Origin of the sequence: Prosthecobacter sp., assembly GCF_044227185.1 — a bacterium.
Taxonomy (GTDB): domain Bacteria; phylum Verrucomicrobiota; class Verrucomicrobiia; order Verrucomicrobiales; family Verrucomicrobiaceae; genus Prosthecobacter.
In genome coordinates, this window is the sequence record NZ_JBGAFO010000006.1 from 286,374 (window position 1) to 344,044 (window position 57,671).

Consider the following 57,671-nt stretch of genomic DNA (forward strand, 5'->3'; position numbering starts at 1 on the left):
CTCGGCCTTATCAGCAAAGGGAATGATTTTCTGCCGCAGACCGGCCACCATGGCGCTGGCCTCCTGCTCCAGCGGATGATTGGGAACCAGATCTTCCGCGTCCAGCAGGTCATCCTCTGGAATAGACTGGGCCTCATTGATCCTGGTCCAAAGCGTTGCAAGAGGCTCCACCAAATTGTCTCTCACCTCGTCTTTGAACTTGTAGGCCTCCCGCATGGCCGGTGTGTCGCCGAGCAGTTCGGCCGTTTTCAAAATCAGGCCAAACAACTGCAGGCTGCCAAGCACCAGTTCGTGATGATTGCGGACGCTGTGGGCAAAGGGACCTGCCTCGTTCTCGAGTTCCAGACGCCAGGAATCAAGCTTGTGGGCGAGGATCCAGAAAGCCCCGCAGAGGATGGTGCTCTGGTGGTTTTTAACTTCGGAGGCTTCCGGTTGCGGCTTCTGCCCGTCCAGGGCACTGAGGCGGTAGCCCTGATGCCCGGGAAATTTGCTCCACATGACATCCCGTACTTCTACCGGGGTGGAATCCAGCAGGGTCTTCACCAGCAGAAGGCGCAGGCGCATGCTTTGCTCATAGCCGTTGCAGAGATCCTCCGCTTCAGGGAACGAGGCGATGACCTCGTGCTTGAACGCGAGAATATCCTCCACGATCTCCAAAAACTCATAGCCCGACCGCGCCAGCTTGGCGGGCAGACTGCCGATCATGCCCACGGCATGAAAGCGGCTCCAGTAGAACCTCGTGCGCTCGCATGCCTTGACCCACAAAACAAAGCCTGGCGCGTGCCCCAGTTCATCGCGCAAAGTCCGCAGGTCATTCTCAAAGCCTTCGATCTCATTGATCCGGTTGCGCCGCCAGTTGGCCACATTGGGGACCGCGTTGAGGAGCTTCCAAACAGAAACGGGCATGAGTGACGCAGGGTTCATTCGCTGGCTGTGACTAGGATAAACTCAGAAGGTACTTCTGGCAAGATCGCGCAAAAAGCATGCGTATAAGATCACTTACCCCGATGCAAGCGCTTATTTGGGGGGGATTGCGGGGCTGGGCCGCCGTGGAACTCTCGAAATTAAATGACATGACCCCCAGGGTTCGGCCGGCAGCTAGGTGACGGACTGGTTCGAATCATAAAAATAAGCCCTTGCGGCGTTCTTCTGGGGATGTGCCGTGGGCGTCGTCCCGGCCCCCCCCAAGCTGCTGGCGTAGCATATGACTACTCGATGCCGAGGGACGAGCGGCGGCAAAGCCTCGGCACGAATCTATTACCTCAGCCCCTCGCACCCGGACAGTGCCCGGGGCGCTGGATTGTCCCAATGCAGCTCGTGCGAAAGCATGTCAATGCCTCTCCGCTCAAGACCGCAGTTCGATCCCGCCGGTGAAAAGACCGCCCGGCTTCGCGCCTTTGTTCCCTGACCGCTAGGTGCGCCTCTTCAGCACCCATTCCCCCACGCTTTCGAGGCGGAGGATATGCTCGTGAAACTGCACGAGGGTCTCGCGGTGGCCGACGCTGATGAAGCCGATGCCGGATTCGCGGACCATCTGGTAGAGGCGGTTTTGATTGTCTTCGTCCAGGGCGCTGGTGGCTTCGTCGAGGAAGGCGAATTTGGGGCGGCGGAGGAAGAGGCGGGCGAAGGCCACGCGCTGCTGCTCGCCGAGGGAGAGGACGTTGGTCCAGTCGATGACGCGCTCGAGGTCGCCCTCCACGCGGTCGAGCACGTCGGTGAGGTTTACTTGTTCGACGACGCGGCGGATGGTGTCGTCGTCGGCGTTGCAGTCGTGGTCGGGGTAGCGCAGTTGATCGCGCAGGCTGCCGGGCACCATGTAGGGGCGCTGGGGAAGGAACATGAGGTGCTGCAGGGCGGGGCGCTCCAGCGCGCCCACGCCGCCGGTCCAGAGCCCGGCGATGGTGCGCAGCACGGAGCTCTTGCCGCTGCCGCTGGGGCCCATGATCATGAGGCTCTGATTGGGGCTGAGCTCAAAGGTGAGCTCCTTGGCGAGGACCTTGGCCTTGTCAGGCGTGAGGACGGTGAGCTTGCAGAGCTTCACGGTGTTGCCGGCTTCATCGATCTGCTGCTGGCTTTCGCGCGCGCTGCGCTCTTCTTCGGCGTCGAACTCGTCCAGGTCATCCCAGAGGATGCCGAGGCGCTGCACGCCGGCGAGGTAGGTGCTGAGGTCCTCGAAGTTGTTTGCCACGATGGACACCGCGCCGAGCACCTGGGCGAAGGATTCGATGGTCTGCGTCACCACGCCGAAGGGCTTGGAGCCGTTCATGAACATGGGGGCCACAATGAGGATGGGCAGGATGAGGGCGAGGTAGTTGTAGCTGTTGCGGAAGAAGCCGAGGTTGCGGTTCCAGAAGATGATGGTGCGCATGTTTCCCACGATGGCGGAGAGGCGGTGGATGAGGTCGCGGTGCTCGCGCTTCTCGCCGCGGTAAAAGGCGATGGATTCGGCGTTGTCGCGGATGCGCACGAGGCCGTAGCGCATGTCCGCCTCCTTCTGGTACTTGTCGTATTGCAGGGAGACGAGGCGGCGGCCGATGACAAAGCACATGAAGGTGCCGAAGGCGGCATAGACCAGGGCCACGCCCACCAGCGTACCGGAGATGCCCCAGAGCACGCCGAAGAAACCGATGAGTGTCATCACAGACTGCACCACCATGAGGGCGTAGGTGAGGGTGTCCGAGGTGAAGTTCCGCACGTCTTCGCTGATGCGCTGGTCGGGGTTGTCGATGCTCTCGGAGCCGCGCAGGCGGTAGTAGGCGCGGTTGTTGAAGTAGCGCTTGATGAGGTGCTGCGTGAGCCATTCACGCCAGAGGAGGGCCAGCGTCTCCTGCGTCCAGCGGTAGTAAACATTGATGAGGACGGCCACCACAAAGGTGAGGGCGTAGCGGCCCATGGCCTCCCAGTAGGCGTGCCAGTTCTTGCTTTCGATGGCCGTCATGAGGTCCCGCCCCGCATAGCTGGTGAGGACGATGACGCCGGTGTAGGCCACCGAAAGCACGATGAGCAGGATGAGCATGCCGCGCGCTTTCACGCGCCGCTCCGACTTGAAAAACGCCCGGGTGATGGCCACAAACTGCCGCACGGTCTTGCGGAACTGTTCTTTGGCGGCGATCCGGCTGGCCGGCGTGATGGGCTCGTTCATGCAGTGTTGTCACCCTTCGTTCGCAGCGCCGGGGTGCGGCGGCCTTGTGGAAGTAGCGCATGGCGCCACCTGCATGCCACGCCGCCGCAAATCTTCCTGCTGCTCTCCTCTTACTCTTCCTCCCTGAAAGAGGGGCAGAGCCTGACCGGAACTCCGGGGGGCAGGGAGGAAGAGGGGGGCGCGCAAATCGCCCCAAACTTCCGCTCCCGCCTGCATCTTCACCTTGCAGCTTTCCGCCCGTGGTGCTTTGTGCGCACCCCCCGGATGCCTGCCAACTCCACCACCGCTGAAATCGTCGCCGCCATGCGCTCTGCGCAGCGCATTGCCGTCGTGGCCCACGTGCGGCCGGATGGAGATGCGGTGGGCTCCGTGCTGGGCCTGGCGCTGAGCCTGCGGGCGCTGGGGAAGGAAGTCATCGCCATGCTGGAGGACGGCGTCCCGGGAAACCTCGCGTTTCTACCTGGGACGGACACGGTCATTCAGCCCGGGACGGAGCCGCTGGAGCTCGACCTCGCCATCGCGCTGGACACCGCCACGCATGAGCGCGTGGGGGAGAAGACCAAGGCGCTGCTGGATGCCGCGCCCGTGCTGGTGAACATCGACCACCACCCGACCAATCCCGGCTACGGCACGCTGAACCTCATCGTTCCCACCGAGCCTGCCACGGGGCAGATCATTTACAATCTGCTCAGCGAGCACGGGCTGCCGATCGACGATGTGGTGCGGCAGAACCTCTTCATCGCCATTTCCACGGACACCGGCTCCTTCCAGTTTTCCTGCACGAATGCGCGCTCCCACCGGATCGCCGCGGAAATGATGGAGGCGGGGCTGGACACGGCGCGTCTGGCGCAGCTCGTTTACCAGTCCTATCCGGTGCGGCGGCTGGAGCTGATGCGGGACATGCTGAACCACATGCAGTTCCGCGCGGAGGGCCGCATCGTGAGCTGGCAGCTCAAGCAGGAGCTGATGGACGCCATCTCCATGGAACCGGGAGACACGGAGGGGCTGATCGACACGCTGCGCATGATCGACTCCGTGGTGAGCTGCGTGATTTTTGAAGACATCCCCGGCGGCAAGGTGCGCATCAGCGCGCGGTCGAAGGACAGCCGCTTGGATATGTCCGCCATCTGCGGACAGTTTGGCGGCGGTGGTCATCGCATGGCCTCAGGCGCACGAATGAAGGGGCCCATTGGCGAAGCAGCGGAGAAATTTTTGCAAGTACTCGAACATGAAGTCAGACGAATTGATTAGCGGCGTGCTCCTGGTGGACAAAGGCCAGGACATGACCTCGCACGATGTGGTGGCCGTCGCCCGGCGCTGCCTGAACATGAAGAAGATCGGCCACTGCGGCACGCTCGATCCCATGGCCACGGGCATGCTCATCCTGGTGCTGGGAAATGGCACGCGCCTCTCTGATCTTCTCATGTCCGAAGACAAGGAATACGTGGGCACGCTGAAGCTGGGCCAGACCACGAACAGCCAGGACGCTGAAGGCGAAGTCACCGAAGAAAAGCCCGTGCCTGCCGACCTCACGCTGGACCAGGTGAAGGCCGCCTTTGACACCATGCGCGGAGATTTCTACCAGATGCCGCCGATGGTCTCCGCCATCAAGGTGGACGGCGTGCCGCTGTACAAGCTGGCGCGCAAGGGCCAGGAAGTGGAGCGGGAGCCGCGGTTTGTGCGCGTGTATGATTACGAGATCACGCGCTTTGAGCCGCCGTATGTGGACTTCCGCGTGGTGTGCAGCAAGGGCTTCTATGTGCGCACCTACGCGCATGATGTGGGGCAGAAGCTTGGCTGCGGCGCGCACCTCAGCGCCCTGCGCCGCACCCGCTCCGGCCACTTCACGCTGCAGCCCGGCAAGCATGTGACCTTTGACCAGCTCAAGCAGGGGAAGAAGGACGAAGTGCTGGCCGCAATGCTGACGCTGTATGACGTGAGCAAGCTGCGCGGGGCGTGAACCGGGCAGCGGGCTTGCTCCGGAGATAGGACATGGGCCTATGTGTGAGTCCGCGTTCCGATCTGGCCGCCACTTGCGCATTCCCGGCACTCCCTTGTCTGCATGAAAACTTCACCGGGGTGCCGCTGTTTAACGAAGTACAGCCGAGTCAACGGCTGCACTGACCATGAAACTTCGCTCTCTCTGCCGTTATGCGGCGTCCCTGCTGGTGGTGCTGACCGGCCTGACCGCCTTCGCACAAACAAATCCTGCCCCCGCTCCCACTTCCACTCCCACGCCAGCCCCTGCGGCTGCTCCTACGCCCACGCCGACGCCTGCCGCAGCGCCCACGCCGGCACCCACTCAGGCCCAGGCCATTCTTAGAGCACGGCTGGCCGGCCAGTCGCAGCGGGCCGCGCTGCTGGGGGTTGAAATTCACAATGCCGACCAGCGCATTGAAAGCCGTTTCGGCGATCTGATCACCACACTGCAAACGGTGAGCGACTCCAAGAACTCGCAGACGAAAGTCACGCGGATGAAGGAGGAGACCATCGCCAGCCTGCAGCAGGCCATCACCTACTATCAGCAGAAGCGCGCGTGGCTGCAGGAGCAGATGGTGCGCCCCACCTTCAATCTGACGCAGACGCAGAAGCAGAGCATCAGCAATGATTTCGAGGAGCGCATCGAGAAGCGGGTGAAGCAGATCGTGGAACTGTACAAGACCTTCCCCAAGCACGAGGATTTCGAGCGTTACAAGGCCGTGGGGCACAACTGGCTCGGCGGCGTGCGCTATGTGGACAGCGAGGACTACCGCGAAAACCTCCGCCTCACCAGCCAGGCCGACACCATGCGCAAAAAGCTCGTCAAAGACATGCAGGCCAGCATCGACCAACTGGACCGGGAAAGCAGCACCCTCGCGGGCCTCAGCGGCAACGCCTCCAATCCCGAGCTGCGCGAAGTGTATGGAGATGAGCAGCGCAAAAACGACGAGCTGCGCGGCGCGCTGAAGCAGGACCTGGACGCCATCATGAGCGGTCCCGCCGTGCCTGGCCGGCCCATCAGCGGCCACGAGGCCCAGGCGCTGGACAAGATCATCAAGCATTCCATCGATGCCTTGCAGGGCGAGTTTACGCTGCTGTTCTCCCGCTACGCCGACTGGCTCACCGCCGCCTCCGCGGTGAACACGCTGCGCGCTCAGGTGGCGGAAAAAAAGTAAGGCGGCTCGTCTCCTGCCGGGTGCGAACCGTGCGAAACGTCTTCGGACTCGGCCAGCCCTGCTTTTTGAAAGCGACACACAGATATTCGCCGGAGGAGAAGCCGACGCGTTCCGCCACTTCTGCAATGGACAGCCGAGTGGTGCTGAGAAGCTGGCGGGCGTGGTGCAGGCGCGTCTTCAAAATTTCACTGTAAGGCGAGCCGCCGAAATGGTCGCGAAACTTGCGCTCAAAGGCAGTGCGGGACATGGGCACGGCTTTGAGCACCTCCTGCACGCCGATGCCCTCGCTCGCATGTTCGCGGATGTAACGCACGGCCGCCGCGAGCTGCGGATCGGGCACCGCGATGGCATCGGTGGACTGGCGTGCGATCACGCCCAGCGGCGGGATCTTCAGCGGTTTTGGGCTCACGCGCTGGCCGCGCATCATGCGGTCCAGCAGGCGCGCGGCTTCGTAGCCCGCCTGCCGCGCATTGGGCATCACGCTGCTCAGCGGCGGCTGGCAGAAGGCGCAGAGGAGCTCGTCATTGTGCTGGCCGATGACGGCCACCTCATCCGGCACCTGCAGGCCCAGCTCCCGGCAGACCTCCAGCACATGCTGGCCGCGGATGTCGTAGCTCGCCATGATGCCCACGGGCTTGGGCAGCGCGGTGAGCCAGCGTGCCAGCTTGCGCCGCTCGCGGTTCCAGTTCAGCGCGTCCGCGGGCTGGGAGTCAAACACAGCGCACTGATGCCCCGCACGCTGAACCGCGGCCACGAAATGCCGGGAGTAGTCGCGCGCCCAGGCAAAGCGGCAGTCTCCGCAAAAGCCGAAATGGTGGAAGCCGCGCTGCAGCAGATGTTCCGCCGCAAGACGCGCCAGCCCCGCGCCATCGGCGATCACTGCGGGAAACTCGGGCGCCAGTTCCGCGCCGCTGACATTCACCACAGGAACTCCCTTGGAGCGCACGGCTTTTTCGATCACCGCATTGTCCACACGGGCGATCACGCCATCGCCCTGCCAGCTCGCGAACCAGGGCGCCTCGCCGCTGCGGCCCAGTTCCGTAAGGTGCACGGCCCACTCGCCATGGGCGCGCAGGTAGTCGCGGATGCCCTGCAGCAGTTCACGGCAGTAGGCGTTGGAGGTTTCGATCAGCAGCGCCACTGCGGGGAGTTGCGGCTGGGGGGCGCGTTTGCGTTTCACGGCCATGGAACAACCTGCGCAGGCTGACGCAAAATCACAGAAAAATTGTGCAAAGTCGTCTGGAAGCTGCCGCTGTCGCTGTGTTGTAATGAGACCACCATGCGCCTGCTTCTTTCCTTCCTCCTGCTGCTCAGCCTCACGCCTGCCCACGCGGCCGAGGGCAAACCCAAGCGGCGGCTGGTGCTCTGCGATGACGGCGGCTCCCTCGGCGCGCCGGACATGGAGGCACCCATCGGCATCGAGGGGCTGGTGAAGGAGGCCATCGATCCGCTGCGTGATACCATGGTGGACACGCTGTACTGGCAGATCGGCGTGGACCCCTGGATGGGCACGGACACCCACCGCCTGAGCGACTGGTACCTGCACAAAACCAAAGTCGGCACCCTCTGGGGCTCTGACCGCGACAAATTCAAGACCGCCTCCGAATGGCGCATCTATGAAAACGCGCACCAGATGATGGAGCAGGGGACTGATCCCGTGGCCGTCGTGATCGAGCAGGGACACAAGGCCGGGCTGGATGTGTTTGTGTCCTTTCGCATCAATGACGGCCATGACTCGCGCCTGAGGGACGGCGCCAAAGACACCAACCTCGTGCCCATGCGGCGGGATCACCCGGAGTGGTTGATCGGCGAAGACGCCTTTTCCAAATTCGCGTACAATTTCGCCGTGCCGGAAGTGCGCACCTACGTTCTCGCCCTTCTTCAGGAAGCCATCGCCCAGTATGATCTCGACGGCTTCGACCTGGACTTCTGCCGCGAGCCCAAGCTGTTCAAAAGAGGGGAAGGGGAGAAAAACACTGCTCTCGTCACGGAGATGGTGCGCGCCGTCCGCACTGCGCTGGATGCGCGCGGCAAGGCTCTGGGCCGCAAGCTTCTCCTGTCGATGCGCGTGCGTCCGGACATGGACAAGATGCGCCACGGGGGCATGGACGTGGCTGCCTGGGTAAAGGCCGGGCTGGTGGACATCCTCATCGTCGGCGATCCCTCCGGCTGGAACTACCGCCTGCCCATCGAGCAGTTCAAAGAGCTGGCAAAGGGCACCGGCTGCAAGGTGCTGGCGCAAAACCTCTGTGCCTTTAAAGAGGACCGCGGCCGCTCCACCAGCGTGCTGTTTGGGGAGCGCGACTATTACAGCACCGCGCAGTTCCGCGCCACGGCTGCGCTGCACTGGCAGGCTGGTGCGGACGGCATGTACCTGTGGAATCAGCATTGGATCAAACATTATCGGGACGCCGCCTTTGACCGCCAGTCGTGGAAGGAGATTGGCGACCCCGCCGTGCTCGCGCACAAGGACAAGCACTACATCGTGGGCCCCCAGGGGCGCGGCGGCCCGCTACCGCTGGCGCTCGCGCAAGCCGGAGACAAGGCGGAGATCAACGTGGAAATCGCAGACGATCCCGCCGCCTCATCGGCGCAGGTCACGCTGCGGCTCATGATCGAGCAGCTCACCATGCTGGATAAGATCGACATCCGTCTGAATGGGGCCGCTCTGGACGTCAGCGCGGCGAAAAAGCGCCTGAACTACAACGACTGCTGGCTGGACTTTGAGGTCTCCAAGCTCATGCGCAAAGGCGGGAATGCCCTCACGATCCAGTGCGCCACGCGCAATCCGCACGTCCTCGCTTCACTGTCCCTGCGCCGGGTGGACGTGCTGGTGAGCGGGCTGGGAAAGTAGCAAAAAAGGCGCGGCAGGCGGGGCATGACCGGGGGCTGTCGTCTCTTTAAGGAAGCCGCCCCGACCCCGACCTACGGCTTGACGCCATGCCCGCGTAGCCGCATGTTCCGGGGTCTGCCGGATTGTCGTATGGAGGGTCTGGCGGCAGCCCAATCATTCCCATGCTTTTCTCGTATGAACTGACCTCGTCGCGCACGCTCAGCCGGTCTCTGGCGGCGGGTATTTCGCTGCTGTCCCTGCTGGCGCCGCAACTGCAGGCCCAGGTGGTGCTGAAGGCACAGCCGGTGGAGGCCGTGGAAGACGAGGCTAAAAAGGCGAAGCCTGCCGCGCCGGAAAAGCAGGACCTGAACGCCTCGTGGGCCACGCAGAAGGAGGCGCGCGCCATGACCCTGAGCGTGCCGGCGCCGCGCGGGCAGATCGTGGACCGCCACGGCATCCCCTTTGCGCAAAACCGCGCCGCGAATTATCTCGCGCTGGTGATGCCCTACATGGAGAGCGCGAGCGATGCGCAGGTGACGGCCTTTGCGCGCTCCACCATCGACAAGGCGAACCAGGTGCTGGGCAAGACCTGGTCTCTCTCAGACGAGAAGGTGCTGCTGCACTACAAGCACCGCCGCTGGCTGCCGCTGGTCTTTTCCGTGGAGGAGGGGCTGAACGTGGAGATCACCCCGGACATGGAGGAAAAGCTCAAGCCCCTCCTCGGCAGCACGCTGGTGCTGCAGCCCGCCTACCTGCGCCACTACCCGCAGGGGGCCACCGCCTGCCACATCATCGGCTACACGGGCAAGACACGGCCGCTGCCCACCGGCCCCATCGTGGACGGCGACCCCGTCTTTGAGGAAATGGAAGGCCGCGAGGGCATTGAAAGCGCCTTTGACAGCGATCTCAAAGGCCAGGCCGGCATTGTGAACGTGCTCTTCAGCCCGGATGGCAAACGCCTCTCCGAGGATGTGCGGCGGGCGCCGAGCCCGGGGCGCAACGTGGTGCTCTCCATCGACTACAACTTCCAGAAGTACGCCGAGAACGCCCTGAAAAAGCACACCACCGGCGGTGCGATGGTGATCATGGACGTGACCAATGGCGACATCCTGGCCATGGCCTCCAATCCGGGCTTCGACCTCAATGAATTCGTGCCCGGCATCCGGCAGAAGCGTTACGATGAACTCACGAAGGACCCGCACCTGCCGCTCTACCCGCGCTCCTTCCGCGGCGAATATCCCCCGGCCTCCACCTTCAAGATCGTCACCGCCCTGGGCGCGCTGGACAGCGGCAAGGTGGATGCCAAGACGCAGTTTGACTGCCCGAACGCGATGGAGATCGGCAACCGTGTGTTCAAGAACTGGAACAAGGAAGGCGAGGGCAGCATGAACGTAGTGAGCGCGATCAAGCGTTCCTGCAACACCTGGTTCTACCGGGCCGCGCTGGAGTCTGGCGCCGACTTCATCACCAACATGGCGCTGCGGCTGGGCTTTGGAGAGCGCACGGGCATTCCGCTGAAGGCGGAAGGGGAGGGCTTTGTGCCCACGAACAGCTACCTGCTGCAGCACCGCGGGCATAAGATGCTGCCGGGAGACCTGGCGAACATCGCCATCGGCCAGGGCATGGTGCTGGCCACGCCGCTGCAGGTGTGCCAGTGCATGGCCGGGCTGGGAGATGGCAAGCGCATCCCGCAGCCGCGGCTGGTGCTGCAGATCCAGGATCTGGGAGACCGGGTGGTGCAGGCCTACGAGCCGAAGGACCGCAGGCGCATCGATCTCAATCCCGACCAGCGGCAGACGGTCATCAGCGGCATGGTGGCCGTGGTGAATGGCGGCGGGGGCACCGGGCACGCGGCCGCCATCAAGCAGGCGGAGATCGCGGGCAAAACGGGCACCGCGCAGTGGCGCATCAACAAGGATCAAAACCTGGCCTGGTTCACCGGCTTCCTGCCCGCGGGCAAGCCCATGTTTGCCTTTGCCGTGGTGTATGAGGGCGAGCCCGGAGAAGACATCAGCGGTGGCAAAAAGGCCGCGCCGATCGTGCATGAGGTCTTCACCAACATCTTCGAAAAAGCCCCGGCGGACGATCCCATGCTGCTGGCCATGAAGGAAGTGCCCAAGGCCACGCTGGTGCAGGAGGAGACCACCGAGAAGGCGGTGGCGGTGCAGACGGCGCGCCCGGCCCAGGCCGCGCCCCCGCCGCCGGAGAAGAAGGGCATCGGCGGTTTTTTCAAACGCCTCTTTGGCCGCTAATCATCCGCACGCGATGAACATCCAGCTCGCCATTGTCTGTGACTTTGCCGCCGACTACCAGGGCAAGCTCTGCATTCAGGGCGCCTTTGACACGCTCTGCGCCCAGACCTTTCCGGTGATGCATCCGCAGTGCTTCATCGCCGTCCGCATCATTTTCCAGACGGAGGACGCCGGCAAGCATGAGTTCCTCATCCGCTGCGTGGATCCGGAGGGCAAGGAGTTCCTGCCGCCCGTGAGGGCGCAGATGGAGGTGACCTTTCCTTCGGCCTTCATCCCGTTTGTCTCGAGGAACATCGTGTTTCCTCTTCACGGGCTGAAGTTCAAGCGGCAGGGCATCTACCGCTGGCTGGTGCAGCAGGAGGATGAGACATTGGCAAGCATTCCGCTACGAGTGACGCTGTTTGACGAACGCCGCTCCGCCACCGGCCCCGCAGGCTAGCCACCCATGACCACCTCCAAGCCCAAGACCCAATCCGAGACCACCACCCCGGCGGGCACTCCGGTGCGGCAGCTCTCTGTCTTCCTGCACAACCGCGTGGGAGCGCTGATGTCCCTGGTCAAGCTGCTCACGGAGCACCGCATTGAAGTTCTGGGCCTCTCATTGCAGGACACCACGGAGCTGGCGCTGGTGCGCCTCATCCCCAGCGATCCGGAAACCACGGAGATGCTGTTCATTGAGAAAGGCATTCCGCATGTGGTTTTTCCCGTGACGGTGGTGGAGCTGCGGGAGACGGACCACACCCTGGTGCATGCGCTCTCGGCCCTGCTGTCCGCCGAGGTCAACATCGACTTCACCTATGCGCTCTTCGTGCGTCCGGCGCGAAATCCGGTGGTGGTGCTGCACCTGGACTCCCCGGAGGTGGGCTCCGAGGTGCTCTCCAGCGCCGGCTTCAAGGTGCTGACGCAGGAGGATTTGAGCCGCTAGCCACCTGGTGCAGGGGCATGATCTGCGGGACCAGTTTGGCGATGAATTCGCGCGTGTCCTCCACCGCGCCGAGCTCGAGCAAGGGGTTCTCAGAGCCCACGCGCTGCTCCGGCAGGGGGACGTAGAGGGAGGCCATGGCCCAGCGGTGCTGGACGTTGCGGAACACCGAGTCGTAGTAGGAGAGGAAGACGTGCTCGTAGTGGTCCGCGCAGGTGGTGCCGTCTGAGCCGATGTACCAGTAGAAATTGATGGCGCGAGTGCGGATGCGCATTCCGGGCTGGGGCTCCACATCGCGGAAGATGCGCATCATCATGACGGTGATCTCACGGCCATCGTCCAGGCGGATGGAGACGGGCATGCGGTCGGTGACGGTCCAGCCCTGGTTTGGCAGGCAGACCTCCGGGCGGTGGAGGCTGCGTTTTTCGAAGCCGCTCAGGATCACGGTGGTCATGATGACGCGGCCTTGAGGGGACATGTAGGTGTGGCGGGTGAGTTTGACGCCCTCGTCCAGGAGGCTTTTCTCCTCGGTGGTCATGTCGCTCCTGGTGGCCTGATAATCGCCGAGGGTGAGCGGGAGGAACGGCTGCCGTGAGTCGTCAGCCACCATTTTCACCCCGGGCGCCGCCACCTGGAAACGGATGTCCGTGCCCATGCAGACGCCCAGGGCGGCCAGCATGAGCAGCAGGGTGGCGGCAAGCTGGCCCAGCGTGCGGCGCGGCTGGGAAATGGCGCAGATGCTGCCCGCGGCAGAGGGCCGGACGTGGCGCTGCAGGTTGGATTTCATCTCACGCCCTTCGAACAGCCAGCACAGGGCAAACATGCCGGCCAGCGCCACGCCAAAAACCGCGAAACCGGCCATGCTGTGGTAGGGCGACATTTCCTGATGGTCTCCGATGTGCCTGCCCACGGCCACATCCGCGCCCATGTGCAGCGTGCCCACCACCAGCAGCAGCAGGCGCACGATGTTTCCAGCCACCGCCAGCGGGACGGAGCAGGCAAACAAAAGCAGCCGCCAGCGCGGACGCCGCAGCGCCACATAGCCCAGCAGGGCGGAGATCATCATCAGGGCGAAGAGCGAATTGATCCCGCTGCACGCCTTATTGATGTCGAGGCTGAAGGATTCACCAATCTGCCGGCCGTGCGCGGGATCCGGGGCTGACTGGAGTGCCGAGCCCTCGTTCACCGCGGGCACGCCCACGGCGTTCAGGACGGCGGCCGCCATCGCCGCAGTTTTCGGGCGGAGAGGGGAGGAGACGGAGTCCTCCAGCGGCTGCATGGGCCAGGCGAAGAACAGAAACAGCCAGGCAAAAAACAGCGTGCGCATCCAGGCCATGCCCGCCACGAGCAGAATGACGCCCGCCAGCACGAACTGCACGGCCAGGAAGCCGGGATAGCCGGTGTTTGCCTTGTAGCCGATCCAGAAGAAGAACAGGCCCAGCGCCAGGGGCAGCGCGCCCAGCCAGGTGCCGCTCCAGGGCAGCTTGCGCAGCTCTCCCAGCCGCAGCCAGACCAGCCCGGCGACCAGCGGTGGCACCAGCAGGCAGAACTGCCAGTCTCCCTTCAGGCTCACCCAGCGCGCCCAGCCGACCAGGATGCTCTCGCGTTTGCCAAAGTCCCACTGCTGGTAGGGCCAGACCAGGAAAAGCAGGGCCAGCACCACCGGCACCCCCCACAGGGCCGCCTGCCGCAGCATGGCAGGCTGCAGCAGCGGCGGCGGCGGGCCTGAAGGCGCGAGGGTGGACAAATGCGGGCTCTGGGTGGATTCTGTTGCCATGACTTGTATTGACGGACAAAGGCTGGCCTTGTTTGTTGATTCTGGCAACCTTCATCGCGTAACGTCACCGCCGCACTTTCTCTCATGTCCGACTTGTTCTCCCCTGATTCGCCCAAAACCATCGACGAAGACGCCGAGGAGGGGGCGCTGCAGTTTGCGCGCTGCAGCCAGAATTCTGCAGAGACGGAGGACCGTAAAAAGGCGGATAAAAAAACAAAATCCGCGGCCGCAGACGCGTTGAATGAGGATCTGGCGATGCACCGGGACCATGCCTCCACGCTGCCAAATCTGCGGCGGTCACACCTGACCTATCGGCATCTGGCCGTTTCGTTCGTCATTTCGCTCGGCATCGGCGCGCTGGTGCTGGGGGGCGGCTGGTGGTTCTACACCAACAAGATCGAGCCCCGGCTTTCCGGCTCCGGCGCTCCTGTGGCGGCCTCCGCCTCAGCCTCTGCTGCGGCCCCCGCGGCCGCCACGGACGAGGCCCTGAAGGCGGAGCTCGCGCAGTCGGCGGAGCAGATTGCCGCGCTGCAAAAGCAGGTGGATGTGATGCGCCGTGAGCAACTGCTCACGCAGCAGAACACCCGCGAGTCGCTGGAGAACATCTCCGCCACGCTGAAAAATCCGCAGCTTGTGCCTCCGGCCGTCACCGCCACCGCAAGCCAGCCCGGCGTGGCGCGCATGGCCGAAATGAAGGCGGAGGTCTCCCCGACGCAGCAGGAGTTTATCCAGCTCAAGGAGCGCAACCGCCTGACGCAATACGCGGACGAGGCCATCGCCACCGGCATGCGGGCCCCGCTTGAGCTGCTGGTGCAGAACATGCGTGATCCGCAGATGGAGCACCTGCATTATGCGGCGCAGGCCGAGTACCTGCGCGCCGTGCGCGCCATCCAGATCCTTCAGCGCGAAGACCCCGGCTACCATCTGCCCGTGGCCGAGCTCTTCAAAGACACCAACATCCGCGACGAGGCGGACGTGCCGCCGGAGCAGCTCCTCAAGCTGCTGGCTGACTCCAAGCAGCCGGCGGAGGTGCGGGTGCGCGTCTGCTTCCTGCTGCTGGGCAGCCCGCTGCCGGAAACGAACGCCGCGCTCATCAAGGCCATCAAGGAGGACCCCTCGCTCGATGTGGCCAAGCACGCCCAGCTCGCCCTGGAGCAACGCATCAAAAAACGTTTCCGCATCTTTGACATCCCCGCTATCGAGGAATGGTTCAAATCGCCGGAGAAGTGATCCTGCGAACGTTTGGCCGTTGACCTTTTCTCTTTCCCGCACGCATTGCGTGCACCCGCAGCCCACATGAAAGCTCTCTTCCTCACCAATGAATATCCTCCGCACATCTACGGCGGGGCCGGCGTACATGTCGAATACCTCACCCGGGAGCTGGCGAAACTGATGGAGGTGGATGTGCGCTGCTTTGGCGACCAGGACAGCGACGACGGGAATCTCAAGGTCAAGGGCTACGGCCTGGACACCACCGGCTGGGACAGCCCTCTGAATCTGAAGTCCGTCTTTGGCGCGCTGCAGCGCTGCCTCAATTTCAACACCAGCGGCATCGACGCCAGCCTGGTGCACCTGCACACGTGGTATGCGCACTTCGGCGGCATCCTGGCCAAGCTGAACTACGGCGTGCCGATGGTGCTCACCGTGCACTCGCTGGAACCCCTGCGCCCGTGGAAACGTGAGCAGCTCGGCCATGGCTATGACTTCACCGTGTGGCTGGAAAGCACCGCGCTGAAAATGGCGGACGCCATCATCGCTGTCTCTGAAGGCACGAAGGCGGATCTGCTGCAGCACTTTGATCTCGATCCGCACAAGATCCACGTGATCTACAACGGCATCGACCTCAGCGAGTACCGCCGCATCGAAGCCCCGGAGGTGCTGCGCAAGCATGGCATCGATCCTGAGAAGCCTTACGTGCTCTTCGTGGGCCGCATCGCCCGGCAGAAGGGCATCGTTCATCTGGTGCGCGCCATCCAGCATCTCGATCCGGGGTTCCAGGTCGTGCTGTGCGCGGGAGCACCTGACACTGTGGAGATCAAGGAGGAGATGGAGGCCGCCGTGGCGGAGGCCAGCAAGGTGCGGCCCGGCGTCATCTGGGTGCAGGCCATGGTGCCGCTGCAGGAAAAGATCGCCCTGTATTCGCATGCGGATGTCTTCTGCTGCCCGTCCATTTACGAGCCCTTCGGCATCATCAATCTCGAGGCGATGGCCTGCGAAACCGCCGTTGTGGCCAGTGCCGTGGGCGGCATCAAGGAAGTCGTGGTCGATGGCGAAACGGGCATCCTCGTGCCGCTGGAGCAGCAGACGGAGAGCCCCTTTGAAGCGCTGCATCCGGAGAAGTTCGCGCGTGATCTCGCCGCCGGCGTCAACAAGCTCATGGGTGATCCGGCCTTGCGCCACCGCATGGCGCAGGCGGGACGTCAGCGCGCCGAAGATCACTTTAGCTGGAAGAGCATCGCACGGAAGACCCTGGCGCTGTACAAGACGCTGGCGGGTTGATGCGTGGCAAGCCCTGCTGAGGCTTAAAACCTGATGAGCAAAACTTGCTCGGCTTCAAATCATCAGGCATCATCCCTATGCTCAAATCACTCCGCATTGAAAACTTCACGGTTTTTCCGCAGGCAGAATTCAAATTCGGCAAGAACCTGAACATCATCATTGGTGAGAATGGTTCGGGCAAATCACATGTCCTGAAGGCTGCCTACTGTGCCATCGCAGTCAGCGCCAGAGGGGCGAAGGATTCTGCTTCCGATGCGCCGACGAAAGGGTATTTGGCCACGGCATTGGCGGACAAGCTGCGTAACGTTTTCAAGCCGGATGAACTGGGCAGGCTGGCGCGCCGCCGACAGGGGCACACAACATGCAGTCTGAAGTACGAATTCGCGCCGTCAAAGCTGGACTTGGAATTGTCTTTCAAAACACCCAGCAAGAAGGAAGTCGTCATTGGCAGGGTGCCGGAAGCATGGGGTGAAAAGCTTCCTGTGTTCCTTCCCACGCGTGAGCTGCTGACCATATCGCCGGGATTTGTCTCCCTCTACGAGACCACACATCTGCCTTTTGAAGAGACCTGGCGTGACACCTGCATTCTCCTGGGGGCTCCTCTTGCAAGAGGTCCAAGGGAGCACAGGATTAAAGAGCTCCTTGTCCCGCTGGAGGAAGCAATGGGTGGGAGTGTGGAGCTCGATAAATCAGGCCGCTTCTACCTGAAGGTCGCCACAGGCAGCATGGAGATGCATCTTGTCGCCGAGGGGCTGCGCAAGCTTGCCACAGTGGCGAGGCTCATTGCCACGGGTTCGTTGCTCGATAAAGGCTGTCTCTTCTGGGATGAGCCGGAATCCAATCTCAATCCGCGGATCATCAAGACCGTGGCCAGGACGATTCTGCAGATCGCTGCCAGCGGCATTCAGGTCTTCATTGCCACTCATAGCCTTTTCTTGATGCGGGAGCTGCACGTCCTGCAGAAACGTGAGTTTCAGAAGCTGGATACACGTTGCTTCGGCTTGCACATCGCGTCAGATGGAGCGGTCAGTGTGGAGCAAGGCAGAACCATGGACGAAGTCGGAAGCATCACCGCCCTGGATGAAGATGTGCAGCAGTCGCAGCGCTACATTGACACCGAAATGGGAGTGCCTGCCGAATAGAAACGAACAAAGTACAAGCAAACGTACAACGATGCCTCGGCTTCAAGTGGATACCCTGAGCTTTGACTTTGGCGCTGGCGTCAATGCGCAGCTCTATGACCGGTCGCAGCATTATACCACTGTTTGGAATGCATCTCCGGGTGGAAAAAAGGCCGTGGATGTCGTGGCTGTGCAGAGTATGCCTCCTCCAAGCACGACTTGGCTGATCGAAGCCAAGGATTTTCGGGTTATCACCAATCCGCCCAGACCTTGCAACATCGGGAGGCTGGCTCAGCTCGTGACTGACAAAGTCAATGACACTCTGGCGGGGCTCGCTGATGCCACCAGCCACGCCTCTGAGCCAGGCGAAAAGGCGATTGCAGCAAGTGCTCTTGCCTCTGGTGTGAAACGTGTCGTTCTGCACCTGGAACCGCATACGGGTCCTCATACTGCATTGTTTCCAACGGCATTTGCCGCCAATGTGCTGCAACAGTTGCGTCAGCTTGTTAGATCGATCGACGCAAATCCTCTAGTTCTCAATATTGCCTCAACATCTCGTGCAGGTGTTCCATGGAACGTCAGTTGATTTCGAAGACCATGCCCCTTCGAGTTGCTAAATTCCGGCTGGAAGAGCATCGCACGGAAGACACTGGCGGGGTAGGGATCACGGCGCTGAGCGGAGAAAGGCGATGATGCTGGCGATCTGCTCGGGCTTCAGGGCGTCGCCGAGGCCGGCGGGCATGAGGGAGATGTTGCGCAGGGTGCGGATGTCGGCGCGCTTGCGCAGGATGGTGCGCTCGGTGCCGCCGGGGAGTTTTAAGGTGACGCTGGTGGGGGAGTCGGAGGCGGCGATGCCGAGGAGGGTTTCGCCGCGCTGCGTTTTCACGCGCAGGGTGTCGTAGCCCGGGCGTGCGGCCTCGCTGGGGAAAAGCACGTCGCGCAGGATGACCTCCGGCGCGCGCTGAAACTCTGCATCCAGATCCGGCCCCACGCTGACGCCGAGGCCGTGGGATCTGTGGCAGGCGCCGCAGATGGCCTGAAACAGCAGGCGTCCCTCCGCGAGGTCCGGCTTCTCCTTCAGCGCGGCCAGCACGGCGGGCACGCGCTTTTCCCAGGCGGCATTCTGCTCGGCGCTGGGGGCGGCGGGCACGGGGGGCTCGGCCTGCTGCGGCAGCGGCTTGGTTTCCTCCAGGCCAAGCCGCAGGATTTCGCCTGCTTTGCCGGAGGTGACCACGGCGAGGCAGGCGGAGATTTCCTGCGCATCTCCACGGCTGGCGATGATGCCGGCGAGGTTGTGCATCACCGGCTGGCTTTGACCGGTATCTGCGGCCAGCGCGAGCAGCAGCTCCTTTTCCAAATGATGAGCGGAGCTGGCGATGGCCGCATCCATCCACTTGAGCTGTCCGTGATTCCGCGCCAGCGCGAGGAGCGCCTCTTTGTCTGCGCCGACACTGAGGGCGAGCTGCAGCGCGAGGCCGGGCTCCAGGTCTTTCTGAAGACTGAGGGCACGCGTGGCGGCGTCGAGCGGTTTGTCGTCCTCCTGCCGCAGCTTGAGAACCAGCGCCTCGCCGGGGCTGAGTTTTGGGTTCGCGTAGGGCTGCGTTGCTTCGAGGATCCAGATGCGGCCGTGGTCATGGCCGTTGATCACGCCGTACTGCTGCTGCAGGTGGCGTGGGATGGCAGAGTAGTCCTCAATGATTTCGCGGTAGAAGTCGCAGATGGCCATGCCGCCCTGCGGTGTGTGCGCGAGGCTCATGGGGTGAAACCATGAGTCGCGGGAGGAGAGAAATTCGCGCTGCTCCTCCCCCTTGACGCGCTGCAGGCGCAGCCGCGTGCCATCGCGCACAATGTCGGCGCGGTGCACGAGATTCTGCGCGGGCTCGCACACGAAGTACTGGCCGCGCCAGATCAGCGGGCCGCAGGCGGAGGTGAAGTAACCGGAGGCAGCGGCATCGCTGAGGCTGATCTTGCGGTAGAAGGCGAAGTACTCCGCATGCTGCTCGCGCTTGGTGCGCCAGGGATGGGGCCGGGAGATGGGATAGACGCGCGTGTCATCGCTGGCGGGGGCATCCAGCAGCGGTGCGGCGGCGTCTGGATTGCGCATGAGGTAGCGCCATGGAATGGGCGTGACGTAGAGGCCGGGATGCGTGGTGGTGCAGACAAAGCGCTCGCCGCCGGGCGTGAAGGCCATGCCCATGGTCTTGGTGCTGCCGCTCACGGGTTCGATGGCGCTGCCATCCGCACGGATGCGGAAGTCGGTGGCGGGCAGCGTCACCGGCCGTGCCAGATGCGGCCCGGTGATCTGGCCGCCAGCCCAGCCGCGCCCAAAGTAGTACCAGCCATCGGGCCCGAGGGTGGGCGCATTGATGCCGCGTTCCAGATTGCCGGTGCCAAAGCCGGTGAAGAGTTTTTCATTCACGTCAGCGCGGTCATCGCCATCGCTGTCCTTCAAGAAAACGATGTGCGGCGCGCAGGCCACGATGAGGCCGCCATTCGCGGCAGCGATACCATAACATGGTGGCAGGCGGTCCGCCCACACGGTGGCCTGGTCCATCACGCCGTCGCCATCGGTGTCGCGCAGCAGTTTCACGGTGCCGTAGGTCTCCGCCTCGGCCTTCTTTTTGGCGGCTTCGCTGGCCTGGATGCGGCGCACTTCGAGATCGAGCTGCCCCGACTTGTTGAGCTCGTCGATGTCATACTGCCCTTCCACATTGTAGCCGTGCAGCTCGCAGACAAAGCAGCGTCCCTTGTCATCCCAGCAGATGCCGGACGGCTCGCGGATTAGCGGCTCGCTGGCCAGCAGGCGGATTTGGTAACCCGCAGGGACCTGGAAGAGCTTCGCGCTTTCCGCCGGAGAGAGCGGCTGCGGTGCATCCTGGGGCCTGGGGATGTCAGCACGCGCGCTGGCAAACATCATCAAGCACAGCGCCAGGAATGCGTGGCGGAGTTTCATGAACTGCAAGCAGGAAGGATGGAGCAGCATTTAGAAACTACGTGCCTGGAATCTCAATCTTAGGCCGTGTTCAAAATCGGGTGAAAGGAGGTGAGCCAAAGCGCCTTTGGCGCGCGGGCCTCAGAGCCCGCAGCAGGTGGCATGCACCTGTGGGCCGGAGCGTCGGTCCAGGCCGGTGGCAAGCACGAGCATCCTGGGCAGCGGCGGCAACGTGAAAGGGAGAGGCGGAACGGCTGGATGCAGCGGAGTGCTGCGGGCTCGGAGGCCCGCTCTCCGCGGACTGCATTCGCAGCGGTCGTTCAGCTGGCTCCCAAACAATGCCTGGAGCATTTAAATTATTTCATGTCCGGCTCGCGAAGCCGTCGCAGTTCGATGAGGGCACGAAATCATTCAAATGCTCTTACGAACCCCGGCATGCGCATGAAAAAGGCGGACCGTTGCCGGTCCGCCTTTCGCTTGGATTTTAGCCTGTGCTCTTACTTCGCGGCAGCTTCGGGCGTCTTGGCGCCTTCCTTGAAGCAGTAGAGGTGGGTGTGGGTGGTCACGTAGAGGGCGCCGTTGGCGGCGACGACGCTGCTCAGCAGAGGGGAGGGGAACTCGATGGTGGTGATTTCCTTGAGCTCCTTGCCTTCGGCGAGGACGAAGAGTTCGCCTTCTTCGTTGCCGATCCAGACTTTGCCGTCGGCCACGAGCGGGCTGGCCCAGATGTGGCCCTTGGTGTCGAACTTCCAGTATTCCTTGCCGGTCTTGGCGTCGAGGCAGAAGACGCGGCCGGTGTAGTCGGCGGCATAGACGAGACCGTCCTTGATGGCGGGCGTGGAGATGGTGCGCTCGATGCCTTTGAAGGTCCACACGGCCTTGCCGGAGAGATCGCCTTTGCCCTTGGGGTCGATGCAGCTCAGGCAGCCCACGCCTTCACCGTGCTCAGGGTCCTGGCCGATGTTCACGTAGATGAGGCCGTCGGCGATGGAGGGGGTGGCGATGATTTCGCTGGGGCCGTCGTACTCCACATACTTGATGGGCTCACCGGCGGAGTTCTTGCGATACTCGGGCGGGTTGGCGTCATAGCGCCAGTTTTCGTTCAGGATGTCCAGGCCTTCGGCGTCCTTGTGGGTTTCCGGGGCCATGGAGTACACCCAGCCGTCGCCAGCGGCGAAGACGATCTGCTTCTTGCCGTTCACATCGAGGGAGTTCGGGGAGGACCAGGAGCAGTGCAGCACGCGCTCGGAGGCCACGTGATCCATTTCACCCAGCAGCGTGCCGTTTTCGGCGTCCAGCATGATGAAGCTGGGGGAGTTCGGCGCAGGGATGTTGGTGTGGGTCCAGTCCACGCCGTTGCAGGTGGGGACGAAGACCTTGCCGTCGATCACCAGCGGGTAGCCGGCGGTGGCGTTGTGCTGGAACACGCCGAGTTCTTTGTACATATCATAGACCCAGAGGATGTCGGCATCGGTGTCGCCAGGGGTGAGGGGGGCGGTGGGCTTGCCGTCTTTGTCCAGCGGGGCCATGAAGGCGCCTTCGTCCTGCATGCCCTGGTTGCCGTTGGACATGCCTTTGACGTCCAGGCAGACGATCTGGCAGCGGTTGCTGGGCACGTAGGCCTTGTCGCCGACGATGGTGGGGCTGGCGCAGATGCCGAGGTATTCCCAGTCATTGACCTTGCCGCTGCCCATCTTCGGGGAGACGAGCTGCCATTTGAACTGGCCGGTGTACTCGTCAAACACCATCATGATGCCGCGGTCGCCGATGCTCTTTGGATCGCGGGGAGACTCGTTGTTGGTGCCCACATAGACCTGGCCGTTGGCGACCATCGGCGTGCCGTAGGTCTGGGAGCCGAGCTTGGCCACCCAAAGGCAGTTCTTGGTGGTGCTCATGTCGATGTCCTCGGCGCCCTGGGCCTTGTTGGCGTCCTGGGCGTTCGGGCGGAGGCGTCCGGCTTCCTTCGGCGCGGCCTTGGGGCCGTACTTTTTGCCGGGGTTGAAATCGATGGGCAGACCTTTTTCGTCAGACACCATGTTGCGGGTGTTGCCACCGCCCCACTGGGTGTAGTCGGCGGCATGGAGCGAAGCCGAGGCCACCAGGGCTGCGGCGAGGATGGGAGACAGTTTCGTGGTCATGTGGTTTAAAACAAACGTTTCGGGGAGCGGGTCTCGATGATTACTTGTTGGGAGTGACGCTCAGGTTGTCGAGATAGACACGCTTCTGATTGAGCGCGGTAAAGCCAAAGATACCGGGGGAGCCGTTGGTCTGGATGTTCTTGGGCACCTTGACTTCGAGGGTCCAGGCCTCGGGCTCCGGCTTCGACTTCTCCCAGGCCTTGGCGCGGATGACACCGCTGCCGTCCTTGGCCGCGTCCACCCGCGTCTTGAGGGTGTACCAGGTGTTGGCGATGATCTTGAAGGGGACTTCCTGCTTCAGGCGTTCCGGGTTGGAGCTGACCTCCAGCTTGCCGGCATTGCCGCGCAGGCAGATGAGGTAGCGCTGGTTGATGAGACCGATGTCGGACTTCGCACGGGCGCTGCCGTCCGTCATCACGTCTGCCTGCATGGTGTAGTTGGAGAGGTGGGACGGAGCCACGAAGACCGTGGCGCGCTGGAAGAGCAGGCGGTCAAAGGTCTTGGCGAAGACCTTGTTGCCGGGAGCCCCGGCGACTTCGCGCACGTCAAACTTGAAGCGCGCGCCGATCCACGGCAGCGGCGGGTAGGAGAATTTGATGTGCTCGGTGGGCTGCTCGTCGGTGAGTTCGTAGTGCTCGAAGTCCTCGATCAGCGGCAGGTTGCGCAGGGCGCGGCCGCGGATGGTGCCAAAGAGGCCGTCTGAAGAGGTGGCCTTGAAGGCGCCGGCGCTGGACTTGGCATCCGATGCCACCACGAGTTCGCCTGCATCGTTGAACTTGGCGTCCATCGTGGCCTTCACCTTCGCGGTCGGAGGAATGAAGGTCTCCCATTTCACGCCTTTGACCTTCGGGCTGACGAGCATGCCGTTGGCATCGAGGCTGCGGACGCGGAACTTCTGCTTCTCCCCGGTCATGATGACCGTCTCAGCAGGGATGATCTGCAGCGTCACGGCCTTGCCGGGCTTGGGGATTTCAGCCACGGGCGCCGCATCCACCTTCACGCCTTTGTGTGGAATGGTGAAGGCATAAAAGTGTTTGGTGGTCGTGACGTAGAGCATGCCGTTGCAGACGCTGGGGGCGCCCAGGCAGTTGCCGTCGAGCGTGATTTCCTGGACGATTTCGCCATCCTTCTCGCCGGGCTTCACCACGACGAGCTTGCCTTCCATCATGGGGCAGTAGAGCAGGCCGTCCACATACAGCGGGGAGGAGTGCAGGTTGGCGTTGCTGAGCTTCTTCTTCCACATCTCGGCGCCGGTTTCGGCATTGATGGCATAGAGCGTCGCGCCGTCATCGAGCTGGTAGATCACATCACCGACGACCACAGGCGAGCTGCTGGTGGCGCTGATGGGGGCGCGCCACAGCTCCACGCCGGGTTCCAGCGTGGTGGATTCGGTGGCGGGCGGCACGGGGGCGGTGAGCTTCTCCGGCAGCTTGATGCAGGTCATGCGGCCCTTCTCGGTGGTGTCCACGTTTTCATCGCCGTGGACGGAGATGAGCTTGTTGCCCTTGTGGATGACGACGGAGGAGTTGATGCCGTTTTTGCAGGTGTGCATCTTCCAGTAGGGCTTGCCGCTGCGGGCGTTGAGGCAGACGATGTGGCCGCAGCCGGTGGTGAAGTACATCACGCGCTTGCCGTCACGGGTTTCCAGCACGGGGGTGGAGAAGGAGCTGTCCACGGGCGGGCTGACGCCCGGCAGGGACCACCAGGCAAGCTCGCCGGTCTTTTTGTCAAAGCCGTACACGCGGTCCGCCGCAGGGCCGTCGGCGCCCCAGTTGGAGAAGATGAAGTGGGTGATGACGAATTCGCCTTCGATCACGGGGCTGCCCACGCGCGCATTGGGGAAGGTCATGCGGCCAAAGTCCTCCATCAGCGGGATCTCGAAGACCTTCGTGCCGTCGATTTCATAGCACAGGAAACGGCCGGCATTGCTGACCACGTAAACGCGCTTGGTCTCAGGATCGACCGTAGGGGCGCCGATGGAGTAGCGGTTGTAGATGGAGTCGCTGAGGTAGTCGGTGAACTCATGCTCCCAGAGCTTCTTGCCTGTCTTGGCATCCATGCAGGTGAGCAGTTCGACGAGATCCGTCGTCTCGCCCTTGTAGCCCCACAGGATGACTTTGCCATCGAAGACCACGGAGGTGCCACGGCCGCGGATGTCCGCCATCCACGTGGGCTTCTCGTCCAGCTTTCCAGCGCCGGTGTAGTGCTCCAGGCTGACGCCGTTCTGCAGCGGCCCGCGCCAGTTCGTCCAGTCGTTGGCTTGGGTGATTCCGGTCAGGGCCAGGGTGGCGGCCAACAAGCAGCCGAGGGAGGGAAGGGGACGGTGATGCATGGAGTGAGAATGGATGGGAACGAAACATCGTGAGCACGCGCCGCGCTTCAATGCGATTTTCATACCTTTCGCAAGGGAGGCGATGCGTGCAGCAATCGAGGGGGGAGAGGCGAACGGAGCAGCCGGGAGGCATCTTGCACACCTACGCCTGCAAACTCCTGCCGGTGCGCAGAATGATATTTGCCAAAATGCGCAAATGCTGTGCTGCCGCGCTGCTGAAACCACGGTGCCTAGGCCGCTGCTGCCATGCAGATGTCTGAGTTTCGTGACAGGCCCGGCGGGGAAAACCGCCACGCGAGCGCTCACTCAGAGGGCGGGCTGAAGGATGACTAAACGGCCGGTGTCCTGCGCGGATACGACTCATGGATGATGCGGCGGAGCAGATCGCCGCCGGGTTCTTCGGCGAGTTCCTCCCAGATGTCGGAGACGTAGCGGGCGAACAAGGTCTCAAGCTCTGCGATCTCCACGGGCACGCCGCGATGTTTCAAGGTGCCACCGAAGGCTGGCTGCACGCGCTGAAGCATCGACAAGAATTCGGGGATGAGCGTCTTGGGCAGGAAGGCGAAGAGGTAGTCAAAACTGAGTGCGTCGCATTCAGTTTCTGGCTCGTCTTCATCCTCATCGTCGTCTTCCAGATAGGTGGTGGTCCGGACGCCTGCGGACATGAAGCTGACGGTGGTGATCGAGCCGGGCTGGTGGTGCTGGTGGGCATCCTGACGCGGGAGGTCGCACACATCTTCGCTCAGCCTGAAGCCGAGCGCCCGCAGGGTGCGCGCGGCGGTTCTTACAGGCATGGGCTGAGGGAGATGCAGCTCCACCTGTTCGCTCTCATGAAGCTTGGAGAAATCAATGCCCGGCATCATGAGTGGAAAGACCCGCAGGTAGGGGCTTCAGATCAAAGCTCGGGGGCTTCGGAGGGGTTCAGCGGGGCCGCTGCGGGCATGGCGGCGGACTGCCTCCGCCAGCGCAGCATGAGCTTGATGAACTTGATGGTGTCGCGCACGGGGCGGATCTTGGTCTTCTCCGCGCCGTAGATGGTGCTGACGGGGACGCTCTGGATGGTGAATCCGGCGCGGCTGGCCAGCAGGAGCATCTCGGTCTCGAAATCAAAGTGGTCGCTGCTGCCCATGATGTAGGTGACCAGGCTGGAGCGGATGAGGCGGAAGCCGCACTGCGTGTCCGGGATGCGCATGCCGCAGGCGTTGCTGATGATGCGGGACATGAGGCTGTTCACACAGCGGCGCACCAGCGGCATGCCCTTGATGTTTTCAAAGCGGTTGCCCACCACCACGTAGGCCGAGCCTGAGCGCGCGACGGCGGTGAAGCGTGAGACTTCCTCCGGCGCATGCTGGCCGTCTCCGTCCAGCAGCATGATGTAGTCGTAGCCACGTTCGGCCAGGGTCTTCATGCCGGTCTTCATGGCCGCGCCTTTGCCCTGATTGACGGCGTGGACGATCACCTCGGCCCCGGCTGCCCGGGCGAGCGCCGCCGTGTCGTCAGGCGAGCCGTCGTCCACCACCAGCACGAGATCCACCTGGGGGCGGGTGCGGCCGACCACATCCGCGATGGCCATGGCCTCCCGGTACGCAGGAATGAGGGCGGCGATTTTGCACGAACTGGGAATGGTCTGGCTGGCGTCCTGCATGAGGGAAGGGGTGGGCAATCTTCCACGGTTTCGGGGAGCCTGTCCAACCAGAATATCAAGGGGCAAAGAATTCACCTAGCGTGCCGGAATAAGCCGGGTATGGAAAGCGCCCCCTTTCCAGCCCTCCCCGACCACCCACCCACGATGCCTCTTTTCCACACGCTTTCACCCCACGATCGCGTGCTGGTCTTTGCCCCCCACCCGGATGATGAGGCTCTCGGCTGCGGCGGGCTCATCCAGCATGCGGTGGCCCTGGGCGCGCAGGTGCGGGTGGTGTTTCAAACGAGCGGCGACAACAATCCCTGGCCGCAGCGCTACGTGGAGCAGCGCTGGGTCATCGATGAGGACTGCCGCCGGCGCTGGGGCGCGCGGCGCCGGCTTGAGGCGGTGCGCTCGGTGGAGACACTGGGCCTGCAGGCGGAGGCGGCGGTTTTCTTCGGGCTCCCGGACCAGGGGCTGACGCGGCTGTGGCAGGAGAAGGACGAGCAGGCGCTGGCGCTGCATGTGGCCGAGCTGCAAACTTTCCGCCCCACGCTGCTGGTGGTGCCTTCGGAGGATGACAACCACCCGGACCATGTGGGCTCCCATGCCCTGATTCACGAGGCCATGAAATGTGCCGGGATGAACCTGCCGGAGTGGGCCTACCTGATCCACCGCCGCTGGTTCTGCCCGGAGGCCTCGGGGCTCACGCTGCAGCTCACACTGGCGCAGAAGGCGCGCAAGCTGGCGGCCATCGAGTGCCACGAGACGCAACTTTTCCTTAGCAGCAGCCGCTTTTGCAGCTATGCACGCGACCAGGAAGTCTTCATTCCATCCAACCCAAGCTGATGTCCCTACGCTCCCAGTTCCTCACCCTCCTCGCCATCTGCACCGTCATGTTCTGGTGGCGTCTCGGACACCTGCCGCTGATCGACCCCGACGAGCCTTTCTATGCGGAGACCACGCGGGAGATGGTGCAGCGCAATGAGTGGCTGACGCCGACGATCTTCGGCGAGCGGCAGTTTGAAAAGCCGATCTTCTTCTACTGGCAGTCCATGACGGCGATGAAGCTTTTTGGCGACAATGCCTTTGCCTGCCGCGCGCCCTCCGCCGCGGCGGCCACGCTGCTGGTTTTCCTGACCTGGTGGTTTGGGCGGCGCATGTTCTCCCCGCGCGCGGGCTTCTGCGCCGCGGTGGTGCTGGCCTCGGGGGTGGAGTATGCCATCATGTCCCGCCTCATGCTCACGGACATCTGCCTGGCGCTGTGCATCAGCGCCTCGGTGTTCTTCTTCTGGCTGGCCACGCAGGAGGAGGACAAACGGGACAAGTGGATGATCCTGCACTTCGTGGCCTCGGCCTTCGCCATGCTGACGAAGGGGCCGGTGGGCATCCTGGTGCCCACGCTGGGCTCCATCTGCTATCTCTGGCTCACGGGCACGCGCTCGCCCTGGCGTGGGAAGGGGCTGTGGCTGGGCCTGCTGGCCTGGGCGGTCATCGCCGTGCCGTGGTATGCCACCATGTTTGCGAAGTATGGCATGGAGTACTGGCACCGCTTCTTTGTGCATGAAAACTGGGAGCGCCTGACCAGCGCGGAGCACAAGCACAGCAACCACTGGTGGTACTACATCATGATCCTCGTGGCGGGCAATCTGCCGTGGATCCCGCTGCTCATCGCCGGTGTGGTGCGCACGGTCACGGGGCTGAAGACAGACAAGCGTCTGCTCTTCCTGGTGTGCTGGTTTGTGCCCAATCTGATCTTCTTCACCATCTGCAACAGCAAGCTGCCCACCTACACCTTCTTCCTGTTTGTGACGCTGGCGCTCATCATGGGCCATACGCTGGATGAGTGGATCGGCAGGGGCTTCCGCGGCAAAGGGGAGCGCATCGTCGCCTCCGCGCTCGCCATCTTGCAGACGGTGCTGGTGCTGGGGGCGGCAGGGGCCATCACGATCATCCTGCCGAAGGACAGCAACAGCTTTGTCAAGGATCTCACGCCGGTGGTGTACGTGCTGGCGGGGATCATCAGCGTGCCGATGGTGCTGCTGCTGATGCGGCGCACGGCGGCGTGGGCGGGCACGACGGTTTTTGTGACGGCGTTCATCGTGATGTACATGCAGTACGGCGTGGATGAAAAGGTGAGGGAGTACACCTCCACCCAGGGCATCGCCGAGGAAGCGAAGAAGGTGCGCCAGCCCGGGGAGCCGATCATCACCTCCAGCTTCATCGCCCGTGCGGTGACATACTACACCGGCAGCATGCCCGAGGGGGTGATCTTCTTCCCCTCCAACGCCGAGCAGGTGCAGCCCTACTTCACCCCGCATCCGCCGCTGAACATGCTGCGCAATGCCATCGGCGCGAAGGAGTTTGCCAGCCACTACCCCAGCGTGCTGTGCATCTTTCTGAAGCACGACGTGGCCCACTGCGAAGCCGACGCCTCGCCGCTGAAGGGTCGGCTGGAGAAGCTGGCGACGATCGGTGACCGGGTGCTGCTGCGGATCAAGGGGACGCCGTGAGGCTCCGGCAATAATCGTCCTCGTCCTCCTGCTCGTACTCGTCCTCGATCAGGGGGCGTCGATGACACCTGACGGTTTGAGACGGGGCGTGTTGCTCACTTTGGGAGGGCGTGTGTCTGCGGAGCGCCATGATCGAGGACGAGTAGGAGAACGAGAACGAGGACGAGGACGATTTGCTGCTGTCTTGCCCGCTTGACTGCTTGACCTCCTCCTTCGGTTGCAGTGTAATCCGCTGTTCCAACCGCCCGCATGCAGACCAAGTCACGTACAGCGCCTGATATCCGTGATCACGAGACGCTCCGTCTCATCGGCCACGGGGCGTTTGGGGAGGTGTGGCTGGCGCGCAGCGTCACGGGCGTGCTGCGGGCGGTGAAGGTGGTGTGGCGGGAGGACTACGACCGGCCGGATTCGTTTGAGCGCGAGTTTGAAGCCATCAAGCGCTTCGAGCCCATCTCCCGCCGGCATGAGGCGCTGGTGCCCATCCTGCAGGTGGGGCGCAATGACCAGGAAGGTTTTTATTATTACGTGATGGAGCTGGCGGATGACCTGGAGTGCGGACGCGACATCCACCCGGACACTTACAAGCCGCACACGCTGGGCCTGCAGATGAAGCGGGACAAGTGCGTGCCCGCGGACCAGTGCGTGAAGCTGGGCATCACCATCGCGGAAGGGCTGGACTACCTGCACCGGAACCAGCTCATCCACCGCGATGTGAAGCCCTCAAACCTCATCTTCATCGATGGCATCTGCCGTCTGGCGGACATCGGGCTGGTGGCGCTGCTGGGGCAGCGCAGCTTTGTGGGCACGGAGGGCTTTGTGGCTCCGGAGGGGCCGGGCACTGCGGCGTCTGACATCTTTTCCCTGGGCATGGTGCTGTATGAAGCCAGCACGGGGAAGGACCGGCTGGACTTCCCGGACCTGCCCTCCTGCACGGAGACGGGGGCCAATCTGGAAATCTGGCGCCGCCTGCAGGACGTGGTGTGCACGGCCTGCGCGCCGAAGGCAAAGGGGCGCTTCATCAATGCGCGGGAGATGGCTCTGGCGCTGCGCGGGGAGCCGCTGCCTTCCTCCCGGCGGCTGATGTGGACGTGGATCGCCGCCGGCTCCGCGGCGCTGCTGCTGGCGGTGGGCTTTGGCATGTGGCTGGCGCAGAACCACCGCACCCGCACGGTGATGGCGATGAACAACACGGTGCCGCGGCTGAAGATCGTGACGACACCGCCGGGAGCGGTGGTGTTTGCCGGAGAAGACCAGCTCGGCGTGACACCGCTGGAGCTCAACCCCGCGGAAGGCGTGCCGGTCATTTATCAACTGCGGCTGCCGGGTTACAAGCAGGTGGAGATCGACCACATCGCTCAGGATGACAAGCCGGCGGTGTTTGAGCTGAAGCTGGAGCCTTCCAAGCTGCCGCAGAAGGGGGAGCGCTGGGTGAACAGCCTGGGCATGGTCTTCAAGCCGGGGGCGGGAGGCCACATCTCGGCGGAGCCGGTGGAGATGAAGTTTTTCAAACGCTTTCTGGAGGCCACCGGCCGCTCCTTCGAGGGCAAGGTGGTGCGGTTTCAGCGCGGCAAGGACCATGACCCGGCCTACCTCGTGGTGGTGCCGGACGGCGATGCGGAGGCCTTCCGCTACTGGCTCACGGACCGTGACCGCAGCGAGGCCTTTCTCAGCCAGGAGCACCGCTATGAGGTGGAGCCGTTTTACTTTGTGGAGAGCGGCCAGGCCGCCTCCGAGGAGATGCCGGACGGACGGGAGGCCGACAAAGGGGAGCAGGGGGAGGAGAAGAACTGGCGCGCCTTTCACCTGCGCGTGGAGCGGCAGACCTACGGCAGCGTGATCATCAACAGCCAGCCGGAAAAGGTGCGCGTGTTTCAGCATGACGAGTTTCTGGGGGAGACGCCGCTGGAGCTGCCGCGCGTGCGCACCGGCCCGGTGGAGTTTGAACTGCGCGAGGAGGGCTTTGCGGATGTGGTGCTCGAAGGAGAGGTGCGGGAAGGGGAGCAGTCTGAGCTCTTCACCGACATGCAGACGCGCAAGGCGGTGACCTTTGGCCGCCAGTGGAAGGCGAACAGCCTGGGCATGAACCTGGTGCCGCTGGGAGAGGTGATGTTTTCCGCCTGGGAGACGCGCCACCGCGACTACATGGAATACTGCAAGGCCACCCAGGCGCGCCGCCCCGGACGGGTGGACGGCATGAACAAAGGCGGTGGCACCATGCCGGTGGTGGGCGTGGACCGCAACGAGGCCCGTGCCTTCTGCGCCTGGCTGACGGAGCGGGAGCGCAACGCCGGGCTCATCGGCCCGAAGGATGTGTACCGCCTGCCCACGGATGAAGAATGGAGCCGCGCCGTGGGCCTGCCGCTGGAGCGCGGCTCAACGCCCGAAGAGCGCAATGGCCGCATCCGCGGCATCTACCCCTGGGGCTTTGACTGGCCGCCGCCGGAGAATGCGGACAATCTGGCGGACATCAGCGGCGCGCGCAAAGCCAGCCTGGACAGCGCCATTCCAGGCTACGATGACAAATTCCCCTTCCTGGCTCCGGTGACGGCCCTGCCGCCAAACGACCGCGGCATCACCGGACTGGCCGGCAACGTGTCTGAATGGGTGGACACAGACTACAGCCCCGCCCCGCCTGCCAAACCGGACGAGCCCGCGAAACCCGCCCTAGGCACCACCCGCGGCGGCAACTGGCGCTCCTCGTCCCAGGACGAGCTCCTCGCCTCCGCCCGCATGCCCGTGCCGCCGGAGACGAGGCGAAACACCATCGGCTTCCGCGTGGTGCTGGCGCATGGGAAGTGAGGTCTGGTTTTGTGGCGGTTGGCCGATTTCGCCTCTGAGAAGGGCAAAAAGATTGCGGGCAAAAAGATTTTTCCGATCTTTCAGATTCTGACTTTTTTGCCCCTCATCTTTTTGCCCTCATCCCCCTTCCATAACTCCCCAGCGTGTGCACGCTTCCTGCAGCCCCTGCATCGAGGCCACGAGGCAGACTGTGTACTGGCAGCTACTGGGAGCGCCGGTTTTTAACCGGCTCTGGCGATGCGCCCGCGATGCACAAGCTAGTTCAAGCGCTTCATTCCACGCGAGAGCGCCGAGGACGTTCGCCCAGAGCGGATGAAACATCGGCGCTCCCAGCGGAAGGCATCCCCACCGCGCCTGTCGCTTTTCGCACGACAGGGAAATAATTCCCATTTGCGGCGCTTCGGGGTAAGTTTGATTGTAGAACCCGCCCCGGCGGTCGTAACTTAAGGAACCCCCACTCATGCAAACCGCGCTCGAAACGCCCGCCCACGAAAAGAAGGTCGAACAGACCGAGGCTGGAAACTACTTTGTCTCCAACTACCCGCCGTTTTCCTTCTGGAAGCCGGACCAGGTGCCCGCGGTGGAGGCCGTGCTGCAGCAGCCGGCTCCCGCCAACATCCCGCTGGGCGTGTACTTCCACATCCCCTTCTGCCGCAAGCGCTGCCACTTCTGCTACTTCAAGGTCTATACCGACAAGAACGCGCAGGAGGTGAAGGCCTACATCGACGCCGGCATGCGCGAGATGGAGCACCTCACCAGCCAGCCGTATCTGAAGGGGCGCAAGGCGCACTTCGTGTACTTCGGCGGCGGCACCCCCAGCTACCTTTCCGTGCCGCAGCTCAAGAACCTGACGGACCGCATGAAGGCCATGATCCCCTGGGACGAGGCGGCAGAGGTGGCCTTTGAGGCGGAGCCGGGCACGCTCAATGAAGTGAAGCTCACCGGCATCCGCGAGATCGGCGTCACGCGCCTGAGCCTCGGGGTGGAGAATTTCGACGACCACATCCTCGAAACGAACGGCCGCGCGCATCGCAGTGGCGAAATCGAAAAGGCCTACCGCTTTGCCCGCACGCTGGGCTTTGAGCATATCAATATCGATCTCATTGCCGGGATGATGAACGAGACCTGGGAAAACTGGAAAGTGACCGTGGCCAAGGCCATCGCCATGCAGCCGGATGCGGTGACGATCTACCAGATGGAGGTGCCCTACAACACCACCATGTACCAGCAGATGAAGGCCGAAGGAAAAGTCACCGCTCCCGTGGCCGACTGGCAGACGAAGCGCGACTGGGTCAGCTACGCCTTCGATGAATTCCAGAAGGACGGCTACACCGTGACCAGCGCCTACACCGTGGTGAAGGATCCGCAGCGCATCAAGTTTGTGTATCGCGACTCCCTGTGGGAAGGGGCCGATTTGCTGAGCTGCGGCGTGGCCTCCTTCGGCCATCTCGGCGGCGTGCATTATCAAAACCAAGCCGATGTGGGCCCCTACATGCAGGCGGTGGATGCGGGGAAGCTGCCCATCTTCCGCGCCTACCAGACCACGGCGGAGGACCGCTTTGTGCGCGAGTTCATTTTGAAGCTCAAGCTGGGCCGCAGCGAGTTCGACTACTACGTCAAAAAATTCGGTGAAGATCCGCGCCAGCACTTTGCGCCGCAGCTCGACTACCTGGCCAAGGAAGGCTTTGCCACGCTGGATGACAAGGGCATCACCCTCACCCGCGATGGTCTGCTGCAGGTGGACCGCCTGCTGCATGAGTTCTTCCTCCCCCAGCATCGCCAATATGCCCGCTACACTTGAGCCCGAACATCGCAGTGCCATGAAGGGGCCCAGGCAGGACGAGGACATCCTCGCGCCGCTGATCTTTTTCTATGGCATCGGCAGCGTACGCCCGCGCGTGACGTTTGTGGATCCGCAGGACCTGGCCGAGCAGGAGCGCTTTCTCCTGGTGCATGACAAGGACATGACGCCCCACCTGCGCGAATTTCACGGCAGCGAAATCGACCTCGATGTCGCCGCCCGCGCGCGCATCGGCAACTACCTCGTGCGTGCCTCCGTGCTGCATCGCCACAGCGATGGCATGCCCGTGGAGTTTGGGGCCATCGGCATTCATCTCGACATTCTGCCCGAGGAGGCGCAGAAGCTCGTGCTGGAGGGCCTGGTGCCCTTCGGGGCCATTTTGGAGCGCTACCAGGTGCCGCACTCCAGCCACCCGCGCGGCTACTTCCGCATCTCCGTGGACCAGCGCCTCGCCGATCTCCTCGGCGCGACGAGCGGCCAGATCCTCTTCGGCCGCTGCAATGAACTGCGCCACGGCAGCGGCCGCGTGCTCGCGGACGTGGTCGAGGTGCTGCCGCGGATGGCGTAGGAGGCTGGCTTGAACTCCTCCTCCCTTTCCGGGAGTAAGAGGAGGAGGAAGATGTGATGGCGAACTCGAGGGCTGCAAAGCTGCCACGCATGCGCGAGCGCGGAGCGTGAATTTGGAGTGCGGTCGCGGAGCGAGGAACGAGCGCAGCGACCGCTTTCGCAGGCCGGACGGCAGGCGGGAACCTGGAGGCTGGCGAAAGCGCCCATCTGCATGCCGGACGGTATACGAGGACCAGCACGCTGGCGAAAGAGCCCATCCGCATGCCGGACGGGGAACTGAGGCGGCAGCACCCACTTCACCCCGCGAAAGCGGTAGCTCCGATGCAGGCTTGCGCCTTGCATCTGCGCGACCGCACTCCAGGACGCTGGTGCGCTTGCACTGCGCCTGCGCCGGCTTAGCGCGATAGACCGCGGCTGCTTGAGGACAAGCAGCCCTACCAGCGCTGGGCGTACGCGTGCCCAGCGCGAGGTAGGGAGGGCTGTCCCCAGCCCTCCGCGTGAGCAGGAGAAAGGTGCGAGTGGCAGGGGGTGGTAGCGGAGCCCTGGGCTGACGGCATGCGGTGAGTGCTAGGTCCTACCAGGAAGTGCTCAGCGTCATCGACCCCGGCGGCTTGAGGACAAGCCGCCCTACCCGCGCTGGGTGAGCGTGTGCGCGATCACCGTTCCACTTTGGCGAGGATGCTGAGGAGCTCCTCCACCTGGATGGGTTTGGTGAGGTGGGCGGTGAAGCCGGCTTCTTTGGTTTGCTGGAGGTCGGCTTCCATGCCGTAGCCGCTGAGGGCGATGCTGGGGATGGTGCTGTGCTTGCGCAGTTCGCGCATGAGCTCGAGGCCGCTGCCGTCGGGCAGGCCGAGGTCGGTGATCACGGCGTCGAAGGCCTCGGGGTGGAAGGCGGCCAGTGCCTCCGCCATGGTGCTGGTGCTGACGACTTCATGCCCATGGCGCGCGAGCAGGCGGCCCAGGATCGCGCGGGTGGGGGCGTGGTCTTCCACCATGAGCAGGCGCAGGGGCTGCCGGGTGGCGGCGGGCGGCGTGGCGGGGGTGGCGGGCTGCGCGGCGGCTTCGCTGGCGGAGAGGGTGACGGTGAAGATGGAGCCGCAGTCGGGGCCCGCGCTGTCCGCGGTGATGGTGCCGGCGTGGGCTTCCACGATGGCCTTGGAAATGGAGAGGCCCAGGCCCAGGCCGCCATAGCGTGGCTGGCCGCTGGCGTCTCCCTGCTCAAAGGCGTCAAAGATGCGCGGCCTGGCCTGCGGGGTGATGCCGATGCCGGTGTCCTCCACCTGCACGGCGATGTGGGTTTCATCCGGGTTGAAGGTGCGGAGCGTGATGTTGCCCAGGGCGGGGGTGAATTTGACGGCGTTGTTGAGCAGATTGCCAAAGACCTGCTGCAGGCGCACGGGGTCCGCCCACACGTGGTGGTGGTCGGCGCCGAGGTCGGAGATCATGCTCACCTGCTTTTCCTGCACGTCCCAGGCGATGGTTCCCTGGCAGTGGCGCAGGAGCTCATGCACGTCCACATTCGCGGGCTTGATGGTGAGCTTGTCGTTGTGAATGCGGGTGGCGTCCAGCAGGTCGTCGATGAGGCGGGCCTCCAGCTCGATGTTCCGGCGCATCATGTCCAGCAGTTCCCGGGCTTCGGAGGCCAGCCCGTGGTCGTTTTGCAGGGCGGCCACGGCCATGAGCACGGGCGTCAGCGGCGTGCGCAGCTCATGGCTGAGAGCAGCCATGAAGTGATCCTTGGCGCGGCTGGCGGCCTGGGCTTCCTCGGCTTTCCGGCGCAGGACCTCCCGCTGCATGGCCAGCTCAAAAAAGATGCCCGCCTTGCTCTGCAGGATGTGCGGCTCGATGGGCTTGAAGATGAAGTCCACCGCGCCGGCGTCGTAGCCGCGGAAGCGCCGCTGCTGGTCGATGGCCCCGGCGGTGAGAAAGATGATGGGCACGCGCCGCGTGCGCTCGGTGCCGCGCATCAGCTCCGCCAGCTCAAAGCCGTCCATGCCGGCCATGTTCACATCCAGCAGCGCCAGCGCCACGTCATGCACCAGCAGCAGTTCCAGCGCCTCGGGGCCGGAGCGCGCCTTCAGCAGCTCCAGGCCGTCCCGCTGCAGCAGGCCCTCCAGAGCGTCCAGATTGGCCTCCAGGTCATCCACCAGCAGAAATTTGAGGGAGGGCGCGGTCATGAAGGCTGGGCGTGAAGTTCGGCGGGCCGCACCAGGGCGCGCAGCTCCTGGGCGAGCTGCTCCAGCGGCAGGGCGCATGCCTCCGGGCAGGCCTGCAGCGCGGCCTGCGGCATGATGGGGGCTTCCGCCGTGGCGGGGTCCTGCACAAAGGTCCGGCCCCCGGCGCGGTGGATGGCCCGCAGCCCGCGCGCGCCGTCCGCGCTGGCACCGGTGAGAATCACCCCTGCCACGCCGCCGCCATAGGCGTCCGCCGCGGACTCGAACAGCACGTCGATGGACGGGCGCGAAAAATACACCGGGTCATCCTGGGAGAGGGAGAGGCTGAGATCAGGTTCTACCAGCAAATGGTAGTCCGCCGGGGCCAGGCAGGCCACGCCGGGGCGGACGGGCTCCTTGTCCTCCGCCTCCTTCACGGTGATCTGGCACTGGCTGTCCAGCAGTCCGGCCAGCCCTCCGTTGTCCTCCGGCGGCAGGTGGACGACGATGAGCACCGGCAGCGGGCAGCCGCCCGGCAGAGAAGGGAGGAGCTGGAGCAGCGCGCCCACGGAGCCGGCGGAGCCGCCGATCACGAGGGCCTGCGTCTGAGTTTGAGTCTGCGTCTGCGTCTGGGCCTCAGGTTCGGTCTGAAGGTGAATTTGAAGCTGGGAGGCGGGAGAGTTCATGCGCGCTTCTGGTAGAGACGTTGTTCACGGTCAAACTCGGAGAATGCCGCCGCGTGCGCGGAGAAGTGCAGGCTTTCCTTGGACCCCAGGCCGAGAAAGCCGCGGCGCACCAGCGAGTCCTTGAACAAACCCACCGCGCGGTCCTGCAGCTCCCGGTTGAAATAGATGAGCACGTTCCGGCAGCACACCAGGTGCACCTCCGCAAAGACGGCGTCCGAGGCCAGGGTGTGGTCGGAGAAGACGGTGCGTTTGCGCAGGGACTTGTCGAAGACGGCGGCCCCGTACGCGGCGGTGTAGTAGTCGGAGAGGGAGGACTTCCCGCCGGAGCGCTGATGATTGGCCGTGAAGAGGGAGATGCGCTCCAGATCATACATGCCGGCCTCCGCCTTGCGCAGCGCGTGGGTGTTGATGTCCGTGGCGTAAAACATGGTGCGCTCCTCCAGCCCCTCCTCGCGGAAAAGGATGGCCAGGGAGTACAGCTCCTCGCCGGCGCTGCAGCCCGCCACCCACACCTTCAGGGAAGGGTAGGTGCGCAGGTGCGGCAGCACCTCCTCCCGCAGCGCGCGGAAGAAGGAGGGATCCCGAAACATCTCGCTGACCTGGATGGTCATGTAGCCCACCAGCCGCGGCAGCAGGGCCGCATCATGCATCACGCGCTCCTGCAGGGCGGAGAAGGTCTGGCAGCCGAAGTGCTCGCGCGCCTGGATGAGGCGGCGCTTCAGCGAGGCCGGCGAGTAGTTGCGGAAGTCATAGTGGTACTTCCGGAAGATGGCCTCCACCAGGAGTTCCAGCTCGATGCTTTCGGTGTCGGTGTGGAGCGTCTTCATCGGGGCATCCACACGCGAATGAGGGAGAGCAGCTTCTCCACGTTGAGCGGCTTGGCCAGGTAGTCGCTGGCGCCTGCGGCCAGGCACTGCTGCTGGTCTGAGGGCATGGCCTTGGCCGTGAGGGCGATGATGGGCAGCTTCCGCCATTCAGGGCGCTGGCGGATGGCGCGCATGGCCGCCAGCCCGTCCATCTCCGGCATCATCACATCCATCAGCACGAGGTCGATGGGCTTGTCCGTGCCCTGCCTGCTCTCCAGCATCTCCAGGGCCTCGCGGCCGTTTCTCGCCACCACCACCTGGATTCCCATGGGCTCCAGCATGCTGGTCAGGGCAAAGATGTTGCGCACGTCATCCTCCGCCAGCAGCACGCGGCGGCCTTCCAGCGCGGCCTCGCGGCTGCGGGCTTTCTCGATCATGCGCTGCTGCTCGGGCGGCAGATCGCGCACCACCTGGTGCAGGAAGAGCGCCACTTCATCCAGCAGGCGCTCGGGAGACTTCACGCCTTTGACAATGATGGCCCGCGAGTAGCGGCGGAGCTGCTGCTCCTCATCCGCCGCGAGTTCCCGTCCGGTATAGACGATGACCGGCGGGAAGGGGCAGGACTCGTCCAGGCTGATCTTTTCCAGCAGGGCAAAGCCGCTGGTCTCCGGCAGGCTGAGATCCAGCACCATGCAGTCAAAGGTGCCGGAGTGGAGCTGCTCCAGGCAGGTGGTGGCATTCTCCGCGCCCACGACCTCTACATCGCGGGAGGAGAGCAGCTCGCACAGGGACTTGAGCTGCACGGGGTCGTCCTCCACCACCAGCACGCGGCGCAGGCGGTGGGTCAGGTGCTTTTCCAGATCCTGGAAGGCCTCCATCAGCTTTTCCCGCGTCAGGGGTTTCACGTGGAAGCTTACCGCGCCCATGGCCAGCGCCTTCTCCGAGTAGTCGCTGGCGGACACCACATGCACCGGGATGTGGCGCGTGCGTGCATCACTCTTCAGCTCCTCCAGCACCAGCAGGCCGGAGCGGTCCGGCAGGCCGATGTCCAAAACGACGGCGGCGGGCAGGTGCTGGCGCGCCAGCTCCAGCCCCTCCTGCGCGCTCGGAGTGACGAGGCACTGGAAATCCTGCTCACGCGCCATCTCCGCCAGCACCTCGGCAAAGGCATGATCATCCTCCACCACGAGGATGATCCGCTTCACATCGGGCGTCAGTCGGTCACGGTCATCCGCCACCACCGGTGCGGCCGGCCTGGCGGCGGGGGGCGTTGATGCGGCCGCTGCGGCGGGCGCTGCGTTGGCCGCGTCCGCTGCCATGGGTGCGCCAGCCTTCGCGGGAAGCATGAGGGTGAAGGTGCTGCCTTTGCCCGGCTCGCTGCTCAGCCGGATCTCCCCGCCCAGCAGGCGCGCCAGCTCGCGGGAAATGGAGAGCCCCAGGCCGGTGCCGCCGTACTTGCGGCTGGTGGTGTCATCCCCCTGGCAGAAGGGCTCAAAGATCATGCCCTGCTGCTCCGGCGCGATGCCGATGCCCGTGTCCCGCACGCGGAAGGCCACGGTGCCTTCGCTGCTGCCGGCCACCTCCACCGTCACGGTGCCTTTTTCCGTGAACTTCAGCGCGTTGGAAAGCAGATTGCGCAGGATCTGGTCCAGCCGCTGCGGATCGGTCTCGATGCTGGCGGGCGCGCCGGGCAGCGCCTGCAGGTCCAGCTTCAGTCCGCGCTCATCCGCCACCGGGCCAAACTGGCTGCGCAGTCCTTCCAGCAGGCTGCGGATGACGACCGGCTGCGGCTTGATGTCCATGCGCCCGGCCTCGATCTTTGCCAGGTCCAGCACGTCATTGATCAGGCCCAGCAGGTCATTGCCGGAGCCCTGGATGGTGCGCGCGTATTTGATCTGCTGCTCGTTGAGGTTGCCGTCGCGGTTTTCCGCCAGGAGCTGGGCCAGGATGAGCACCGAGTTCAGCGGCGTGCGCAGCTCGTGGGACATGTTGGCCAGGAAGGCGGACTTGTAGTGGCTGGCCTGCTCCACCATGCGCGCCTGCGCCTCCAGCCCCAGCTTGGCCTGGAGGAGATTGTTCTTCTGCAGTTCAAGCTGCCGCGTCTGGGCTTCGAGCTGCAGGTTGTTCTGCTCCAGCTCCGCCTGCTGCTGCTCCAGTTGCGTCTGCGTCAGTTTCAGTACGCGGCTCTGCTCCTCCAGCTCCTCATTGGAGACGCGCAGCTCCTCCGTCTGCGCCTGCATTTCCTCCGCCTGGCGCTGGGTTTCCTCCAGCAGCTCCTCAATGAGCGCGCGGGTTTTCGCCGCCTGCACCGCGGTGCCTACGGGACCGGAGACGCGCTTCAGCAGCTCCAGCGCGGCATCTGAAACGGGGTGGAAAAAGGCCAGCTCAATCACGGCGGTGATGGTGGTGTCGTTCATCGCAGGAACGATGATGAGGTGGCGCGGGCGTGCTGTGCCCAGCGCGGAGCCGACGGCAAAGTAGTTCTCCGGCACTTCATGGAGGATGAGGGGACGGCGGTCTTTGACGGCCTGGCCCAGCAGGCCCTCGCCTGGCTTCAGGATCGCGGGCAGGCCATCGCCCGGAGGCAGGGCATACGTGGCGCAGCGGCGGAAGCTGCCGGACTCCTCGATGAAGATCGCGCCCACGTGCGCCCCCAGATATTCGCAGAGGAAGGAGAGGGCGTTCTCTCCCAGGCGCTCCAGCCGGTGCTCGTCGATGAGCTTCTGCGCGAGCTGCGCCTGGCCGCTCTGCAGCCACTGCTGCTGCTGGCGCGCGCGCTCATTGCGCTGCAGCAGCCAGGACACCAGCAGGGCCATGACCACGCCCAGCACCCCGGCGGCGATGGTGCTCTTCAGCGCCGTTTGGAAAGCCGCGTCCGTTTCGGCAAAAAGCTGCCGCCGCAGGCTGCGCTCCTCCTGCTGCATGGTGGTGATGTTTTTCCGCAGCAGATCCATGGCGGCCTTGCCGCGGTCGCTGATGACGATGGCCAGCGCCGCGTCAAACCCCTGCCTCCGCCGGACCTCGATGGTCTCCGCCAGCTCCTGAAGCTTCAGGTCCATCTGGTTTTTGATCATGGGCATCAGCTCCTGGTGCAGCGGATTGTCAGCCGTCAGGGAGTGCATGCTGGCCAGACGCTCGTCGATGCGTGCCAGCGCGGTTTCATACGGAGCCAGGTAGCGCTCGTCCCCGGTCAGCAAAAAGCCGCGCTGCCCGGTTTCCGCGTCTTTGAGGGTGGAAAGGATGTCCTCCAGGCCGATGATGACCTCATGCGTGTGGGAGACCTTTCCCGTGAGAGAACGCAGGGTGCGGATATTGAGGGAGGTGATCGCCGCCGTGCCGATGAAAAAGGCCAGGGCGGCCAGCAGTCCCGCCGTGGGCAGCAGCCGGGCGGAGACGGAGGAGCGGCTGCCCGATTTCAGAGCATCGAAGTGGGGCGTCATCATGGGGCTGGCCAGAGGGGTAAAGACGGAACCCAATACGAGACCACCCACCCCCCACAACCTGACCAGACCCTGTCAGCACCCTCAGGGAATACCTGAGAGTTTGGCCCGGCCCATGGAGCTGGCGGGGGCCAGGGGGTGCTGCGTTCTATTTAATGAAATGGTATTGCCTGACACCGCTGAATTTGCTTACTTTCAAAATAGCGATGAACCTGCAAATCAACTGCCCCAACTGCCAAAGTCCTCTGTCGATCGAGCAGCGCTTCATGGGAGGGCAGATGCAGTGTCCCTTTTGCCAGCAGATCTTCATGGTCGCCCCGCCGCCGGTCGTGCCTGTGGTGCAGGCGCGCCAGGTGCCCTCGCCCGCCCAGACTGCGCCTGCGCCCGGGCCGAGAAGCCCGCAGAATCCATCCCGCCCGCAGTCTCCTGGCTCTCGTGCTCCAGGCCCGCGCCCTGCGGCCAGCAGTGCGGCGAAGCCACCCCAGGGAGGAGACGGCATGGCCACGGCCCTGATCATCGGTCTGGTGGTGCTCGGGGTCGGCCTTGTGTTTGGCGGCTTCTATTTCCTGAACGGCGTGCTGAAGAAACGCCAGATGGCCGAAAAAGGACTGGGCAGCGAGATCAACAGCCAGCTTGAGGCGAAGCGGACCGCAGCGGCCAAGGCGAAGCAGGAGGAGGAGCAGGAGAGAACCGAGATGATGACCGCGCTGCGCAAGCTGCTCACGGAACATCTTTGCGAAGGCAATGAAAAAGTGGCCGGCGAGATCATGCGTGAAGTGGAGGCGATCAGCGGAGAGGCGGACAAGCTTTTTGCGGATGCCGATGTGAGCAACGACCCCTCCGACATGCGCGCGTTTCTGGCCCAGCGCATGGAGCCGCGCCTGCGCTCCAACGCCGTCATCTTCAACTGGCTGGGAGGGAGGGTTTCGCCCAAAGCTTTTTGCGCGATGCTGTTTGGCCAGGAGGTGGAGGCGAAGCCGGAGCGCGGCAAGGTGGCGGAGTTCCTCGTGGCCGGAAACTACGCCGCCACGGGCACCGGCTTTTATGTTTCCAGAGACGGCTGGCTGCTGACCAATGAGCATGTGGTGCACGACGCCGCCGAAGTGGATGTGCGGGGCGCGGACGGCGTCATCCGCCACGCCCAGGTGGTGAAGACAGACTTTGAGGGAGACGTGGCCGTGCTGAGAACCCGGGAGCCCGCCTCGAAATGGCTGCCGCTGACCACGCAGGAGGGGACCATGGGTGCGGCCGTTTTCACCATCGGCTTTCCCAATGCCGATCTTCAGGGCGTGGAGCCGAAATTTACCGACGGGCGCATCAGCAGCCTCAGCGGCATTCGCGATGACCGCGACCATTACCAGATCACCGTGCCTGCGCAGCCGGGGAACTCCGGCGGCCCTCTTGTGGACGTCAAATCCGGCGCGGTCGTCGGCATCGTGGCTGCGGTGCTGCGCGGGCGGGAGAACGTGACCTACGCCATCAAGACGCGGGTGGCGGCGGACCTTCTCAAAACTCTGCCCGCCTACCAGACCGTCTCTCCGCTGACGCGCCCTGCCAGCACGGAAATGGAGGCCCTGGCCGCGGAGGTGCGGGCCGCCACGGTTTTGGTGCTGGTCAGAAAGTGAAATAAGCCGCCGCGTGCTGCACGGGATGCAGCAATTTTTGGTGCCATTCATGCACTTCGTTAGAGCTCGCGGTCAAACCAGTTGCGATTTGGGGGTAATGGGTTTGAGTTGGCCGGACTCAATCTGCGCTCTCACCCCCTCCTGGTTTTTTGTCATGAAACGCTCCCTGTTCACCCGCCCCGCTTTGGTGGCCGCCTCTCTGCTGGCTCTCAGCCTTCCTCTCACCGCTGCCCCCAAGGGCACCAAGGGGGTGGAGGAGTTTGATCCTCTCGCCTTCCCCGGCAAGGTCGTGGATGACGTGGTCGTGCCGGTGCCGAGCGAGGTCTTCTCCGTGCTGGACAAGCTGGGAGAGCCGAACTGGCGCGCCGAACTGCGCAAGCAGGACATCCCCATCACCAGCGACCGCACCAAGCTCTCGCTGCTCTTTGGCTACACCGTGGCGGAAGGCTTTGTGGCCGTGCAGGCGGAGGACAAGGAGGCCGTGAAGGACATCGGCCATGATGTCATCTCCCTGGCGAAGAGCCTCGGCCTGAGCAAGTCCGTGCTGCCGCATGCCCAGGCCATTCTGGATGCCGCGGACAAGGGGAACTGGAGCGCCATCCGCAAGGAGTTTGACCAGACGCAGAAGACCGTGAAGGACACCATGGAGCAGATGAAGGACACGGACCTCTCCCAGTGCGTCAGCCTCGGCGGCTGGCTGCGCGGCACCGCCTCCGTGACCTCCGTGGTGAAAAAGAGCTTCTCCGCCGACCGCGCGGAGCTGCTGAACCAGCCGATGCTGGTGGAGCACTTCGTGAGCAGCATCAACAAAATGCCGGCCGGCACGCGCAACCACGACGTGGTGAAATCCATCCAGAAGGGCCTGGGCTCCGTGCTGCAGCAGATGGAAGGCGCGGTGGACGGCTTCTCAAAAGACGCCGTGTCTGACATTGGCAAGACCTGCGACGGCCTGCTGGCCGAAATCCTCGCGAAAAAGTAACTCACCGGTGAACCTGCGGCGCATGACCTCATCCATGGAAAGAAACCCAACAATGAACCGACCCGGGTCCCGCTGGCCCGCCCTCGCCGCCGCCTGTGTGCTGCTGCTCGGCGCCACATTTGTGCACGCGACGGTGGACGAGCCGCATGACTACGCCATGCAGGCCGCCACCCCCTTTGTGGAGAAGGGCTTCATCGTGCGTGAGGACTACTGGAACGGCGAGGTGAAGAGCGGGCAGAAGCTCATGATCACCCACCAGCTCTTCAAGGGCAACGAGTACGCCTTCTGGCTGGGCACGAGCCAGGAGGGCGTGACGCTGGACATGAAGGTCTTTGACGACAAGAACCAGCCCGTCCAGATCGACACGAAGGTGGACAAGTACTTCATGAGCGTGCGCGTCAACCCGCCGAAGACAGGCACCTACCGGATCGTCTTTGAGCTGAAATCAAAGACGGAGCCAGGCGTCCTCTGGGCGCTGGCCTATGGCTACCGCTGATGCCCGTCGAAACGCTCACGTACGAGACGCCGCAGTTCCTGCAAAAGCTGATCGGCAATGACCTCAGCTCTCTGCGGCTGATCGGGGAGGCCTTTGGCGTGGGCGTGACCAGCCGTGAAGGCTGGGTGCGCCTGGAAGGAGATGCTGACAAGACCGCCGCGGCGCGTGAAGTGTTTGTGCAGCTCGAAAAAGTACGCCGCGCGGGCGGTGAGATCTCCCCGGCCATGGTGCGCCTGGTGGTGGAAAGCGTGCAGCGCGAAGCCGGAGACGCTCCGGCGGATGCCATCATGCAGCTCCGGCTGCTCGGCTCCGGCAAGCGTCCCGCCGTGCTGGCCAAGACGCGCGGGCAGATCGCCTATGTGCAGGCCATGCGGGAGTGCGAGGTCGTCTTTGGCGTGGGTCCTGCCGGCACCGGCAAGACCTATCTCGCCATGGCCCAGGGCCTGCATTACCTCAAAGAAAAGCTGGTGCAGCGCCTGGTGCTGACCCGTCCCGCCGTGGAGGCGGGGGAGGCGCTGGGCTTCCTGCCTGGGGACCTGAAGGAGAAGATTTTTCCCTACCTGCGCCCGCTTTACGACGCCCTCTATGACATGCTGGAGCCGGAGGAGGCGGAGCGCCTCATCGAGCGTGGCAGCATCGAGATCGCCCCGCTGGCCTACATGCGCGGGCGCACGCTGAAAAATGCATTCATCATTCTGGACGAAGCGCAGAACACCACCACGGAGCAGATGCTCATGTTCCTGACCCGTCTCGGGGAGGGGGCGCGCTGCGTGGTCACGGGAGATCCTTCCCAGATCGACCTGCGCCGCCATGTGAAGTCCGGCCTGAAGGAGGCCGTGAACCTGCTGCAGGATGTGGAGGGGGTGCGTTTCGTGGGATTTGCGCCCAAAGACATTGTCCGCCTGCCGGTCGTGCAGCGTATCATTGAAGCCTATCAATCCGGGAGAAGCCGTGGAAATGAGACACAACGGCACAAACAGGATGAAGGCGAGGGGAAAGATTCTTGTCCGAACCCCGATGTATGATACCCTGCTAGTCACTTCCTCCTACCCTTAACCCATGTTCGAGTCCATTCGTCGTGCCCGCCTGCAACGCGAAGGGCTTTCCTGCGGCAAAACCCGCCGAAAGCACCAGGAAGGGGATTTCATTGATGAGATGCGCACGCACCCGGCGGGGGCCATCTGCGCCTACGTGGTGTTTTTCATCGGCATCGGCATCCTGATGCGCCTGGGCACGCAGGTGGAGGAAGGCCTGCCCGCGGTGACCTGGCTGCACATGCTGTATGCCGGGGCCATCGGCTTTGCCATGGTGGTGCATGAGCGCGTGGTGCTGCGGCAGGAAATCTGTGACAACGGCGTGCTGCTCCTCGTGCTGGGCACCATTTTCACCCACCTCGCCCTCGTCATTCTGATGCTGGACCTGTCCATCAGCCAGAGCTGGGGCAAGACGCTGAAGGCCATCGTGCTGCCGCATGCCTTTGGGCCGGTGGTGCTGTCCGTGATTCTGGGCCGGCGCATCGGCCTCTTCGGGGCCATCTACGCCACTCTTCTCGGCGTGCTGGTGTGCATTTCCATCTCCGCGCCCACCTACATGGCCACTTCCGCGCTGCTGGGCTTCACCGGCGTGCTGCTGACGAAGCGGGTGCGCCGCCGCAACCGCCTTTTCATGGCGGGCCTCTATGTGGGTCTGGTGGCGATGGCCTACTCGCTGCTGCTGCATGAGGCAGCGGGCGTCATCATGGAGGAGAAAGTGGGGCGCATGGTGGGCCTGCCGCTGCTCATTGGCATTGTCACCGGCATGGCGGTGGGCGGGCTGCTGCCCGTGCTGGAAAGCATTTTCGGCGTCACCACGGATGTGTCCTGGCTGGAGCTGGGAGACCTGAACCACCCGCTGATGCGGCGCCTCAGCATCGAGGCGCCCGGCACCTACCACCACAGCCTCGTCGTGGCAAACCTCGCTGAAGCCGCCGCGGAGACCATCAATGCCAGCGCCAGCATGTGCCGCGTGTGCGCGTATTTCCATGACATCGGCAAGCTCAGCAAGCCGGAGTACTTCATCGAAAACATGGACCCTGCGGCCAATCCGCACGAGGACCTGACGCCGCGCATGAGCGCGCTGGTCATCATCGCCCACGTCAAGGACGGCGTGGACCTCGCCATCAAGCACAACCTCAACACACGCATCATTGACGTCATTGAGCAGCATCACGGCAACTCCCTGGCCTACTTTTTCTACCGCCAGGCCCTGGATCAGAAGGCCGAGGTGGAGCGCCTGGTGAAACTCGGCAAGGCCAAGGAGGACGACGTGCCCCAGGTGAGCGAGGAAACCTTCCGCTATCCCGGCCCGCGCCCGCAGTTCAAGGAGGCCGCCATCATCTCCCTGGCAGACGCGGTGGAGAGCGCCTCCCGCACGCTGGAGAAGCCCAATGCCTCGCGCATTGAAACGATGATCGATGACATCGTGCAGGCGCGCATGATGGACGGCCAGCTCGATGAGTGTGACCTCACCATCGCCGAGCTCGCGCGGGTGAAGGCCAGCTTTGGCAAAACCCTCCTGAGCATGATGCATGGACGCATCAAATACCAGAAGGCCGTGGAGTCCAAGCCTGCGCCCCAGCCTGTGCCTGTGGTTGTGCGGGATGAAACCCGGCCGCTGCTGGCGGGTGATGAGGAAACCATCGCCTCTGCCTCCGCCTCGGAAAAGATCGTGGAGGCTTCGGCTTCCTTCTCCGCGCCGGCGCCCGCCACGGAGGTCGTGATCAAGAAGACCCGCAGCCGCAAGTCGCCCCCGGCCTCCGCCGCCTGATCCTGATGCCGCTGCCGAAGCTTCGCATTTACAACCGGCAGAAGGCCCACGCCATCCCGCTGCCCTGGCTGCGGCGCATCGGCAAAGCCGCGCTGCCCGGCTGCCTGGCCGCGCAGAAATCTCCCGAAGCACCGCTGGCCGCGCTGGAGGAGATCGAGATCACCATTGTCGATGACGGGGACATTGCGCGTGTGCATGGGGATTTCCTGGACGATCCCACGCCGACCGATGTCATCACCTTCCACCACGGCGAGATTCTCATCAGCGCCGACACCGCTCTGAGGCAGGGCGCGGAGCACGGCCAGCCGCTGGACCATGAAGTGGCCCTCTACCTCGTCCACGGCCTCATGCACCTGGCCGGGTGGGACGACCATGAGCCCGAAGAAGCGCGTGAGATGGCGCGGCGGCAGGAAGCCATTCTGCGCGGGGCGCTGACGAAGGGCGGCTGAACTTCCTGGACGGAGCGGGCCTGGCACGGCCTGCTCATGGATTTTGTTACAAAAAAAGCTTTTCCACAGTGCAGAGGGCGTGTTAACCCGGCGCATGCTTATCTGGAAAGGCCATGGAATTTTGATCTTGGTGTTTGGCATCCTGGGAGGACTGCTGGGGGGAGCGGGTGCTGCGGCTGCTTATGCGGCTACGCACTGGGAGTGGATGCTGCGAATGGTGGGACCTGCCAACCTGTGGGGGGCCTCCATGGCCATCGCGCTGTATGGCCGGACCATCGGCAAAACCATCTCGAAGACCTACCTGGATCCCGCCACCCGCCTGTATGTGGACATCAAGACTTCCCACAGCTTCTTTTTCATTCCGGCGATCCCCTGGGCCGTGCTGGTGGCGGTGATGGCCAGCGTGAGCACGGTGAGATCCTTCACCGCACCGGCGGTGGATTTCATGAGCGACTCCCAACTGGCGGCCGCAGCACCGGCGAAGGCGGCCTTTAAAGAGGCCAACCGGCTGATCGACATGGACCAAGGAAAGACGGCCTATGGCAACACGCCGGATGCTGAAAAGCTGGCGGCGGGCTTTTCCGCGGTCGTCATGAAGGGACGCGAACTGGGCGTGGAGAAGGGCAGGAAATCGACCATCAGCCTCTCCCACGGCAAGTTTCTGAGCTACTGCCGCCTCAATCCAGACTCGTGCGTCTTCATGGTGCATGTGCCGGACCTGCGCAAATTCACCGACGACGCGAAAAAATTCATGGTGGGCATGGCGTGGACGGTGGCGCGGGAGCAGGTGGCTGAGCTGCGCCCGCAGCCGAAAACGCTGGTGGTGGGAGTGCGCGGAGCCTTTTTGTACGATGAAGTGGTGGAGGGCCCTGTGGCCAAAGCCCGGACCGAACGTGCCGATGACGAGGACTGGCAGGCGGGCATCGAGCGGCGCTTTTCCACCAGCAATGCGACGGACCGCCTGGAGCTCTACTTTGAACCGCATGCGGCGGGAGCGCTGCTGCCCAGCCTGGGCGCGGGTCCGGCGGAAGAGCCGGAAAAGAAGAACGACAGCCCTGTCTCACCCATGGCGGCTGCACCGGCAGGCGGGACGCCTTCTACTCCCTCCGCGGCGGCAGCTCCCGCGATCAGCCAGTCCGCGACGACTCCGAATGAGAAGCTGGCGGTGCTGCTCAAGTGGTTTCCCACCGTCAAAGCGGGCGATGTGGCGGGCAATGCCGACCCGGTGAACCGGCTGGCGCTGCAGTATGCCGGACTGGTGCACGGGAGAGTGGCTGTGAATCCAGCCCTGGGCGGACTGGCCTTGCCGAGCCCCTTTTTCTCCGCCTACGTACACCTGCGTGATGACACGGCGGCCTTCTTCCTGGGGGTGCCTTCCGGATCAAACCTGGACCTGAGCCCGGCGGCCTTCAAATCCATCCAAGACACAGCATGGATGGTGGCGGCGATGGCCTCCGCCCAGATGTCGCCCGTGCCGGCGCGCATTGTCGTGACCACTTTCAAAGATGGCGAGATGGATATGACCCGCATCGGCTCCCCGCAGGATCCGAAGGGCACTCAATGGCGCATTGAGCAGGAACTTGCGGGCGAGCAGGGCAGGGAGGTGCTGCCGCCCTTTTTGGCCGCGTTCTCCAAGCCGCTAATCACTGTGAAACCGAACCTGGCCCTGCGGCCGGTCAAATCGCAGGTGTCCTCCGCTCCTCCCGTGCCGACCACAGCCGCCGCACCGGCTCCAGCCCGCGTGCTGCCCACGGCGGTCCGCGACTGGAAAGACGCCACGGGCCGCGTGATGCAGGCCTCGCTGGAGAGCTTCACCACGCTAGCGAAGGATGCAGGCCGCTTCAAGCGCGCAGACGGCCAGGTCTTCGAGGTGCCCTTCGCACGACTCTCGGCGGAGGATCAGGCCTACATCAAAGGACTGGCAGCGCCGTAGAGCCGGCCAAGGTACTTGGGAGATTTAGCTCACTCTGGGAAAAACGTCCGCGCCTTCCAGAGCGAGCTAAAGCTCGCGAGTACTTTCACTGCTCCAGCACCTTCAGCGCATTGCGCAGCAGGGTGAGGCGGGCCTCCTGGCTCTGAAAAGTAGTTGTGAGCTTTAGCTCACTCTGGGAAAAATGTCCGCGCCTTCCAGAGCGAGCTAAAGCTCGCGAGTACTTTTACTGCTCCAGCACCTTCAGCGCATTGCGCAGCAGGGTGAGGCCGGCCTCCTGGCTCTTCTCCGGGTGGAACTGGACGGCGACGAGGTTCTTCCTGGCGATGCCACTGATGAAGCTGACGCCGTAGTCGGTGCGGCAGAGGGCGAGGGACTCATCCTGCACGTCCGGATAGTAGGAGTGGACGAAGTAGATGTGTGTCGGATTCGGCAAGTTTTGCCACACAGCGGCTTTTTCGGGATTCCACTGCGCCACATTCCAGCCCATGTGCGGAATTTTGAGGCCGCTGGCGGAGTCGAATTTGCGCACCTTGCCGGCGACGGCGCAGAGGCCTTCCACGCCGGGGCATTCCTCGCTGCTTTCAAACAGGAGCTGGTAGCCCAGGCAGATGCCGAGGTAGGGCTTTTCGGCCTTGAGCCAGGCACGCAGCGGCTCCCAGAGATGGTTTTCCTTCAGGATGCGCACGGAGTCTCCGAAGGCACCCTGACCGGGAAACACCAGCACATCGATGTCCGCGAAGTCTTCCGGCTTCGTGACGAGGTTCGCATGCGCTCCGATGGCATCAAAGGCATTCAACACGCTGCGCAGATTCCCTGCGCCGTAATCCAGCACTCCAAGTTTCATTACAGAACGTCTTTCGTGCTAGGGATGCCAGTGACGCGGGGATCCAGCTTGGTGGCGGCATCGAGCGCGCGGGCAAGACCTTTGAAGATGGCCTCCGCCATGTGGTGCGCATCGCGCCCACGGCGGATCTCGACGTGAAGAGTCGCCAGCAGGCTGGAGGAGAAGGCGCGGAGGAACTCCTCCACGAGCTGATAGCTGAAGCGGTTCACCCCGCCGATGGCCTCGACATTCTCCGGCGCGTGGTAGCTGAGGAAGGCGCGGCCGCTCAGGTCCATGGCCACTTCGGCCAGCGTTTCATCCATGGGCAGGAGGAAGAAGCCGTAGCGCGTGATGCCGGCCTTGCTGCCCAGGGCTTCGCGGAAGCAACTGCCCAGGACGATGCCGGTGTCTTCGACGGTGTGGTGATAGTCCACCTCGATGTCGCCTACGACCTTGACCTTGAGATCAAACAGGCCGTGCTTGGTGAACAGCGTCAGCATGTGGTCAAAGAACGGCACGCCGGTGTCGATCTGCGATTTGCCGGACCCGTCGACATTGAGCTCGATCTCAATGTCCGTCTCGGCGGTTTTGCGGTGCTGCTTGGCGGTTCTGGCTTGGCTCATGAAAGGGGATGGGCAATGAACACGGGATTTGCCGTAGAGCAAGCGGGAGGGTGGAGGGGAAAATGACGAAACCAGAATGGCGAATGACGAATGAATGACCAAGCCCGAAGCGGCAATATCATTGGGTCATTCGGGCTTCATTTGTCATTCCTCATTCTGGTTTCGTCATTCTTCAGGCAATCAGCCCCTTCACCAGCTTTCCATGCACATCCGTGAGGCGATACCTCCGCCCCTGGAACTTATAGGTGAGCCGCTCGTGGTCGATGCCGAGGAGGTACATGAGCGTGGCGTGGAAGTCGTGGATGTGGAGGCCGTCTTTGACGGTGTTGTAGCCGAAGTCGTCGGTCTCTCCATACACGGAACCGGCTTTGATGCCGCCGCCTGCGAACCAGGCGCTGAAGCAGCGCGGGTGGTGGTCGCGGCCAAAGTTGGTGCTGATCTTGCCCTGGCAGTACGCGGTGCGGCCGAATTCGCCGCCCCAGACGACGAGGGTGTCATCGAGCATGCCGCGCTGCTTGAGGTCTTTGATGAGCGCGGCTGCGGGCTGGTCGGTTTCTTTGCAGAGTTTTGGCAGGGCGCCGGGCAGGCCGCCGTGGTGGTCCCAGTCCTGGTGGTAGAGCTGGATGAAGCGCACGCCTTTCTCGGCAAGACGACGCGCCTGGAGGCAGTTCGCGGCAAAGGTGCCGGGGGTCTTCACATCGGGCCCGTAGCTGTCGAGGATGTGCTGCGGCTCGGCGCTGAGGTCGGTCACTTCCGGGATGCTGGTCTGCATGCGGAAGGCCATTTCGTAGTGGTCGATGCGGTTCTGGATTTCCGCATCCGGCGTGCCGGCATACTGGTGCTCGTGCAGTTCTTTGAGACGGTCCAGCATGAGCCTGCGGCTGTCCGCGCTGACGCCCGCGGGATTGCCAAGGTAGAGCACGGGATCCTTCGCCGCACGGAAGAGCACGCCCTGGTGCTTCGTGGGCAGGAAACCGCTGCCCCAAAGGTGCGAGCCGAGGGGCTGGCCGCCTTTGCCTTTGGTGATGAGGACGGTGAACGAAGGCAGATTGGAGTTTTCTGCGCCAAGGCCATAGCTGAGCCACGAACCAAAGCTGGGACGCCCCGCGATCTGCGAGCCCGTCTGGAAAAACGTCACGCCGGGGCCGTGGTTGATCGACTCCGTGTACATCGACCGCGCCACGCAAATGTCGTCCGCGATGCTGGCCGTGTGCGGCAGCAATTCACTAAACCATCCACCCGCCTGCCCATGCTGCGTGAATTTGAACGGAGATCCCACCATGGGAATGGAGGATTGATTTCCCGACATGCCGGTGAGGCGCTGAGTGCCGCGCACGGAGTCGGGAAGCTGCTCGCCATTGCGCTTATTGAGCAGCGGCTTGTAATCAAAGAGGTCGAGGTGCGAGGGGCCACCTGACATGAAGAGGTAGATGATCCGCTTCGCCTTCGGCGCAAAGTGCGTGCCACCAAGCACGCCGTGATCGGGAGGCTCGGAGCCTTGGGCGAGCAATTCATTGAGCGCGATGCCGCCGAGGCCCATGCCAAAGCGATTGAGGAGGGTGCGGCGGTTGAGGCAGCTGATAGGATTCATGGGGGACGGAGATGAGCGGTTCAAATGCCGGGGCTGAAGGTCGCCCGGTTAGGTGGGAGTGTTTTTGTTTCAGCGTTCTGGAGGAAAGGTAGAAAGATTAGGGGTAGAAACATTTCAGAATCAGGAGCTTGGGGAAATTTTTCTACCCCTAATCTTTCTACCTTCTTTCCGGTGTTTGAAGCAGGTTGCATCGGAGTGTTTTAAAGGTCTCAGCGTTTTACCACACACGCATCATGGTTCAGCAACGCCTGCGCGAGCACGGCTGCAGCGGCGGCATCTGGCAGAGGAATGGAGGCATCACGCTTTGCGTTGCCTGTCTTCATGAGTTCTTCGGCTTCCTTGGGGTGCGCTTTGAAGTGGGCAAGTTGCTCCTGATAAAGCTGGGTGCAGATGCTTGCCTCCTTCGCGTCCGGCTTGCGGCTGAGGCAGCGGAGGAAGCCGAGTTCGATCATCTTGGGCACATCGCCCTTGGTTTCGAGGTGGAGCTTTTCACCGAGGACGCGGGCGGCTTCCACGTACTGCACGCCGTTGAGGAGGATGAGGGCCTGCAATGGGGAGTCGGTGCGTTCGCGTTTGGAGATGCAGACGGCGCGGCGTGGGGCATCGAAGGCGACCATGGCGGGCGGGGGGCTGGTGCGGCGCCAGTTGGTGTAGAGGCTGCGGCGATAGACGGCATCGCCTGCGCTGGGGCCCACAGGCTTGAAGGCTTCCGTCATTTCATAGGGATACACGGGTGCGCCGCCCATGGTGAGCTTGAGGAGGCCGGAGGCGGCGAGGGCGTTGTCGCGGATCATCTCCGCAGGCAGGCGGAAGTGCGGGCCGCGGGCCAGCCATTGATTGTCGGGATCGTCGGCCATCGTCTTCGCATCGGCGATGCTTTGCTGGAGGTACACGCGGCTGGTGACGATCTCCTGAATCAGCGCCTTCACATTCCAGCCGCTCTGGATGAACTTCAGCGCGAGGTGATCGAGCAGCTCAGGATACAGAGGCCGCTCGCCCTGGCTGCCGAAGTCCTCGGTGGTCTTCACCAGGCCACGGCCGAAGAGGCTGAGCCAGATGCGGTTCACCGTGACGCGTGCGGTCAGCGGATGATCCGGCGCGGTGAGCCACTGCGCGTAGCCGAGGCGGTTCTTCGGCGCGTCCTTGGGAAAGGGAGAGAGGAAGGCGGGCGTGACGGGGCCGACCTCTTCGGCGCGCTTGTCATACTCGCCACGGGTGAGGATGTAGGCCTTCTTCGGCTGCGGCAGCTCCTGCATGACCATGATCTCCTTCTGCGCATCCACAAAGGCGGTGACCTCAGCGCGTGCGGCCTGCAACTCGGCGAGCAGAGGCTGCAACTTGGCATCGTAGGGCAGGGAGAGGTCGCGGCTGAAGATGCGGAGATCATCCACGAGTCCGTTTTTGAATCCGCGATCGCGCATGCGCTCGCCGAGGCTGATGTGGTCGTGGCCACCGCCGGTGATGTTTTTGGTGAGATGGTCTTTGATGACGTCCACGGCAGCGAGCTTGCCATTGATATAAATCTTGAGGCCATTGGCGCGGCTGCTGCCATCATTGGTGACGATGACGTGGGTCCACTCGTTGAGCGGCACTTTGACCTGGGTGCGGATGGAGATGGCATTGCCGGGCCAGAAGTGAATGAGGGACCACTTGATGCGGCCTTCTTCGATGAGCAGTTCGTAGCCGCGGCTGGCGGCGTCTGTCCAGGCCTGGGAGCGGTGGAGGACGACAGCGCGCTGTTTTTCATCCGGCGTCTGCAGCCAGAGGGAGATGCTGAAGGGATCGTGACGGTTGAAATTGCCGAGCGGAGTGTCCACGGCGTCGTCGCCGGTGAACTGGATGGCGTTGCCGAGCTTGCCGGGGGCGAGTTTGTTTTCGCCTTTGAGAACGGCTTCAGGGCCGGGAGGCGGGGCTTTGGCTTCTTTCTTTTTCTGCGCCGGTGTTTTGTCCTTGGCGTCGGCGACGGTCTTTGGCTGCGGAGGTGCAGGCGGTGGGGCTGGATGGAGGGTGTCGGCGAGCTTGTTGCCTTTGAGTTCGTCGAAGGAGAAGTGGGCGAGCTGGTTTTCGAGGGTCTCCAAACTGGGGACAGGAATGTCCCCATTACTTGGGGCAGGAATGCCCCGACTACTTTGGAGCTGCTTTTCGAGGGCGGCGACTTTGGCATTCAGCGCGGCGAGTTTTTCCTTGGCGGGCGCGTCCATCATCATCAGCGCGGGAGTGGGCGGGGAAGGGGTGAAGAAGGAATACAGTCCTGCTTCATCGATGTTTTGCAGCATGGAGAAGAGGCCGTAATAGTCCTTCTGCGTCACGGGATCGTACTTGTGATCATGGCAGCGGGAGCACTCGAAGGTGAGGCCGAGGAAGGCGGTGGCGACGGTCTGCACGCGGTCGGCGACGTATTCCACGCGGTATTCTTCTTCGACGCTACCGCCTTCGCTTTCCTGCTGGTGCAGGCGGTTGAAGGCGGTGGCGAGGATCTGCTCGTCGGTGGCCTTGGGCAGGAGATCACCCGCAAGCTGCCAGGTGATGAACTGGTTGAAGGGCAGGTTCTCGTTGTAGGCTTTGATGACCCAGTCGCGCCAGGGCCAGACGTCGCGCTCGCGGTCCACCTGGAAGCCGTAGCTGTCAGCGTAGCGGGCCACGTCCAGCCAGTCCACGGCCATGCGCTCGCCGTAATGGGGAGACGCAAGCAGGCGCGTCACTAGATGCTGGATGCTGGATGCTGGATCGAACTGGTGCTCGGTGACGAAGGCGCTGATTTCTTCAGGCGTGGGCGGCAGGCCGGTGAGGTCGAAGCTGAGGCGGCGGATGAGGGTTTCGGGGGTGGCTTCGGGTTGGAGCTTGAGGTTTCGTTCAGCGAGCTCCGCGCTGACGATGTCGTCGATGCTGCGCTGATTGGAGGCATCGGCTTTGAGCGGGATGAAGGACCAGTGCGCTTCATACTCCGCGCCTTCATTGATCCATTGCTTGAGGATGGCCGTCTCTTCGGCGGTGAGATCGCCGAGCTTGGACTTGGCGGGGGGCATGTGGTCATCGGCATCGGTGGTGAGGATGCGCTGGATGAGCTCGCTCATGTCCGCCTTGCCGGGGACGAAGGCCTTGGCCTCCACGGCGGCCTCGCGCACGTCCAGGCGCAGATCCGCCTCGCGCTTCTTGGGGTCGGGGCCGTGGCAGAAGAAGCATTTGTCCGAGAGGATGGGGCGCACATCACGGTTGAACTTCACCTTCTTGGCAGGCGCGGCTGCGGAGAGCAGGGCGGGGAAGGTGAGGAGGGTGTAGAGAAGGCGGCGCATGCGGGGAGAAGGGGGGCAATTTACGATTTATGATTTACGATTTATGATTTCGGATGGCAGCAGGACGGCGGCAAGGGGTGGCGTTTTAAGGGCGGGCCGTGGTGGACTCCAGAATAAACGAAGACTGCCTGTGCCTCTTTGTGGATGATTTATGTCTTATTCTGCTAAGGTGGTCTGGAATAGCTGGTAGATGCGGGGCAGTTTGGCGTATCTGATTTTCAAGATACGCATGCCGATTCGTCGCAAATACCTGAACTACACCACGCCGTGGGGCGTGGATCTGGCGCGTGTGGCGCAGGCGGGCTGGACGCCGTTTTTGATCCATGAGAGCGGCTACCAGCCCGCGCTGGAAAACTGGAACCATCAGGGCGTGGACTCGCCCTTCTGGCGCTTTTACCACAACCCGAAGCCTGGCTGTCATCTGCTGTTTCAGGGGCGCAAGATCCCGCTGGGGCCGCAGTGCGCGGTGCTGATCCCTGCCGACACCGTCTTTGACTGCTGCGGGCCGGTAAGGGCGAGTCACTTCTGGCTGCACTTCACCACCGCGAGGCCGGGTGTGACGATGACGGCGGAACCCATCGTCATTGACGTGGATGATGCACTGAGGCCCATGCTGACGCGGCTGATCTCCACCCACCGCGAGGAGCAGACGGAGCTGCGGGACCACCGCCTGCACCACCTCAGCGCGGCGCTGCTGCACACGGTGTTTGCGGCGCTGGAAACCAGTTCGCCACCTGCGCTGCCGGAACGTCTGGCAGCGGTGCTGGCTCTCATTGCACGTGCGCCGCACAGCCGGCTGACGAATCCGTTTTTAGCGGAGCGTGCGGGCATGAGTGTGGAGAGGTTTATTCGCGCCTTTCGTGAGCACACCGGGCAGACACCGGCCGCGTATGTGCTCGGAACGCGGTTGCGGCTGGCGGGAGAGGCGCTGGCGCTGACGGACAAGACGATCGAGCAGATCGCCGTGGAGTTTGGGTTTCCAAACCGGCACTACTTCAGCCGCATGTTTGCCCGGCAGGTGGGGTGCGGACCGGGAGAGTTTCGCGCGCGGCAGCGAGAGCGGAAGTCTGCGGGAATGACGAAATCAGAATGAGGAATGACGAATGAACTCGGAGGATCGAGCTTCGTGACGGTGGGCGGGCGGGAGTTAGCGGCGGCGCGAGATGATCGAGGACCCATTCTCCGCTAAAGCTATGAAGGGCAGGCTGAGTTCGAGTAGGAGGACGAGGACGAGGACGAGGACGAGGACGAGGACGAGAAAGTGTGGGCTTGGACGTTTGATCGCGCTCCACACTTTAGGGAGGAGGAGTATGAGTAGGAGGAAGAGGAGGATTGGGCTACGCCAAGACTCCCTTCACCACATTCCCCGCAATGCCGGTCAGGCGCATGTCGAGGCCCTGGAACTTGTAGTTGAGGCGTTCGTGGTTGATGCCGAGGAGCTGCATGATCGTCGCGTTGAGGTCGTGCACGTGGACGGGGTCGCGGACGATGTTGTAGCTGTAGTCGTCCGTTTCGCCGTAGGTGGTGCCTTTTTTGACACCGGCACCGGCCATGAAGAGGGA

Annotated in this window: 42 protein-coding genes (2 of these 42 cut by a window edge); 24 read left to right on the forward strand and 18 right to left on the reverse strand. The window is 63.4% G+C overall.

What is annotated here, in order from left to right; translation table 11 throughout:
• Both ACILSQ_RS16080 and ACILSQ_RS16085 read right to left on the reverse strand, forming a co-directional pair.
• Positions 1 to 906, reverse strand: the 5' portion of a protein-coding gene (locus ACILSQ_RS16080) for a hypothetical protein (protein WP_395744673.1). Its footprint begins 822 nt before the window's first position; 906 of the gene's 1,728 nt are visible here — the first part of the coding sequence; it begins with the start codon at positions 904 to 906; its stop codon lies off the left edge, out of view.
• Positions 907 to 1,411: 505 nt separating this feature from the next.
• Positions 1,412 to 3,142 (reverse strand): ABC transporter ATP-binding protein/permease, encoded by a 1,731-nt coding sequence (locus ACILSQ_RS16085; protein ID WP_395744674.1) that lies wholly within the window; start codon positions 3,140 to 3,142, stop codon positions 1,412 to 1,414.
• A gap of 264 nt (positions 3,143 to 3,406) precedes the next feature.
• Between ACILSQ_RS16085 and ACILSQ_RS16090 the strand changes: the two genes are divergently transcribed.
• The 3 genes from ACILSQ_RS16090 to ACILSQ_RS16100 all read left to right on the forward strand — a co-directional run bounded on the left by ACILSQ_RS16090 (position 3,407) and on the right by ACILSQ_RS16100 (position 6,297).
• Positions 3,407 to 4,393, forward strand: coding sequence for a bifunctional oligoribonuclease/PAP phosphatase NrnA (locus tag ACILSQ_RS16090; RefSeq protein ID WP_395744675.1), 987 nt, complete (start codon positions 3,407 to 3,409; stop codon positions 4,391 to 4,393).
• Entirely contained in the window at positions 4,371 to 5,102 is a 732-nt protein-coding gene (gene truB, locus ACILSQ_RS16095) for a tRNA pseudouridine(55) synthase TruB (RefSeq protein ID WP_395744676.1), read from the forward strand. The genes ACILSQ_RS16090 and truB overlap by 23 nt, the downstream gene beginning before the upstream one ends.
• 166 nt (positions 5,103 to 5,268) lie before the next feature.
• Complete coding sequence (locus ACILSQ_RS16100; protein ID WP_395744677.1) at positions 5,269 to 6,297, forward strand: hypothetical protein; 1,029 nt, start codon at positions 5,269 to 5,271, stop codon at positions 6,295 to 6,297.
• Here the strand turns inward: ACILSQ_RS16100 and ACILSQ_RS16105 are convergent.
• On the reverse strand, positions 6,242 to 7,477 hold the full coding sequence (locus ACILSQ_RS16105; protein ID WP_395744678.1) for a XylR family transcriptional regulator: 1,236 nt from the start codon (positions 7,475 to 7,477) through the stop codon (positions 6,242 to 6,244). The genes ACILSQ_RS16100 and ACILSQ_RS16105 overlap by 56 nt on opposite strands.
• A gap of 99 nt (positions 7,478 to 7,576) precedes the next feature.
• Between ACILSQ_RS16105 and ACILSQ_RS16110 the strand changes: the two genes are divergently transcribed.
• From ACILSQ_RS16110 to ACILSQ_RS16125, 4 genes are all read left to right on the forward strand, one after another.
• A complete protein-coding gene (locus tag ACILSQ_RS16110) occupies positions 7,577 to 9,151 on the forward strand; it encodes a family 10 glycosylhydrolase (RefSeq protein WP_395744679.1) in 1,575 nt (524 codons plus the stop codon).
• Between the two features lie 161 nt (positions 9,152 to 9,312).
• Positions 9,313 to 11,382: a penicillin-binding transpeptidase domain-containing protein gene (locus tag ACILSQ_RS16115; RefSeq protein WP_395744680.1), complete on the forward strand. Its 2,070-nt coding sequence runs from the start codon at positions 9,313 to 9,315 to the stop codon at positions 11,380 to 11,382.
• Positions 11,383 to 11,395: 13 nt separating this feature from the next.
• Entirely contained in the window at positions 11,396 to 11,821 is a 426-nt protein-coding gene (locus ACILSQ_RS16120) for a DUF6941 family protein (protein WP_395744681.1), read from the forward strand.
• A 6-nt stretch (positions 11,822 to 11,827) separates the two neighbouring features.
• Positions 11,828 to 12,307 (forward strand): hypothetical protein, encoded by a 480-nt coding sequence (locus ACILSQ_RS16125; RefSeq protein ID WP_395744682.1) that lies wholly within the window; start codon positions 11,828 to 11,830, stop codon positions 12,305 to 12,307.
• Here the strand turns inward: ACILSQ_RS16125 and ACILSQ_RS16130 are convergent.
• A complete protein-coding gene (locus ACILSQ_RS16130; RefSeq protein ID WP_395744683.1) occupies positions 12,273 to 14,081 on the reverse strand; it encodes an exosortase/archaeosortase family protein in 1,809 nt (602 codons plus the stop codon). The two genes, ACILSQ_RS16125 and ACILSQ_RS16130, sit on opposite strands and share 35 nt — an antisense overlap.
• Positions 14,082 to 14,165: 84 nt before the next feature.
• Between ACILSQ_RS16130 and ACILSQ_RS16135 the strand changes: the two genes are divergently transcribed.
• The 4 genes from ACILSQ_RS16135 (at position 14,166) to ACILSQ_RS16150 (ending at position 18,287) form a co-directional block, all read left to right on the forward strand.
• Complete coding sequence (locus ACILSQ_RS16135) at positions 14,166 to 15,311, forward strand: hypothetical protein (RefSeq protein ID WP_395744684.1); 1,146 nt, start codon at positions 14,166 to 14,168, stop codon at positions 15,309 to 15,311.
• Between the two features lie 66 nt (positions 15,312 to 15,377).
• Positions 15,378 to 16,580: a glycogen synthase gene (glgA, locus tag ACILSQ_RS16140; protein ID WP_395744685.1), complete on the forward strand. Its 1,203-nt coding sequence runs from the start codon at positions 15,378 to 15,380 to the stop codon at positions 16,578 to 16,580.
• Positions 16,581 to 16,657: 77 nt separating this feature from the next.
• Positions 16,658 to 17,722, forward strand: a complete 1,065-nt coding sequence (locus ACILSQ_RS16145; RefSeq protein ID WP_395744686.1) for an ATP/GTP-binding protein — start codon at positions 16,658 to 16,660, stop codon at positions 17,720 to 17,722.
• A 31-nt stretch (positions 17,723 to 17,753) separates the two neighbouring features.
• Positions 17,754 to 18,287: a hypothetical protein gene (locus ACILSQ_RS16150; protein WP_395744687.1), complete on the forward strand. Its 534-nt coding sequence runs from the start codon at positions 17,754 to 17,756 to the stop codon at positions 18,285 to 18,287.
• 78 nt (positions 18,288 to 18,365) lie between these two features.
• Here the strand turns inward: ACILSQ_RS16150 and ACILSQ_RS16155 are convergent, their stop codons facing one another.
• The 5 genes from ACILSQ_RS16155 to ACILSQ_RS16175 all read right to left on the reverse strand — a co-directional run bounded on the left by ACILSQ_RS16155 (position 18,366) and on the right by ACILSQ_RS16175 (position 26,748).
• Positions 18,366 to 20,654, reverse strand: a complete 2,289-nt coding sequence (locus ACILSQ_RS16155; protein WP_395744688.1) for a PVC-type heme-binding CxxCH protein — start codon at positions 20,652 to 20,654, stop codon at positions 18,366 to 18,368.
• A 476-nt stretch (positions 20,655 to 21,130) separates the two neighbouring features.
• A complete protein-coding gene (locus ACILSQ_RS16160; RefSeq protein WP_395744689.1) occupies positions 21,131 to 22,771 on the reverse strand; it encodes a PQQ-binding-like beta-propeller repeat protein in 1,641 nt (546 codons plus the stop codon).
• A gap of 40 nt (positions 22,772 to 22,811) precedes the next feature.
• On the reverse strand, positions 22,812 to 25,103 hold the full coding sequence (locus tag ACILSQ_RS16165) for a PQQ-binding-like beta-propeller repeat protein (protein WP_395744690.1): 2,292 nt from the start codon (positions 25,101 to 25,103) through the stop codon (positions 22,812 to 22,814).
• Positions 25,104 to 25,432: 329 nt separating this feature from the next.
• Positions 25,433 to 25,897: a hypothetical protein gene (locus ACILSQ_RS16170; protein ID WP_395744691.1), complete on the reverse strand. Its 465-nt coding sequence runs from the start codon at positions 25,895 to 25,897 to the stop codon at positions 25,433 to 25,435.
• 101 nt (positions 25,898 to 25,998) lie between these two features.
• Positions 25,999 to 26,748 (reverse strand): glycosyltransferase family 2 protein, encoded by a 750-nt coding sequence (locus tag ACILSQ_RS16175; protein ID WP_395744692.1) that lies wholly within the window; start codon positions 26,746 to 26,748, stop codon positions 25,999 to 26,001.
• A gap of 144 nt (positions 26,749 to 26,892) precedes the next feature.
• Between ACILSQ_RS16175 and ACILSQ_RS16180 the strand changes: the two genes are divergently transcribed.
• From ACILSQ_RS16180 to ACILSQ_RS16200, 5 genes are all read left to right on the forward strand, one after another.
• Positions 26,893 to 27,576, forward strand: a complete 684-nt coding sequence (locus ACILSQ_RS16180; RefSeq protein WP_395744693.1) for a PIG-L deacetylase family protein — start codon at positions 26,893 to 26,895, stop codon at positions 27,574 to 27,576.
• Positions 27,576 to 29,240: an ArnT family glycosyltransferase gene (locus tag ACILSQ_RS16185; protein WP_395744694.1), complete on the forward strand. Its 1,665-nt coding sequence runs from the start codon at positions 27,576 to 27,578 to the stop codon at positions 29,238 to 29,240. Before ACILSQ_RS16180 ends, ACILSQ_RS16185 begins: the two co-directional genes overlap by 1 nt.
• Positions 29,241 to 29,489: 249 nt before the next feature.
• Complete coding sequence (locus tag ACILSQ_RS16190) at positions 29,490 to 32,039, forward strand: protein kinase domain-containing protein (RefSeq protein WP_395744695.1); 2,550 nt, start codon at positions 29,490 to 29,492, stop codon at positions 32,037 to 32,039.
• 460 nt (positions 32,040 to 32,499) lie between these two features.
• Entirely contained in the window at positions 32,500 to 33,840 is a 1,341-nt protein-coding gene (locus ACILSQ_RS16195; protein WP_395744696.1) for a coproporphyrinogen-III oxidase family protein, read from the forward strand.
• Positions 33,824 to 34,408: a hypothetical protein gene (locus ACILSQ_RS16200; protein ID WP_395744697.1), complete on the forward strand. Its 585-nt coding sequence runs from the start codon at positions 33,824 to 33,826 to the stop codon at positions 34,406 to 34,408. The genes ACILSQ_RS16195 and ACILSQ_RS16200 overlap by 17 nt, the downstream gene beginning before the upstream one ends.
• Before the next feature lie 655 nt (positions 34,409 to 35,063).
• Here the strand turns inward: ACILSQ_RS16200 and ACILSQ_RS16205 are convergent.
• The 4 genes from ACILSQ_RS16205 to ACILSQ_RS16220 are packed head-to-tail and all read right to left on the reverse strand — an operon-like array spanning position 35,064 to position 41,492.
• A complete protein-coding gene (locus ACILSQ_RS16205) occupies positions 35,064 to 36,584 on the reverse strand; it encodes a response regulator (protein WP_395744698.1) in 1,521 nt (506 codons plus the stop codon).
• A complete protein-coding gene (locus tag ACILSQ_RS16210) occupies positions 36,581 to 37,246 on the reverse strand; it encodes a chemotaxis protein CheB (RefSeq protein WP_395744699.1) in 666 nt (221 codons plus the stop codon). The genes ACILSQ_RS16205 and ACILSQ_RS16210 overlap by 4 nt, the downstream gene beginning before the upstream one ends.
• Positions 37,243 to 38,073, reverse strand: coding sequence for a CheR family methyltransferase (locus tag ACILSQ_RS16215; protein ID WP_395744700.1), 831 nt, complete (start codon positions 38,071 to 38,073; stop codon positions 37,243 to 37,245). Before ACILSQ_RS16215 ends, ACILSQ_RS16210 begins: the two co-directional genes overlap by 4 nt.
• Positions 38,070 to 41,492 carry a response regulator gene (locus ACILSQ_RS16220; RefSeq protein ID WP_395744846.1) on the reverse strand — a complete coding sequence of 1,141 codons (3,423 nt, stop codon included), beginning with the start codon at positions 41,490 to 41,492 and terminating at the stop codon, positions 38,070 to 38,072. Before ACILSQ_RS16220 ends, ACILSQ_RS16215 begins: the two co-directional genes overlap by 4 nt.
• Positions 41,493 to 41,698: 206 nt before the next feature.
• On the opposite strand from ACILSQ_RS16220, the gene ACILSQ_RS16225 reads away from it, so the two are divergent.
• From ACILSQ_RS16225 to ACILSQ_RS16255, 7 genes are all read left to right on the forward strand, one after another.
• A complete protein-coding gene (locus tag ACILSQ_RS16225; RefSeq protein ID WP_395744701.1) occupies positions 41,699 to 43,117 on the forward strand; it encodes a trypsin-like peptidase domain-containing protein in 1,419 nt (472 codons plus the stop codon).
• 154 nt (positions 43,118 to 43,271) lie between these two features.
• Complete coding sequence (locus ACILSQ_RS16230) at positions 43,272 to 44,096, forward strand: hypothetical protein (protein WP_395744702.1); 825 nt, start codon at positions 43,272 to 43,274, stop codon at positions 44,094 to 44,096.
• 52 nt (positions 44,097 to 44,148) lie between these two features.
• Entirely contained in the window at positions 44,149 to 44,592 is a 444-nt protein-coding gene (locus ACILSQ_RS16235; RefSeq protein WP_395744703.1) for a hypothetical protein, read from the forward strand.
• On the forward strand, positions 44,592 to 45,617 hold the full coding sequence (locus ACILSQ_RS16240) for a PhoH family protein (protein WP_395744704.1): 1,026 nt from the start codon (positions 44,592 to 44,594) through the stop codon (positions 45,615 to 45,617). The genes ACILSQ_RS16235 and ACILSQ_RS16240 overlap by 1 nt, the downstream gene beginning before the upstream one ends.
• A 34-nt stretch (positions 45,618 to 45,651) precedes the next feature.
• Positions 45,652 to 47,397 carry an HD family phosphohydrolase gene (locus tag ACILSQ_RS16245; RefSeq protein WP_395744705.1) on the forward strand — a complete coding sequence of 582 codons (1,746 nt, stop codon included), beginning with the start codon at positions 45,652 to 45,654 and terminating at the stop codon, positions 47,395 to 47,397.
• Positions 47,398 to 47,402: 5 nt separating this feature from the next.
• Positions 47,403 to 47,846, forward strand: coding sequence for an rRNA maturation RNase YbeY (gene ybeY / locus ACILSQ_RS16250; RefSeq protein ID WP_395744706.1), 444 nt, complete (start codon positions 47,403 to 47,405; stop codon positions 47,844 to 47,846).
• Between the two features lie 94 nt (positions 47,847 to 47,940).
• A complete protein-coding gene (locus ACILSQ_RS16255) occupies positions 47,941 to 49,779 on the forward strand; it encodes a hypothetical protein (RefSeq protein ID WP_395744707.1) in 1,839 nt (612 codons plus the stop codon).
• A 223-nt stretch (positions 49,780 to 50,002) separates the two neighbouring features.
• Here ACILSQ_RS16255 and hisH read toward each other — a convergent pair whose 3' ends face one another.
• The 4 genes from hisH to ACILSQ_RS16275 all read right to left on the reverse strand — a co-directional run bounded on the left by hisH (position 50,003) and on the right by ACILSQ_RS16275 (position 56,109).
• Positions 50,003 to 50,623, reverse strand: coding sequence for an imidazole glycerol phosphate synthase subunit HisH (gene hisH, locus ACILSQ_RS16260; RefSeq protein ID WP_395744708.1), 621 nt, complete (start codon positions 50,621 to 50,623; stop codon positions 50,003 to 50,005).
• Entirely contained in the window at positions 50,623 to 51,225 is a 603-nt protein-coding gene (gene hisB, locus ACILSQ_RS16265) for an imidazoleglycerol-phosphate dehydratase HisB (protein ID WP_395744709.1), read from the reverse strand. Before hisB ends, hisH begins: the two co-directional genes overlap by 1 nt.
• Positions 51,226 to 51,397: 172 nt before the next feature.
• Positions 51,398 to 52,816 carry a DUF1501 domain-containing protein gene (locus tag ACILSQ_RS16270; RefSeq protein ID WP_395744710.1) on the reverse strand — a complete coding sequence of 473 codons (1,419 nt, stop codon included), beginning with the start codon at positions 52,814 to 52,816 and terminating at the stop codon, positions 51,398 to 51,400.
• A gap of 209 nt (positions 52,817 to 53,025) precedes the next feature.
• The gene (locus ACILSQ_RS16275; RefSeq protein ID WP_395744711.1) at positions 53,026 to 56,109 is read right to left on the reverse strand and encodes a DUF1553 domain-containing protein; all 3,084 of its coding nucleotides are present in this window, start codon (positions 56,107 to 56,109) and stop codon (positions 53,026 to 53,028) included.
• A 229-nt stretch (positions 56,110 to 56,338) separates the two neighbouring features.
• Here ACILSQ_RS16275 and ACILSQ_RS16280 point away from each other — a divergent pair, with 229 nt between their 5' ends.
• Entirely contained in the window at positions 56,339 to 57,202 is an 864-nt protein-coding gene (locus tag ACILSQ_RS16280) for a helix-turn-helix domain-containing protein (RefSeq protein ID WP_395744712.1), read from the forward strand.
• A 244-nt stretch (positions 57,203 to 57,446) separates the two neighbouring features.
• Here the strand turns inward: ACILSQ_RS16280 and ACILSQ_RS16285 are convergent, their stop codons facing one another.
• Positions 57,447 to 57,671, reverse strand: partial view of a DUF1501 domain-containing protein gene (locus ACILSQ_RS16285; protein ID WP_395744713.1) — the final stretch only. Its footprint extends 1,230 nt past the window's final position; 225 of the gene's 1,455 nt are visible here — the last part of the coding sequence; its start codon lies off the right edge, out of view; the stop codon is at positions 57,447 to 57,449.

Excerpts from the sequence above, each read along its gene's own strand:
- ACILSQ_RS16125 (WP_395744682.1), top strand. The coding sequence starts at position 11,828 with ATGACCACCTCCAAGCCCAAGACCCAATCCGAGACCACCACCCCGGCG.
- ACILSQ_RS16240 (WP_395744704.1), top strand. The coding sequence starts at position 44,592 with ATGCCCGTCGAAACGCTCACGTACGAGACGCCGCAGTTCCTGCAAAAG.
- ACILSQ_RS16165 (WP_395744690.1), bottom strand. The coding sequence starts at position 25,103 with ATGCATCACCGTCCCCTTCCCTCCCTCGGCTGCTTGTTGGCCGCCACC.
- ACILSQ_RS16100 (WP_395744677.1), top strand. The coding sequence starts at position 5,269 with ATGAAACTTCGCTCTCTCTGCCGTTATGCGGCGTCCCTGCTGGTGGTG.
- ACILSQ_RS16150 (WP_395744687.1), top strand. The coding sequence starts at position 17,754 with ATGCCTCGGCTTCAAGTGGATACCCTGAGCTTTGACTTTGGCGCTGGC.
- ACILSQ_RS16115 (WP_395744680.1), top strand. The coding sequence starts at position 9,313 with ATGCTTTTCTCGTATGAACTGACCTCGTCGCGCACGCTCAGCCGGTCT.
- ACILSQ_RS16090 (WP_395744675.1), top strand. The coding sequence starts at position 3,407 with ATGCCTGCCAACTCCACCACCGCTGAAATCGTCGCCGCCATGCGCTCT.
- ACILSQ_RS16215 (WP_395744700.1), bottom strand. The coding sequence starts at position 38,073 with ATGAAGACGCTCCACACCGACACCGAAAGCATCGAGCTGGAACTCCTG.
- hisB (WP_395744709.1), bottom strand. The coding sequence starts at position 51,225 with ATGAGCCAAGCCAGAACCGCCAAGCAGCACCGCAAAACCGCCGAGACG.
- ACILSQ_RS16270 (WP_395744710.1), bottom strand. The coding sequence starts at position 52,816 with ATGAATCCTATCAGCTGCCTCAACCGCCGCACCCTCCTCAATCGCTTT.
- truB (WP_395744676.1), top strand. The coding sequence starts at position 4,371 with ATGAAGTCAGACGAATTGATTAGCGGCGTGCTCCTGGTGGACAAAGGC.
- ACILSQ_RS16145 (WP_395744686.1), top strand. The coding sequence starts at position 16,658 with ATGCTCAAATCACTCCGCATTGAAAACTTCACGGTTTTTCCGCAGGCA.
- ybeY (WP_395744706.1), top strand. The coding sequence starts at position 47,403 with ATGCCGCTGCCGAAGCTTCGCATTTACAACCGGCAGAAGGCCCACGCC.
- ACILSQ_RS16235 (WP_395744703.1), top strand. The coding sequence starts at position 44,149 with ATGAACCGACCCGGGTCCCGCTGGCCCGCCCTCGCCGCCGCCTGTGTG.
- ACILSQ_RS16170 (WP_395744691.1), bottom strand. The coding sequence starts at position 25,897 with ATGCCTGTAAGAACCGCCGCGCGCACCCTGCGGGCGCTCGGCTTCAGG.
- ACILSQ_RS16200 (WP_395744697.1), top strand. The coding sequence starts at position 33,824 with ATGCCCGCTACACTTGAGCCCGAACATCGCAGTGCCATGAAGGGGCCC.
- ACILSQ_RS16175 (WP_395744692.1), bottom strand. The coding sequence starts at position 26,748 with ATGCAGGACGCCAGCCAGACCATTCCCAGTTCGTGCAAAATCGCCGCC.
- ACILSQ_RS16160 (WP_395744689.1), bottom strand. The coding sequence starts at position 22,771 with ATGACCACGAAACTGTCTCCCATCCTCGCCGCAGCCCTGGTGGCCTCG.
- ACILSQ_RS16280 (WP_395744712.1), top strand. The coding sequence starts at position 56,339 with ATGCCGATTCGTCGCAAATACCTGAACTACACCACGCCGTGGGGCGTG.
- ACILSQ_RS16225 (WP_395744701.1), top strand. The coding sequence starts at position 41,699 with ATGAACCTGCAAATCAACTGCCCCAACTGCCAAAGTCCTCTGTCGATC.
- ACILSQ_RS16255 (WP_395744707.1), top strand. The coding sequence starts at position 47,941 with ATGCTTATCTGGAAAGGCCATGGAATTTTGATCTTGGTGTTTGGCATC.
- ACILSQ_RS16275 (WP_395744711.1), bottom strand. The coding sequence starts at position 56,109 with ATGCGCCGCCTTCTCTACACCCTCCTCACCTTCCCCGCCCTGCTCTCC.
- ACILSQ_RS16155 (WP_395744688.1), bottom strand. The coding sequence starts at position 20,654 with ATGAAACTCCGCCACGCATTCCTGGCGCTGTGCTTGATGATGTTTGCC.
- ACILSQ_RS16220 (WP_395744846.1), bottom strand. The coding sequence starts at position 41,492 with ATGACGCCCCACTTCGATGCTCTGAAATCGGGCAGCCGCTCCTCCGTC.
- hisH (WP_395744708.1), bottom strand. The coding sequence starts at position 50,623 with ATGAAACTTGGAGTGCTGGATTACGGCGCAGGGAATCTGCGCAGCGTG.
- ACILSQ_RS16130 (WP_395744683.1), bottom strand. The coding sequence starts at position 14,081 with ATGGCAACAGAATCCACCCAGAGCCCGCATTTGTCCACCCTCGCGCCT.
- ACILSQ_RS16230 (WP_395744702.1), top strand. The coding sequence starts at position 43,272 with ATGAAACGCTCCCTGTTCACCCGCCCCGCTTTGGTGGCCGCCTCTCTG.
- ACILSQ_RS16185 (WP_395744694.1), top strand. The coding sequence starts at position 27,576 with ATGTCCCTACGCTCCCAGTTCCTCACCCTCCTCGCCATCTGCACCGTC.
- ACILSQ_RS16210 (WP_395744699.1), bottom strand. The coding sequence starts at position 37,246 with ATGAACTCTCCCGCCTCCCAGCTTCAAATTCACCTTCAGACCGAACCT.
- ACILSQ_RS16190 (WP_395744695.1), top strand. The coding sequence starts at position 29,490 with ATGCAGACCAAGTCACGTACAGCGCCTGATATCCGTGATCACGAGACG.
- ACILSQ_RS16205 (WP_395744698.1), bottom strand. The coding sequence starts at position 36,584 with ATGACCGCGCCCTCCCTCAAATTTCTGCTGGTGGATGACCTGGAGGCC.
- ACILSQ_RS16195 (WP_395744696.1), top strand. The coding sequence starts at position 32,500 with ATGCAAACCGCGCTCGAAACGCCCGCCCACGAAAAGAAGGTCGAACAG.
- ACILSQ_RS16245 (WP_395744705.1), top strand. The coding sequence starts at position 45,652 with ATGTTCGAGTCCATTCGTCGTGCCCGCCTGCAACGCGAAGGGCTTTCC.
- glgA (WP_395744685.1), top strand. The coding sequence starts at position 15,378 with ATGAAAGCTCTCTTCCTCACCAATGAATATCCTCCGCACATCTACGGC.
- ACILSQ_RS16120 (WP_395744681.1), top strand. The coding sequence starts at position 11,396 with ATGAACATCCAGCTCGCCATTGTCTGTGACTTTGCCGCCGACTACCAG.
- ACILSQ_RS16180 (WP_395744693.1), top strand. The coding sequence starts at position 26,893 with ATGCCTCTTTTCCACACGCTTTCACCCCACGATCGCGTGCTGGTCTTT.
- ACILSQ_RS16110 (WP_395744679.1), top strand. The coding sequence starts at position 7,577 with ATGCGCCTGCTTCTTTCCTTCCTCCTGCTGCTCAGCCTCACGCCTGCC.
- ACILSQ_RS16085 (WP_395744674.1), bottom strand. The coding sequence starts at position 3,142 with ATGAACGAGCCCATCACGCCGGCCAGCCGGATCGCCGCCAAAGAACAG.
- ACILSQ_RS16135 (WP_395744684.1), top strand. The coding sequence starts at position 14,166 with ATGTCCGACTTGTTCTCCCCTGATTCGCCCAAAACCATCGACGAAGAC.